The sequence below is a fragment of the Falsiroseomonas oryzae genome, from assembly GCF_027856955.1.
Taxonomy (GTDB): domain Bacteria; phylum Pseudomonadota; class Alphaproteobacteria; order Acetobacterales; family Acetobacteraceae; genus Falsiroseomonas; species Falsiroseomonas oryzae.
In genome coordinates this window covers 1-56,330 of record NZ_JAPSMD010000004.1, presented here as the reverse complement: position 1 = coordinate 56,330, position 56,330 = coordinate 1, and the positions used below count along the sequence as shown (strand labels likewise).

General features: G+C 71.9%; 51 protein-coding genes. 22 read left to right on the top strand and 29 right to left on the bottom strand.

From position 1 onward, the window contains the following. Positions 1–214 precede the first annotated feature (214 nt). Genes OZN99_RS01360 through OZN99_RS01345 form a run of 4 tightly spaced genes read left to right on the top strand, consistent with a single transcriptional unit; the run spans position 215 to position 5,244 of the window. Positions 215–1,816: an ABC transporter substrate-binding protein gene (locus OZN99_RS01360; protein WP_270933367.1), complete on the top strand. Its 1,602-nt coding sequence runs from the start codon at positions 215–217 to the stop codon at positions 1,814–1,816. 4 nt (positions 1,817–1,820) lie between these two features. Further along, complete coding sequence (locus tag OZN99_RS01355; protein WP_270933366.1) at positions 1,821–2,801, top strand: ABC transporter permease; 981 nt, start codon at positions 1,821–1,823, stop codon at positions 2,799–2,801. Beyond that, entirely contained in the window at positions 2,798–3,631 is an 834-nt protein-coding gene (locus tag OZN99_RS01350; protein WP_270933365.1) for an ABC transporter permease, read from the top strand. Before OZN99_RS01355 ends, OZN99_RS01350 begins: the two co-directional genes overlap by 4 nt. After that, positions 3,628–5,244, top strand: coding sequence for an ABC transporter ATP-binding protein (locus OZN99_RS01345; RefSeq protein ID WP_270933364.1), 1,617 nt, complete (start codon positions 3,628–3,630; stop codon positions 5,242–5,244). Before OZN99_RS01350 ends, OZN99_RS01345 begins: the two co-directional genes overlap by 4 nt. Before the next feature lie 4 nt (positions 5,245–5,248). On the opposite strand, the gene OZN99_RS01340 is transcribed toward OZN99_RS01345, so the two are convergent. Next, positions 5,249–6,049 (bottom strand): SDR family NAD(P)-dependent oxidoreductase, encoded by an 801-nt coding sequence (locus OZN99_RS01340; RefSeq protein ID WP_270933363.1) that lies wholly within the window; start codon positions 6,047–6,049, stop codon positions 5,249–5,251. A 120-nt stretch (positions 6,050–6,169) separates the two neighbouring features. On the opposite strand from OZN99_RS01340, the gene OZN99_RS01335 reads away from it, so the two are divergent. Then, the gene (locus OZN99_RS01335) at positions 6,170–6,733 is read left to right on the top strand and encodes a carboxymuconolactone decarboxylase family protein (RefSeq protein WP_270933362.1); all 564 of its coding nucleotides are present in this window, start codon (positions 6,170–6,172) and stop codon (positions 6,731–6,733) included. A gap of 82 nt (positions 6,734–6,815) precedes the next feature. Here OZN99_RS01335 and OZN99_RS01330 read toward each other — a convergent pair whose 3' ends face one another. The 7 genes from OZN99_RS01330 to OZN99_RS01300 form a co-directional block, all read right to left on the bottom strand. Then, positions 6,816–7,793, bottom strand: coding sequence for a Bug family tripartite tricarboxylate transporter substrate binding protein (locus tag OZN99_RS01330; protein ID WP_270933361.1), 978 nt, complete (start codon positions 7,791–7,793; stop codon positions 6,816–6,818). A gap of 25 nt (positions 7,794–7,818) precedes the next feature. Beyond that, a complete protein-coding gene (locus tag OZN99_RS01325; RefSeq protein ID WP_270933360.1) occupies positions 7,819–8,619 on the bottom strand; it encodes an HpcH/HpaI aldolase family protein in 801 nt (266 codons plus the stop codon). 17 nt (positions 8,620–8,636) lie between these two features. Continuing rightward, positions 8,637–9,392: a 2-keto-4-pentenoate hydratase gene (locus OZN99_RS01320; RefSeq protein ID WP_270933359.1), complete on the bottom strand. Its 756-nt coding sequence runs from the start codon at positions 9,390–9,392 to the stop codon at positions 8,637–8,639. A 5-nt stretch (positions 9,393–9,397) separates the two neighbouring features. Then, the gene (locus OZN99_RS01315; RefSeq protein WP_270933358.1) at positions 9,398–10,363 is read right to left on the bottom strand and encodes an NAD(P)-dependent oxidoreductase; all 966 of its coding nucleotides are present in this window, start codon (positions 10,361–10,363) and stop codon (positions 9,398–9,400) included. A gap of 15 nt (positions 10,364–10,378) precedes the next feature. Next, a complete protein-coding gene (locus OZN99_RS01310; protein WP_270933357.1) occupies positions 10,379–11,362 on the bottom strand; it encodes a Bug family tripartite tricarboxylate transporter substrate binding protein in 984 nt (327 codons plus the stop codon). 192 nt (positions 11,363–11,554) lie between these two features. Further along, complete coding sequence (locus OZN99_RS01305; protein WP_270933356.1) at positions 11,555–12,586, bottom strand: hydroxyacid dehydrogenase; 1,032 nt, start codon at positions 12,584–12,586, stop codon at positions 11,555–11,557. Positions 12,587–12,597: 11 nt separating this feature from the next. Next, positions 12,598–13,254: a DUF4286 family protein gene (locus tag OZN99_RS01300; RefSeq protein WP_270933355.1), complete on the bottom strand. Its 657-nt coding sequence runs from the start codon at positions 13,252–13,254 to the stop codon at positions 12,598–12,600. Between the two features lie 134 nt (positions 13,255–13,388). Between OZN99_RS01300 and OZN99_RS01295 the strand changes: the two genes are divergently transcribed. The 12 genes from OZN99_RS01295 (at position 13,389) to OZN99_RS01240 (ending at position 25,229) form a co-directional block, all read left to right on the top strand. Continuing rightward, on the top strand, positions 13,389–14,282 hold the full coding sequence (locus tag OZN99_RS01295) for an amidohydrolase family protein (RefSeq protein ID WP_270933354.1): 894 nt from the start codon (positions 13,389–13,391) through the stop codon (positions 14,280–14,282). Between the two features lie 98 nt (positions 14,283–14,380). Continuing rightward, positions 14,381–15,067, top strand: coding sequence for a TetR/AcrR family transcriptional regulator (locus OZN99_RS01290; RefSeq protein ID WP_270933353.1), 687 nt, complete (start codon positions 14,381–14,383; stop codon positions 15,065–15,067). Between the two features lies 1 nt (position 15,068). Next, entirely contained in the window at positions 15,069–16,220 is a 1,152-nt protein-coding gene (locus tag OZN99_RS01285) for an iron-containing alcohol dehydrogenase (protein WP_270933352.1), read from the top strand. Continuing rightward, positions 16,217–17,641 carry a 3-isopropylmalate dehydratase large subunit gene (leuC, locus tag OZN99_RS01280; RefSeq protein ID WP_270933351.1) on the top strand — a complete coding sequence of 475 codons (1,425 nt, stop codon included), beginning with the start codon at positions 16,217–16,219 and terminating at the stop codon, positions 17,639–17,641. Before OZN99_RS01285 ends, leuC begins: the two co-directional genes overlap by 4 nt. Beyond that, positions 17,641–18,240 (top strand): 3-isopropylmalate dehydratase small subunit, encoded by a 600-nt coding sequence (gene leuD, locus OZN99_RS01275; protein WP_270933350.1) that lies wholly within the window; start codon positions 17,641–17,643, stop codon positions 18,238–18,240. Before leuC ends, leuD begins: the two co-directional genes overlap by 1 nt. Positions 18,241–18,244: 4 nt before the next feature. Beyond that, positions 18,245–19,330, top strand: coding sequence for a 3-isopropylmalate dehydrogenase (gene leuB, locus OZN99_RS01270; protein WP_270933349.1), 1,086 nt, complete (start codon positions 18,245–18,247; stop codon positions 19,328–19,330). 34 nt (positions 19,331–19,364) lie between these two features. Continuing rightward, positions 19,365–20,345, top strand: a complete 981-nt coding sequence (locus OZN99_RS01265) for a Bug family tripartite tricarboxylate transporter substrate binding protein (RefSeq protein WP_270933348.1) — start codon at positions 19,365–19,367, stop codon at positions 20,343–20,345. Positions 20,346–20,481: 136 nt separating this feature from the next. Next, on the top strand, positions 20,482–21,240 hold the full coding sequence (locus tag OZN99_RS01260) for a metallophosphoesterase family protein (protein WP_270933347.1): 759 nt from the start codon (positions 20,482–20,484) through the stop codon (positions 21,238–21,240). A 74-nt stretch (positions 21,241–21,314) separates the two neighbouring features. Then, a complete protein-coding gene (locus tag OZN99_RS01255; protein ID WP_270933346.1) occupies positions 21,315–22,406 on the top strand; it encodes an ABC transporter ATP-binding protein in 1,092 nt (363 codons plus the stop codon). 29 nt (positions 22,407–22,435) lie between these two features. Next, positions 22,436–23,578: an extracellular solute-binding protein gene (locus OZN99_RS01250; RefSeq protein ID WP_270933345.1), complete on the top strand. Its 1,143-nt coding sequence runs from the start codon at positions 22,436–22,438 to the stop codon at positions 23,576–23,578. Positions 23,579–23,583: 5 nt separating this feature from the next. Further along, the gene (locus tag OZN99_RS01245; RefSeq protein ID WP_270933344.1) at positions 23,584–24,420 is read left to right on the top strand and encodes an ABC transporter permease; all 837 of its coding nucleotides are present in this window, start codon (positions 23,584–23,586) and stop codon (positions 24,418–24,420) included. After that, complete coding sequence (locus tag OZN99_RS01240) at positions 24,417–25,229, top strand: ABC transporter permease (protein ID WP_270933343.1); 813 nt, start codon at positions 24,417–24,419, stop codon at positions 25,227–25,229. The genes OZN99_RS01245 and OZN99_RS01240 overlap by 4 nt, the downstream gene beginning before the upstream one ends. Positions 25,230–25,294: 65 nt before the next feature. Here the strand turns inward: OZN99_RS01240 and OZN99_RS01235 are convergent, their stop codons facing one another. Continuing rightward, positions 25,295–26,977: a hypothetical protein gene (locus OZN99_RS01235; protein ID WP_270933342.1), complete on the bottom strand. Its 1,683-nt coding sequence runs from the start codon at positions 26,975–26,977 to the stop codon at positions 25,295–25,297. 151 nt (positions 26,978–27,128) lie between these two features. Here OZN99_RS01235 and OZN99_RS01230 point away from each other — a divergent pair, with 151 nt between their 5' ends. From OZN99_RS01230 to OZN99_RS01220, 3 genes are read left to right on the top strand one after another with little or no spacing between them, the layout of a single operon-like run. Beyond that, the gene (locus tag OZN99_RS01230) at positions 27,129–28,118 is read left to right on the top strand and encodes a Bug family tripartite tricarboxylate transporter substrate binding protein (RefSeq protein WP_270933341.1); all 990 of its coding nucleotides are present in this window, start codon (positions 27,129–27,131) and stop codon (positions 28,116–28,118) included. 14 nt (positions 28,119–28,132) lie between these two features. Further along, positions 28,133–29,806, top strand: coding sequence for a hypothetical protein (locus OZN99_RS01225; RefSeq protein WP_270933340.1), 1,674 nt, complete (start codon positions 28,133–28,135; stop codon positions 29,804–29,806). Beyond that, a complete protein-coding gene (locus OZN99_RS01220) occupies positions 29,803–31,509 on the top strand; it encodes a hypothetical protein (RefSeq protein WP_270933339.1) in 1,707 nt (568 codons plus the stop codon). Before OZN99_RS01225 ends, OZN99_RS01220 begins: the two co-directional genes overlap by 4 nt. A gap of 97 nt (positions 31,510–31,606) precedes the next feature. On the opposite strand, the gene OZN99_RS01215 is transcribed toward OZN99_RS01220, so the two are convergent. The 14 genes from OZN99_RS01215 to OZN99_RS01150 form a co-directional block, all read right to left on the bottom strand. Then, positions 31,607–32,800, bottom strand: a complete 1,194-nt coding sequence (locus OZN99_RS01215; RefSeq protein ID WP_270933338.1) for an MFS transporter — start codon at positions 32,798–32,800, stop codon at positions 31,607–31,609. Between the two features lie 78 nt (positions 32,801–32,878). Continuing rightward, positions 32,879–35,242 carry a 5-amino-6-(D-ribitylamino)uracil--L-tyrosine 4-hydroxyphenyl transferase CofH gene (cofH, locus tag OZN99_RS01210; protein ID WP_270933337.1) on the bottom strand — a complete coding sequence of 788 codons (2,364 nt, stop codon included), beginning with the start codon at positions 35,240–35,242 and terminating at the stop codon, positions 32,879–32,881. After that, on the bottom strand, positions 35,239–35,904 hold the full coding sequence (gene cofC / locus OZN99_RS01205; RefSeq protein ID WP_270933336.1) for a 2-phospho-L-lactate guanylyltransferase: 666 nt from the start codon (positions 35,902–35,904) through the stop codon (positions 35,239–35,241). The genes cofH and cofC overlap by 4 nt, the downstream gene beginning before the upstream one ends. Then, on the bottom strand, positions 35,901–36,845 hold the full coding sequence (gene cofD / locus OZN99_RS01200) for a 2-phospho-L-lactate transferase (protein ID WP_270933335.1): 945 nt from the start codon (positions 36,843–36,845) through the stop codon (positions 35,901–35,903). Before cofD ends, cofC begins: the two co-directional genes overlap by 4 nt. Then, positions 36,842–37,603 carry a coenzyme F420-0:L-glutamate ligase gene (gene cofE / locus OZN99_RS01195; RefSeq protein WP_270933334.1) on the bottom strand — a complete coding sequence of 254 codons (762 nt, stop codon included), beginning with the start codon at positions 37,601–37,603 and terminating at the stop codon, positions 36,842–36,844. The genes cofD and cofE overlap by 4 nt, the downstream gene beginning before the upstream one ends. A 162-nt stretch (positions 37,604–37,765) precedes the next feature. Further along, complete coding sequence (locus tag OZN99_RS01190) at positions 37,766–39,484, bottom strand: hydantoinase B/oxoprolinase family protein (RefSeq protein ID WP_270933333.1); 1,719 nt, start codon at positions 39,482–39,484, stop codon at positions 37,766–37,768. Beyond that, positions 39,481–41,550 carry a hydantoinase/oxoprolinase family protein gene (locus OZN99_RS01185; protein ID WP_270933332.1) on the bottom strand — a complete coding sequence of 690 codons (2,070 nt, stop codon included), beginning with the start codon at positions 41,548–41,550 and terminating at the stop codon, positions 39,481–39,483. Before OZN99_RS01185 ends, OZN99_RS01190 begins: the two co-directional genes overlap by 4 nt. Then, a complete protein-coding gene (locus OZN99_RS01180) occupies positions 41,547–42,515 on the bottom strand; it encodes an LLM class flavin-dependent oxidoreductase (RefSeq protein WP_270933331.1) in 969 nt (322 codons plus the stop codon). The genes OZN99_RS01185 and OZN99_RS01180 overlap by 4 nt, the downstream gene beginning before the upstream one ends. Beyond that, positions 42,512–43,663, bottom strand: coding sequence for a threonine synthase (locus tag OZN99_RS01175; RefSeq protein ID WP_270933330.1), 1,152 nt, complete (start codon positions 43,661–43,663; stop codon positions 42,512–42,514). The genes OZN99_RS01180 and OZN99_RS01175 overlap by 4 nt, the downstream gene beginning before the upstream one ends. 138 nt (positions 43,664–43,801) lie before the next feature. Then, a complete protein-coding gene (locus tag OZN99_RS01170) occupies positions 43,802–44,821 on the bottom strand; it encodes an LLM class flavin-dependent oxidoreductase (RefSeq protein ID WP_270933329.1) in 1,020 nt (339 codons plus the stop codon). 15 nt (positions 44,822–44,836) lie between these two features. Further along, positions 44,837–45,580: an ABC transporter ATP-binding protein gene (locus tag OZN99_RS01165; protein WP_270933328.1), complete on the bottom strand. Its 744-nt coding sequence runs from the start codon at positions 45,578–45,580 to the stop codon at positions 44,837–44,839. Next, the gene (locus tag OZN99_RS01160) at positions 45,573–46,355 is read right to left on the bottom strand and encodes an ABC transporter ATP-binding protein (RefSeq protein ID WP_270933327.1); all 783 of its coding nucleotides are present in this window, start codon (positions 46,353–46,355) and stop codon (positions 45,573–45,575) included. Before OZN99_RS01160 ends, OZN99_RS01165 begins: the two co-directional genes overlap by 8 nt. Beyond that, positions 46,352–47,332, bottom strand: coding sequence for a branched-chain amino acid ABC transporter permease (locus OZN99_RS01155; RefSeq protein ID WP_270933326.1), 981 nt, complete (start codon positions 47,330–47,332; stop codon positions 46,352–46,354). Before OZN99_RS01155 ends, OZN99_RS01160 begins: the two co-directional genes overlap by 4 nt. Before the next feature lie 4 nt (positions 47,333–47,336). Continuing rightward, positions 47,337–48,215, bottom strand: a complete 879-nt coding sequence (locus tag OZN99_RS01150) for a branched-chain amino acid ABC transporter permease (protein WP_270933325.1) — start codon at positions 48,213–48,215, stop codon at positions 47,337–47,339. Between the two features lie 179 nt (positions 48,216–48,394). On the opposite strand from OZN99_RS01150, the gene OZN99_RS01145 reads away from it, so the two are divergent. After that, complete coding sequence (locus OZN99_RS01145; protein WP_270933324.1) at positions 48,395–49,549, top strand: ABC transporter substrate-binding protein; 1,155 nt, start codon at positions 48,395–48,397, stop codon at positions 49,547–49,549. A gap of 124 nt (positions 49,550–49,673) precedes the next feature. Here OZN99_RS01145 and OZN99_RS01140 read toward each other — a convergent pair whose 3' ends face one another. After that, positions 49,674–50,141 carry a YybH family protein gene (locus OZN99_RS01140; protein WP_270933323.1) on the bottom strand — a complete coding sequence of 156 codons (468 nt, stop codon included), beginning with the start codon at positions 50,139–50,141 and terminating at the stop codon, positions 49,674–49,676. 165 nt (positions 50,142–50,306) lie between these two features. Between OZN99_RS01140 and OZN99_RS01135 the strand changes: the two genes are divergently transcribed. After that, a complete protein-coding gene (locus OZN99_RS01135) occupies positions 50,307–51,281 on the top strand; it encodes a Bug family tripartite tricarboxylate transporter substrate binding protein (RefSeq protein WP_270933322.1) in 975 nt (324 codons plus the stop codon). Here the strand turns inward: OZN99_RS01135 and OZN99_RS01130 are convergent. The 5 genes from OZN99_RS01130 to OZN99_RS01110 form a co-directional block, all read right to left on the bottom strand. Continuing rightward, complete coding sequence (locus tag OZN99_RS01130) at positions 51,268–52,281, bottom strand: LLM class F420-dependent oxidoreductase (protein ID WP_270933321.1); 1,014 nt, start codon at positions 52,279–52,281, stop codon at positions 51,268–51,270. The two genes, OZN99_RS01135 and OZN99_RS01130, sit on opposite strands and share 14 nt — an antisense overlap. Beyond that, positions 52,278–53,270, bottom strand: a complete 993-nt coding sequence (locus OZN99_RS01125; protein ID WP_270933320.1) for an LLM class flavin-dependent oxidoreductase — start codon at positions 53,268–53,270, stop codon at positions 52,278–52,280. The genes OZN99_RS01130 and OZN99_RS01125 overlap by 4 nt, the downstream gene beginning before the upstream one ends. After that, positions 53,270–54,451 (bottom strand): aminotransferase class V-fold PLP-dependent enzyme, encoded by a 1,182-nt coding sequence (locus tag OZN99_RS01120; protein WP_270933319.1) that lies wholly within the window; start codon positions 54,449–54,451, stop codon positions 53,270–53,272. The genes OZN99_RS01125 and OZN99_RS01120 overlap by 1 nt, the downstream gene beginning before the upstream one ends. Further along, positions 54,448–55,959 carry a tripartite tricarboxylate transporter permease gene (locus OZN99_RS01115; RefSeq protein ID WP_270933318.1) on the bottom strand — a complete coding sequence of 504 codons (1,512 nt, stop codon included), beginning with the start codon at positions 55,957–55,959 and terminating at the stop codon, positions 54,448–54,450. Before OZN99_RS01115 ends, OZN99_RS01120 begins: the two co-directional genes overlap by 4 nt. Before the next feature lie 6 nt (positions 55,960–55,965). Further along, positions 55,966–56,330: tripartite tricarboxylate transporter TctB family protein (locus tag OZN99_RS01110; RefSeq protein ID WP_270933317.1), on the bottom strand; the 365-nt coding region annotated here is incomplete at its 5' end.

The following is a 56,330-nucleotide window of genomic DNA, read 5'->3' as shown; positions in this document are numbered from 1 at the left end:
GCCGCGCTGGTGCTGGGCACCGCCGACCTTGCCGCCGCAGCGCGCGCGCTGGGGACGGCGCCGGGCGCCACGGTGGCGGCCGCGCCCGCCCGAGCCACCGGCGTGCTGCTGCGCTTCGTGCCGGCCTGACCATGGCGGGCTGCGCCCGAAGTTGACGTTACGGCGGCGCGGCCCGCATGCTGCGCCGCAAGATGACGGTCCCCAGGAGGGTCTGATGGATCTCACGCGTCGCGCGACACTTCTCACCTCCGCCGCGCTCGCCTCGAGCGTGATGTTTCCCGAGAGAGCCTTCGCGCAGGAGACGCCCCGCCGCGGCGGGGTGATGACGGTCCACTTCGCGACCGAACAGCGCATCCTCAACCCCAGCCTGCAGGCCTCGACCGGCGTCTACATCGTCGGCGGCAAGATGCAGGAGCCGCTGGTGGACCTGGACGCGGCCGGCAATCCCACGGCCTGCCTGGCCGAAAGCTGGGAGGCCGCGCCGGACGGCAAGACCATCACCTTCCGCCTGCGCCAGGGCGTCACCTGGCATGACGGGCGCCCCTTCACCTCCGCCGACGTGCAGTTCACGGCGATGGAGATGTGGAAGAAGATCCTCAACTACGGCACTGCGTTGCAGCAGTTCCTGACCGCCGTGGATACGCCGGACGCACGCACCGCCGTGTTCCGCTACGAGCGGCCGATGCCGCTGAACCTGCTGCTGCGCGCCCTGCCGGACCTCGGCTACGTCTCGCCGAAGCATGTGTACGAGGGCACGAACATCCGGGAGAACCCGGCCAACACCGCGCCGGTCGGCACTGGCCCCTATCGCTTCCTGCAATACGAGCGCGGCCAGTTCATCATCGCGGAGCGCAATCCGAACTACTGGCGCAACAACCTGCCCTACCTGGACCGGGTGGTCTGGCGCGTGGTCGGCGACCGCTCCGCGGCGGCGGCGCAGCTGGAAGCCGGGCAGATCCTGTTCAGCCCCTATTCCTCGCTGGCCATCGCCGACCTGCAGCGGCTGGGGCGCGACCCGCGCTTCGAGGTGACGACGCGCGGCAACGAGGGCAATGCGCGGACCAACACGCTGGAGTTCAATTTCCGCAATCCCGTGCTGGCCGACATCCGCGTCCGCCGCGCCATCGCGCATGCGCTGGACGTGCCCTTCTTCATCGAGAACTTCCTGGGCGACTTCGCGAAGCTCGGCACCGGGCCGATCCCTTCGGTCTCGCGGGACTACTACCCGACGGAGCCGATGCCGCAATACGCCTTCGACCGCCGCCGCGCGAATGCGCTGCTGGACGAGGCCGGGCACCGGCGCGGCGCGGGCGGCGTGCGCTTCACGCTGCGGCTGAACCCGGCCCCCTGGGGCGAGGACATCGCCCTGTGGTCCACCTTCATCCAGCAGTCGCTGCAAGAGGTGGGCATCCGCGTGGAGATCGTGCGCCTGGACGCTGCGGGCTTCCTGCGCACCGTCTACAACGACTGGAACTTCGATCTCGCCACCGGCTGGCACCAGTACCGCAACGACCCGGCGGTCTCGACCACCGTCTGGTACCGCTCCGGCCAGCCGCGCGGCGCCCCCTGGACGAACCAGTGGGGCTGGCAGGACGCCGAGGCCGACCGCATCATGGACGCGGCGCAGACCGAGCTCGATCCGGCGCGGCGCAAGCAGCTCTATGCCGACTTCGTCCGGCGCGTGAACACCGAGCTGCCGCTGTGGATGCCGATCGAGCAGATCTTCGTCTCGGTCTTCAACCGGCGTCTGCGCAACTACGCCAACAATCCGCGCTGGGCCTCCTCGTCCTGGCACGACCTGTGGCTCGCCTCCTGACCTGATGCGGGTGCTCGCGCTGGCGGGGAGGCGGCTGGCCGCCTCGCTGCCCACGCTCGTGCTGATCCTGGCGGGCATGTTCCTGCTGCTGCAGCTTGCGCCCGGGGACACGGTGGATGCCCTGCTCGGGCAGATGGGCGGTGGCGGGGATGCGGCGCTGGCTGCCGAGCTGCGGCGCTACTACGGGCTCGACCTCTCCGTGCCCGCGCAGCTCGCCAACTACTTCTGGCGGCTCGTGCGGCTCGACCTCGGTTTCTCCGCCATCTACGGCAAGCCCGTGGCGACGGTGATCCTGGAGCGGCTGCCGACGACGCTGCTGCTGATGAGCGCCGCGCTGTCCTTCGCCTTCTTCGTCGGTCTGGTGCTGGGCGTGCTGGCCGCGCGGCGGGTGAATGGCTGGACGGATACGCTGATCTCGACGCTCGGCCTGGTGTTCTACGCCACGCCGTCCTTCTGGTTCGGGCTGATGGCCATCGTGCTTTTCTCGGTCCACCTGGCCTGGCTGCCGGCGGGCGGCTTCGAGGAGATCGGCGCGGGCTACACGGGACTGCGCCGCGTGCTGGACATCGCGGCGCATCTGGTGCTGCCGACGCTGACGCTCGGGCTGATCTTCCTGGCGATCTACCTGCGGATCATGCGCGCCTCCATGCTGGAGGTGCTGACGCTGGACTTCGTGCGCACCGCGCGCGCAAAGGGGCTGGACGAGACGCGCGTGCTGACGCGCCATGTGCTGCGCAACGCGATGCTGCCAATGGTGACGCTGATCGGCCTGCAGGCCGGCACCATGCTCGGTGGCTCGGTGGTGGTGGAGAGCGTCTTCTCCCTGCCGGGCCTCGGCCGGCTGGCCTATGAGGCGGTGGTGCAGCGCGACCTCAACACGCTGCTGGGCATCGTCTTCATCTCGGCGCTGCTGGTGATCGTGGTGAACTTCCTGGTGGACCTGGTCTATGCCCGGCTCGACCCGCGGATCGGGGCCGGGCGGTGAAGCGTTTCCTGCTGGCCTATCTGAAGAGCCCGCCGGCGGTCATCGGCCTGGTGCTGCTGCTGGTGATCGTCGCGATGGCGCTCTCTGCCGACTGGTTCTTCCCGCGCGACCCGCTGTCGCTGGCCGGGCGGCCGCTGCAATGGCCGGGCGCAAATCCCCGCTTCCCGCTGGGCACCGACAATTCGGGCCGCGACATCGCCGCGCAGATCTTCCACGGCGCGCGCGTCTCCCTGCTGATCGGCGTCGTCGCCACCTCCATCGCGGTCGGGCTCGGCATCGTCGTCGGCGCGCTGGCGGGCTACCACGGGGGCTGGGTGGACGACGCGCTGATGCGCGTGACCGAGGCGTTCCAGACCCTGCCGAACTTCCTGCTGCTGCTGGTGCTGGTCGCCGTGTTCGGTTCCGACATCACGACCGTTACCGTCGCCGTCGGCGCAGTCTCCTGGCCGGCGCCGGCGCGGTTGACGCGGGCGGAGTTCCTCAGCCTGCGCAACCGCGAATTCGTGCAGGCCTGCCGCACGCTGGGCATGGGCGACGCCCGCATCATCTTCCGCGAGGTGCTGCCGAACGCGCTGCCGCCGGTGATCGTCTATGCCTCCGTCGTCATGGCGGTGGCGATCCTGCTGGAAAGTGCGCTCGCCTTCCTGCGGCTGTCCGACCCCAACGTGGCGTCCTGGGGGAACCTGATCGGGCTGGGGCGGGACGTGCTGCGCGTGCAGTGGTACGTCTCCGCCATCCCCGGCGTCGCGATCCTGGTGACCGTGCTGGCGGTCTCGCTGGTGGGGCAGGGGCTGAACGACGCGCTGAACCCGCGGCTGCGTGGGCGATGAGCGGTCCGGTCCTCTCGATCCGCGGGCTCGGCGTGAGGCTGCCGCGCAACGCGGACCGCAGCCACGCGCTGCGCGACGTCTCGCTCGACATCCAGCCGAACGAGATCCTCTGCGTGGTGGGGGAGAGCGGGTCCGGCAAGTCGATGACGGCGAGCGCGGTGATGCGCCTGCTGCCGGCGAATGTCGCGATCGATGCGGGCCAGGTCCTGTTCGGCGGCGAGGACCTGGTGCAGGCCAGCGAGGCGCGGATGCGCGCGCTGCGCGGCGCCGGCATCGCCATGGTGTTCCAGGAGCCGATGACGGCGCTGAACCCGCTGCGCACGGTGGGCGACCAGATCGCGGAGATGTTCCGCATCCACACCCGGATGGATGCCGCCGCGATCTCGGCGCGCACCCTGGGGCTGCTGGAGGAGGTGCGGATCCCCGACCCGCGCCTGGCGCTGCGCGCCTATCCGCACGAGCTGTCCGGCGGGCAGCGCCAGCGCGCGATGATCGCGATGGCGCTCGCGCTCGACCCGAAGCTGCTGATCGCGGACGAGCCGACCACGGCGCTGGACGTGACGACGCAGGCGCAGATCCTGGCGCTCATCAAGGACCTGCAGCGGCGCAAGGGCACCGCCGTGCTGTTCATCACGCACGATTTCGGCGTGGTGGCGGAGATCGCGGACCGCGTGGCGGTGATGCAGCATGGGCTGGTGGTGGAGCAGGGGCCGGCGAGCGAGGTGCTGCACGCGCCGCAGCACGACTACACCCGCGCGCTGATCGCGGCCGTCCCGGCGATCGGCGCGCCGGCGCCGCGGCCGGTGTCGGACACGAACATCCTGCAGATGCGCGGCGTCGAGAAGACGTATCGCACCGGCGGCTTCCTGGGCCGCCATGCGCGGGTGACGCATGCGGTGCGTGGCGTGACGCTGGACCTGCCGAAGGGCGCCACGCTCGGCATCGTCGGTGAGTCCGGGTCCGGCAAGTCCACCCTGGCGCGCTGCATCGTGCGCTTGGTGGAGCCCGAGCGCGGCGTCATCACGCTGGACGGGACGGACCTGCTGAAGCTGCGCAGGCGCGAGATGCGGCAGGCCGCACGCCGCGTCCAGATGGTGTTCCAGGACCCCTTCGCGTCGCTCAATCCCCGCCGCCGCGCCGGGGAACTGGTTGCGCAGGGGCCGATGGTTCACGGCGTGCCGCGTGCCGAGGCGATGCGCCGCGCGAAGGAGCTGTTCGCCCTGGTCGGGCTCGATCCCGCCGCCACCGACCGCTTCCCGCACGAGTTCAGCGGCGGCCAGCGCCAGCGCATCGGCCTGGCGCGCGCGCTGGCGCTGGAGCCTGAGGTGCTGGTCGCGGACGAGCCGGTCTCGGCGCTCGACGTCTCGGTGCAGGCGCAGGTGCTGCGTCTGCTGCAGGATCTCCGCGTTCGCCTCGGCCTGTCGCTGGTGTTCATCACGCACGACCTGCGCGTGGCCGCGCAGGTCTGCGACCTGGTCGCGGTGATGAAGGACGGCGAGGTGGTGGAGCACGGGCCGGTGGCGGAGGTGTTCCGCGCGCCACGGCATGCCTACACCCGCGCGCTGCTCGACTCCGTGCCGGGCCGGCATTTCGCAGGCGCGGCGCCGGCCTGACCGGCTAGCCGCATCGCACGGTCATCCCGCCATCCACGACGAGTTCTGTGCCCGTGATGAAGCGCGCCTCCTCCGAGGCGAGGAACAGCACGGCGTTCGCCGTGTCCCGCCCGTCGCCGGCGAAGCCCAGCGGGATGCGCGACACGCGCTGCCTCACCAGCGCGGCCACGTCGCCGTCGGCACGCTGCCTGGCCAGCCGCGCCTCCACCATCGGCGTGTGCATCTGGCCAGGCACCACGGTGTTCACCCGTATGCCCTTGTCGGCGTACTGCAAGGCCACGACGCGCGACAGCTGGATGACGCCGGCCTTGGACGCGGCATAGGCGACCTGCGCCGCACCGGTCCAGCGGATGCCGGAGGCGGAGGCCAGGTTCACCACGGCGCCCGCGCCCTGCCGCTCCATCACCGGCAGGACGTGCTTCAGCATCAGGAAGACGCTCTTCAGGTTGGTGTCGACCTGGAGATCCCAGACCTCCTCCGCCATCTCCACCGGCCCGCCGGCGGCCGAGCCGCCGACGTTGTTCACCAGGACGTCGATGCGGCCGTGGCGCGACGCCACCTCCGCGACCAGGCGGGCGATCGCGGCGCTGTCCGTCACGTCGAGCGTGGCGGGCTCGAAGCGACCGCCTTCCGCGGCGATGCGCCCGGCGGTCTCCTCCATCGAGTCCGGCCGGCGGTCCAGGCCGATCACGGTGGCCCCCTCCCGCGCAAGGCCGACCGCGACCGCACGCCCGTTGCCCCAGCCCGGGCCGACGCAACCGGCGCCGGTGACGACGGCGACCTTGCCAGCGAAACGCTCGGACATGGCCCGCTCCCCTGCGCTGGCGACAGGCAAGCCTGCGCGGTCACGCCGCGACGTGCAACCGCCTTCCCTCCCACGGCACGGGCGCCCATCCTGCGCCAGCAGCTGAAAAGGAGCACCGTCATGCCGCGCCTGGACATGCCGCCCGAGGAGGCCATGACACCGGAGCAGAAGGCGGCCTGCGCGGAGGCCATCGCAGGCATCCGCGGTCGCGTGCCGGCGCCGATGATCGCCTGGCTGCAGAACCCGGAGCTGGCCGAGCGCGCGCAGAAGCTGGGGGAGCTGCTGCGCTACCGCACGACGCTGGAGCCGCATCTGTCGGAGCTGGCGATCCTGGTCTGCGCCCGCCACTGGACCTCGCACCACGAATGGGCAGCGCACAAGCGGGAGGGTCTGAAGGCGGGCATGGACCCGGAGGTGATCGCCGCCATCGCCGCGCGACGCCCGCCCCGCCTGCGCGACGCGCGGGAGCAGGCGGTGTTCGACGTGGCGTCGACGCTGCTGTCCACCGCGCGCGTGCCGCCGCCGCTCTACGCGCGCGGCGTCGCGGAACTGGGCGAGCGCGGGATGGTCGAGCTGGTCGGCATCCTGGGCTACTACTGCCTGGTCGCGCTGACGCTGAACGCCTTCGAGCTCGGCCTGCCCGGCAGCATCGCGCCGGAGCTGGAGGACCCTGAGTACCGCTGACGCCGGTCCGGCTTCTCTGGCCCGGCGATTCCCGCCCTTCGCCGTGCCCACCTTCGGTGTGCACACTCAGGGCGATCGCGGGCTAGTCGAGCCGGATGTCGGCCGCGCGCACCACGGTGGTCCAGCGGGCGATCTCGGCGCGGATGAAGGCGGCAAACTCGTCCGGGCCGAGCGGCGCCGCGACTGCGCCTGCGGCTTCGACACGCTGCATCGTCGGGCCTTCCGCCAGCACCGCGCGCGCCGCGTTGTCCAGGCGCTCGACCAGCGCCGGCGGCGTCCCGGCCGGGACGAAGAGGCCGGTCCAGCCGTTGAGCTCGAAGCCCGGCAGGAACTCCGCCACCGCGGGCAGCTCGGGGAATTCGGGGAGCCGGGTCGGGGAGGTGACGGCGAGCATGCGCAGCTTCCCCTCGCGGACCAGCGCGCGCGTTGCGACCAGCGTGTCCACCATCACCTGCACCTGTCCGCCGGCCAGCGCCACGGTCGCCGCCGTCGGCGCGCGGAAGGGCACGTGAACGATGTCGAGGCCGGCCATGTGCTTCAGCATCTCGGCTGCCAGATGCGTCGTGGTGCCCGCCCCGCCGGATCCGTAGTTCAGCTGGCCGGGATGCGCCTTGGCATAGGCGATCAGCCCAGGCAGGTCGGTGACGGGCAGCGCCGGATGCACGACCACGGCGCTGACGCCGCTGGACAGCCGCGTCACCGGCAGGAAGTCCCGGAGCGGGTCATAGGACAGCCTGGCGCCGTAGAGCGGCACGTTCATCGCATGCGTGCTGATCGTGCCGATCAGCAGCGTGTGCCCGTCGGCCGGGCTGCGGGCTGCGGCCTCCACGCCGATGATGCCCGCTGCGCCGGGCCGGTTCTCCACCACGAAGGCCTGGCCGAACAGCGCGCCGAACCGGTCGGCGATCAACCGGCCCATCACGTCGGTGGATCCGCCCGGCGCGAAGGGGACGATCACGCGCACCAGGCGGTTGGGCCACTCGCGCGGCTGGGCCGTTGCAGGGCGGGCGGCGAGCCCGGCCACGCCGGCAAACAGAAGGCTGCGCCTTGCGATCCTCATCGTTGCCCGTTCTCCCTCGCGCCGGTCATGTCGGCATGGCGTGCACCTCGCGCGCCTTGGCGGCGCAGGCGCCGATCAGGAAGCCCAGGTCCGTGCCGGTGGAGACGTAGCGCGCGCCCATGCGCACGAATTCCGCCGTCAGGTCCGGGCGCGTGGCCAGGCCGCCGATGCCGACATGCTTGCCGCATCCGCGCGCGACCTGGATCAGCCGGGCATAGGCGGCGCGGACCTCGGGATGGTCGAACTCGCCCGGGATGCCGAGTTCCGCCGTCAGGTCGTTGGTGCCGACGAGCACCATGTCCACGCCCGGCACGGCCAGGATCTCCTCCGCGTTGCGCAGCGCCTCGACGGTCTCGATCATCGGGATGACCATGGTTGCGGCGTCGAGGACAGGATCGCCAACCTTCGCCGGCCAGGCGCGGAACCCGAATTGCGGCAGGTGGCCAGCCGCCGAGCGCGTACCGAGCGGCGGGAAGCGCGCCATGCGGACCAGCGCGCGCGCGTCCTCCGCGCCGTGCACATGCGGCGCGATGATGCCGAGGGCGCCGGCATCCAGCACGCGGCCGACGAATTCCGGCGTCAGCGCCGGGACCCGGACGAAGGGCGTGACGCCGAGCGCCAGCGCCGCCATGCAGATCTGCCCGGTGACGTCGATGGTCAGCGGTCCGTGCTCCAGGTCGACGTAGAGGCTGTCGAAGCCGGTGCTGGCGGCGATCTGCGCCACCTCGATTCCGCGCACGAGGCGCGCTGTCATGGAGGCGACGACCTCGTCGCGCGCCAGCTTCTCCCGCACGCGGTTGACGACGACGGGGGCGCTGGCGGTCATGGCTCGGCTTCCACGCTTCAGGCTTCGAAGGACAGGGTGAGCTCGCCGCGACCGGCGAAGCTGGCCACCACGCGGTCGCCCGGCCTGGCGCGATGCAGGCCGGCGTAGGAGCCGGTGGTGATGATGGTGCCGCGCGGCAGCCGGTCCGGACGGCCCGGGGCCCGGAGGAAGGCCAGCGCCGGCAGCCGCGGGTCGCCGGCGGGATGCCCGCCCGAGACCTCGGCGACGCAGCGGCCGCCGACATGGAGCGCGACGCCGAGTGTCGCGAGCTCCGTCGGGGCGACGCCGATCCAGGGCGCGCCGAAGACGAGACCTCCATTCGACATGAAGTCGGCGGCGCGATGCAGCAGCGGCGTGCGTTCGTAGCTGGTGAAGCGCGTGTCAACGACCTCGATGGCGGGCACCACGCTCACGAGGCGGTCGAACTCCGCGAGCGTCACGCGGCGGTCGGCGGCAGTGATCTCTGACTCAAGACGGAAGGCTATCTCCGGCTCCACGCCCAGCATCGGCACGGCCGCCGCGCGGAAGACGGCCGGGGAGGGCTTGGCGCGGCTTCCCAGCACCGCGCCCCACATCACGCTGTCCGGATCGACGCCCGCGACCTTGTAGCCGGCCGCGGACTCCCCCAGGGCTGCGAGGATCGCCACCTGGATGGCGGCAGCCTCCGCGAAGGTCGCGGGCTGCGCGCCGGTCGGCAGCGCGACGAGCCGCGGCTCGCCGCGCTGTACCCCGGCGAGGAGCCGCGCGGCTTCGGCGATGGCGGCGGGCTGCATGGCCGCTACGCCGCCAGCGGCCGGATCGGCGCGCCGTCCAGGAAGGCGAGGACGTTCTCGATGGCCTGGCGATGGAACACGGCGTAGTTCTCCTGGACGCAATAACCGAGATGCGGGGTCAGCACGGTGCCGGGCAGACGGCGCAGCGGGTGATCCGCCGGCAGCGGCTCTCGGTCGTAGACATCGAGCGCCGCGACGATCCGCCCGGCGGCGAGCGCGGCCAGCAGGGCCGTCTCCTCCACCAGCGCGCCGCGGGAGGTGTTCACCAGGATGGCGCCGGGACGCATCAGGCCGAGCTCGCGGGCGCCGAGCAGGCCGACCGTGCCAGGCGCCAGCACCATGTGCAGGCTGACGACGTCCGATGCGGAGAGCAGCGCGTCCTTCGGCACCAGCGTCGCCCCTGCGGCATCCGCCCGGGCGGCGGTGAGGTTCGGGCTCCAGGCCAGCAGCGTCATGCCCAGCGCCCGGCCGTAGCCGGCCATCATCGTGCCGAGCCGCCCGAGCCCGATCAGGCCGAGCGTGCGGCCGCGCAGCGTGAAGCCGGGCAGGATGCCGGCCTGGAAGCCGCCCGCGCGGATCGCCGCGTCGCCCGCCGCCACATGCCGCGCGGCGGCCAGCATGAGGGCGAGCGCGAGTTCCGCTGTCGCGGAGCCGTCCTCGCCGGCCTCGGTGCGGGTCACCACGATGCCGCGCGCGGCGAGTGCGGCCACGTCGACCGACCGGTTGCGCGCGCCGGTGACGCTCAGCATCCGCAGGCGCGGCAGCCGCGCGATCAGCGACGCCGGGAAGGGCGTGCGCTCCCGCATGGACATGACGATGTCGAAGCTGGCCAGCGCTGCCGCCGCTGCGTCCTCGTCGGCGAAGGCGTCGTGCAGGAAGAGCACCTCGGCGCGGGCTTCGAGCGCGGTCCAGTCCGCGCTGGCCCGTGCCACGCGCTGCCAGTCGTCGATGACGGCGACCCTGGGCCGCATGGCGGGGCGCCCAGGTCAGCTCAGGGTGATGTTGGCATCCCGGATCAGCTGCTCAAGCAGCGTGCGCTGCTCGTTCAGCCAGGAGGCGAACTGCGCCGGCTCGTCGGCGACGAGGATGGAGCCGACGGCCGAGAGCCGCTGGATCACCGCCTGATCGCGCGCCGCTTCCGCGACAACGGCCTGCATCCGGGCGATGACGGGCTGCGGCACGCCGCTCGGCGCGAAGAGGCCGCTCCAATCCTCCATGCTGAAGCCGGGCAGTCCCTGCTCCGCGAAGGTGGGCACGTCCGGCAGCATGGGGCTGCGCTCCGCGCTGGTGACACCGAGGACGCGCACGCGGCCACCCTGGAGATAGGGGTTGATGGTGGAGGTGGTGAGGATGACGGCGTCGAGCGTGCCGGTCGCAACCTCCCGCGCCGCGTCGGTCGCCAGCCGATAGGCGACATGCTGGATGCGGATGCCTGCCCGCGCCTGGAGCAGCTCGCCGGCCATCTGCCCCATGCCGGCGCCGGGCGGCGTGCCGTAGTTCACTGCGCCCGGGCGCTGCCGGGCATGGACGATGAACTCCTGCAGGCTCGCGGCCGGGAAGTCCCGGCGCACGGCGAGCACCTGCGGGAAGCGCGCGAGGCGCGTGACGGGCAGGAACGCCGTGCGGAAGTCGAGCGGCAGGTTCGTCATCAGCACCGGGTTGACCAGCAGCTGCGACGAGTTGACCAGGAAGGTGTAGCCGTCATGCGGCTGCTGGAAGGCGTGCTGGGAGCCGATGACGGTGTTGCCGCCGGTGCGGTTGTCCACCACGACCGGCTGGCCGACGATGTCCGCGACGCGCGCGAAGACGGCACGGCAGACCGTGTCGGCCGCGCCGCCGGGGCCGTAGGGGACGACGATGGTGACGGAGCGGGATGGCCAGGCGCGCTGGGCAGAGGCCATCCGCCCGTGCAGCAGGGCCGGCATCGCGAGCGCGGCGGCCAGCAGCGGGCGACGTTCCAGGCTGGGCATTCCTCGCTTCCTCCGCTTCGTTCGAGCGCGACGCGCCGAGGCCCGCCGGGCGCCGCCATCCTGCATGCGCGACCAGCGAAGCCGGCCATGCACGCGATGCCTTCCGGAAGGAGGGACCAGGCCGGGTCAGGCTGTCAATCGCCAATTTATAGTACTATACGCAGTGCGTCCGTGCTGGCGCTGTCGGGCGGCTCATCCGGCGATCAGCGGCGCGGCGAACAGACCGCGTTCGCGGCGGACGGCGTAGGCCGCGGCGTTGTGGACGTTGGCAGGCCGCCGCCCCGAGAGCTCGTCGAGCACGGCCTGGGCCGCCGCGAGCCCGACCCTGCGCACCGCGGCCTCGGTCTGGCCGGCGACATGCGGCGACAGAAGCACGTTGTGCATGCGCCGGAGCGGGGAGTCCCCCGGCAGCGGCTCCTCGGCAAAGGTATCGAGCGCCGCGCCGCCGAGACGGCCGGCGGCCAGCGCGCGGATCAGCGCCGGCTCGTCCACCAGCTCGCCGCGCGCGGTGTTGACGAGGAGCGCGCCGGGCTTGAGGGCGGCGATCGCCGCCGCATCGAGACAGCCCGCCGTCTCGGCCGAAAGCCGAAGGTGCAGCGTCAGGACATCGGAGGTGGCCAGCAGGTCCGGCAGCTCCACCATGGCGACGCCGGCCACCTGTCGCTGGGCGCGCCCGCTGCGCCAGGCCTGCACCCGCATCCCGAAGCCGAGCGCCTGCCGGGCGACACGTTCGCCGATGGCGCCGAGCCCGAGGATGCCGAGGACGCGCCCCTCGAGTTCCAGGCCGACCAGCGGTTCGCGTGACCACGCGCCGCCGCGCATGGCGTGATCGGCCTGCGGCAGCTTGCGGGCCAGCGCCAGCAGCAGGGCGAAGGTGTATTCGGCGACCGCGGCCGCGTTGGCGCTGCCGGTGCTGGTCACGACAACGCCCTGGGCGGTGGCCGCAGCAAGGTCCACCGCATCCACGCCGACGCCGTGACGCGCGACGATCCGCAGCCCCGGCGCGGCCTGTATGACGCGGCGCGTCACCGTGCCGAGGCGGGCCAGGATGGCGCTGGCCCCGCTTGCGGCCTGCGCGAAGACGTCCTCGGGGCTGTAGGCGTCGAGGATGCGAAGCGTGCAGTCGCGCGCCAGAAGCGCGACGGCGTCGGGATGGATGCTCGGGTCGGACAGCACGACGAGGGGGCGGTGCGGGGCGGCGCCGCCGGATGCCTGGGCGGTCATGTCCGGGGCGCTCAGGTGCCCTTCGGATAGGTGCCGGGCCATCGCCGCTCGTAGCGGACATAGGTGTTCACGGCGTCCAGACGGCGCTTGGCCGCGCCGAGTGCGGCGACCGCGCCGGCCGGCGGTGTCCATGGGGCGTGCAGCTCCACGATGCCGAGGCAGTCCGTTCCGTCCGGCTGCTCGGCGGCGAAGACGCGGAGTTGCGCCGTCTCCGGCTGGTCCGCGTAGATGCGGCGCAGCCCCTCGACGATCGTCGCGGCGTCATGCTCCGCCAGGCCGCGGAAGCGCCAGACGACCAGGCGCGCGGCGTTGCCGGACGCGCCGAGCAACTGCCCGCCAGGGTGTATCTGGCGCGCCGCGGCGCGATACTGCCCCCAGACGCGGGCAACGATCCGCCCGGTCCAGTGGCTGTAGTTGTCGACGGCGATGCGCGCATAGTCGGGACCTCCGAGGACGCCGATGTCGGCGAGGTCGTACATGGCCAGGTAGCGCGGCCAGCCATCGATGCAGACGAAGCGCGCGGCGGTCAGGAAGCCCGGCGTGTCGCGGCGCTCGGGGAAGTGTTCCGTGTCGTACCAGTGCTGGAACTCCTCCTCCAGCTCCGGGGAGGGTTCCATGGCGGCGAAGAGCAGCCCGCACTGCTGGAGCCTGGTGTCGTCGCGCTGCATCGTCGTCTCCGGTCGCCGGGCCGGGCGGGGCCGTCGCGCCGCGACCTGCCGCCTTGCCCTTGCGCGGGCATGAGGCTAACGAATAGATCACTCAACAAGCAACTCCAGGGGCGCTCGGCGCCGCGGGACGTCCGATGCAGCACTGCCAGGGGCCGAGGATCGCATCGCGCAGGCCCGGCTTCGCCCTGCCGCCACTCGCCTGCGACAGTCATGCCCACATCATCGGCCCGGCGGATCGCTATCCTTTCGTGCCGAACCGCAGCTTCACGCCGCCCGATGCGTCGGAGCAGGACTTCCTGGCCATGCTCGGCACGCTGGGGCTGGCGCGCATGGTGATCGTGCAGCCCAGCGTCTACGGCACGGACAACCGGCGGACGGTCGACGCGGTGCGCAACCTCGGTCCGGCGCGGGCGCGCGGCGTGGCCATGGTCTCCGCCGGCGTCGGGGATGACGAGCTGCGCGCGCTGCACCAGGCCGGCATTCGCGCGACGCGCTTCATCACCACGGCCGGTGGCGGGCCGTCGCTGGATGACCTGCCTGCCGTTGCGCGGCGGATTGCCGCCTTCGGCTGGCATATCGAGATGTACGTGCCGACCGCGACCTGGCCGCACGTGCTGCCGGTATTGCCTTCGCTGCCGGTGCCGGTGGTGTTCGACCATATGGGCGGGCTGCGGGCGGATGCCGACGCGAATGACCCGTTGCTGGCCGAGATCCTGCGGCTGCTGGAGACGGGGCGCTGCTGGGTGAAGCTGTGCGGCTACCGCAACTCGGTCGCGGGCTTCCCCTATGCCGATGTCGCGCCGCTCGCGCGGCGCTTCATCGCCCATGCGCCGGAACGCTGCGTCTGGGGAACCGACTGGCCGCACACGGCGATCGAGGGCCACATGCCCGAGGATGCGGATCTGCTCGACCTGCTGGCGGCCTGGGCGCCCGACCCGGCGGTGCGACACCGGATCCTGGTGGAGAATCCCGCGGCGCTCTACGGCTTCGACCCGCCGCACGGCGTCGCCGCCGCGGCACCGGTCTAGCGGGCCGCGCGATGGACGGGATGCAGCCCAGGGGCAGTGGCGCGCAACGTGCAGCGCGTGCGAACGGGCCGGGCGCGGAGGATGGGCGGCGGCGGCGGATGCTGGCCGCGGACCGTCGCGAGCACATCCTTCGCGAAGCGACCGCATACTTCGCCGAGTTCGGGCTGAGCGCCGGGACCATCGAGCTGGCGCGGCGCGTCGGCATCACGCAGCCTCTGCTCTACAAGTATTTCGCGACCAAGGAGGTGCTGCTCGTCGCGGTGTACGAGCGCCTGTTCCCGCAGAACTGGGATCCGGCGCTGGAGGCGCTGCTGGAGGATGCCGCGAAGCCGGTGGAGGAGCGCCTCATCGCCTTCTACCGGCACTTCGCGCATGAGGTGCTGACCTACGAGCATGTGCGTCTGTTCCTGTTCAGCGGGCTGACGAACAGCGCGCTCAACGCGGCCTACTACGCGATCCTTACCAGGCGCATCTTCACGCGGATCGCCAAGGCGTTGCGACGGGAGTTCCTGGACGATCCCGGCCGGGGCCGCGTCGGTCACGCGGAACTGGAACTGGTGCAGTCGCTGCATGCCGCGATCTATCATGTCGCCTTCCGGCGCTGGCTGCATGGCCTGTCCGTGGAGGCGGACCTGGACGAGCTGATCGCGCAGAAGGTCAGGATCTTCCTGGGCGGTGCCGGGCGCGAGCTCGTCGGGATCGCGGCGGGCCGCGGAAGGTCGGTGGGCAGGGCACGCAAGCCCGCAGCCCCGACGCGCCGCCCTCGGGCGCGCGAGGGCGCCTAGCATGGCGCTGATGGTCTTCCTGAACCGCGTGCAGTTCGGCGAAGGGGCGCTGGCGGAGCTGCCGGCGGAGCTCGCGCTGGCCGGCATCCTGCGCCCGCTCGTGGTGACGGATCCGGGGGTGGTCGCGGCGGGGCTGCTCGATCGGCTGCTGGCCGTGCTGCCGGCCGGCATGGCGCACGCCGTCTTCGCGGCGACGCCGCCCAATCCGACGGAGCGGGCGGTGCGGAGCGCAACCCAGGCGTTCCGGGCGCATCGTGCGGATGGCGTGATCGGGCTGGGCGGCGGGTCGCCGCTGGACCTGGCGAAGGCGGTCGCGCTGGCGGCAACGCATCCGTCGGAGGCGCTGGCGCCCTATGCGGTGGTGGAGGGCGGGCTCTCGCGCATCACGGGCGCCGCGGTCCCCGTCGTGGCCGTGCCGACCACGGCCGGCACCGGCAGCGAGGTGAGCCGCGGCGCGCTGATCGTACTGGACGATGGCCGCAAGGTCTCGATCGGCAGTCCGTATTTGATCCCCCGAGCGGCCGTCTGCGACCCGAGCCTGACCCTTGGCCTGCCGCCGAGGCTGACGGCGGCGACCGGCATGGACGCGATCGCGCATTGCATCGAGACCTTCTGTGCCCCTCGGGAGAATCCGGTCGCGGATGCCATCGCTCTGGACGGGTTGCGACGTGGCTGGCGCGCTCTGCCCGACGCAGTGGCGGATGGAGCGAACCGAGCGGCGCGGGCGGCGATGATGCTGGCCTCGGTCGAGGGCGCCCTGGCCTTCCAGAAGGGGCTGGGGGCGGTGCATGCCCTGTCCCATGCGCTCGGCGCGCTGCCCGTCTCTCCGCATCACGGCACGCTCAATGCGGTGCTGTTGCCGCATGTCCTGCGCTTCAACGCCCCCGCGATCGCCGCGCTGGTGCCGCGCCTCGCGGATGCGATGGAAATTGCCGACGCATCCGTCGAGGCGCTGGCCCAGGCGATCGGGACGCGCAACGCCGCGATCGGCCTGCCTTCCGGCCTGGCGGCGATGGGGATCGAGTCCGCGCAGTTGCCTGCGGCGGCCGCCGCGGCGATGCGCGACCACCACCACCTGACCAATCCGCGCCGCGCGACGGAGGACGACTACCTCCGCCTGCTGCGCGACGCCCATCCGGGACAAGGCGCATGAGCGCAGCCACGCCACGCACGATGTTCGACAAGATCTGGGACCGGCACCGCGTGCTGGAGCGGGAGGACGGCCAGACCCTGCTGTACGTGGACTGCCACCTGCTGCACGACGGCACCGCGCCGGCCTTCGAGATGCTGAAGGCTCGCGGCGTGCGCCTGCGCGCGCCGGAGCGTGCCTTCGCGACTCCCGACCACTACATGCCGACCGACACGCGCGTCGCGGCCGACATCCCCAACCCGGCGCTGCGCGAGATGGTCGTCTCGCTGGAGCGTAATGCGGCGGCCGAGGGGTTCACGCTGTTCGGCCTGCAGGACGGCCGCCAGGGCATCGTACATGTGGTGGGGCCGGAGGAGGGGCTCAGCCAGCCCGGCATGATCATCGTGTGCGGCGACAGCCACACCTCGACGCATGGCGCGCTGGGCGCACTCGCCTTCGGCATCGGGATGACGGAGGTGGCGCATGTGCTGGCCACGCAATGCCTCTGGCAGCGCAAGCCGAAGACGATGCGCATCACGGTGGATGGCGAACTGGGCGCCGGCGTCACCGCGAAGGACGTGATCCTGCACGTGATCGCCACGATCGGCACCGCGGGGGCGACTGGGCATGTCGTCGAGTATGCGGGCTCCGCGGTGCGCGGCCTGACGATGGAGGGGCGGCTGACGCTCTGCAACATGTCCATCGAGGCCGGGGCCCGCGCCGGCATGGTGGCGCCGGACGAGACGACCTTCGCATACCTGGCAGGCCGGCCGCGGGCACCGCAGGGCGCGGAATGGGACCGGGCCGTCGGGCGGTGGCGGGACCTGCGCAGCGATCCCGGGGCGCGCTTCGACGCCGAGGTCGCGATCGATGCCGCGGAGGTCGCACCGACTGTCACCTGGGGCACCTCGCCGCAGGAGGCGGTGCCGGTGCACGGATGCGTGCCCGATCCAGCGACGGCGCCGGGCGCGGAGCGTCGCGCAGCGATGGAGGAGATGCTGGACTACATGGGCCTGGAGCCCGGCCAGAGGATCGAGGAGATCGCCGTGGACCGCGTCTTCATCGGGTCCTGCACCAATGGCCGGATCGAGGATCTGCGCGCGGCGGCCACGATCGCACGCGGGCGTCGCGTGGCGGCGGGCGTCACCGCCTGGGTGGTGCCGGGCTCCGCGCCCGTGAAGCGTCAGGCGGAGGCCGAGGGGCTCGATCGGATCTTCCGGGAGGCCGGGTTTGCCTGGCGGGAGGCCGGGTGTTCCATGTGCATCGGCACGAATGGCGAGATCGCCGCGCCAGGCGAGCGCGTCGCCTCAACCTCGAACCGCAACTTCCGCGGCCGCCAGGGGCCAGGCGCGCGGACCCATCTGATGAGCCCCGCGATGGCCGCCGCAGCGGCGGTGACCGGCCGCATCACCGATGTGCGTCGCCTGCTGGGGAAGACGGTGTGATGGAACGCTTCCAGGTCGTCCGCTCTGTCGCCGTGCCGTTCCCGAAGTCCAATATCGACACGGACCAGATCCTGCCGGCGCGCTTCCTGCATCTGCCGCGCGACGCGGATCACGGCGCCTGCCTGTTCCGCGACCTGCGCTACCGTCCCGACGGCAGCGAGATCGAGGAGTTCCCCCTGAACCGTCCGGTCTGGCGGACCGGGCGCATCGCCCTCTGCGGCGACAACTTCGGCTGCGGCTCCTCGCGCGAGAATGCGGTGTGGGCGATGCATGGGCATGGCTTCCGGGCCGTGATCGCACCGTCCTTCGGCGACATCTTCGCCCAGAACGGCCTGAAGAACGGACTGCTGCCGGTGCGGCTGCTGGCCGGGACGGTGGCGATGATGATCGCGCAGGCCGAGACCGACCCGCAGGGCGAGGTCACCGTGGACCTGCAGGCGCAGACGGTCACCGCGGCGGATGGCAGCGTGCACGATTTCGAGATCGATCCATTCGCGCGGAGGTGCCTGCTGGAGGGCATCGACGAGCTCGCCTTCACCCTGGGGCATGACGAGGAGATCGCCGCCTTCGAGCGTCGCTTCGGGCGCGAGAACAGCTGAGGACATGACGCGCATGCATATCGCGGTGCTCGCCGGCGACGGCATCGGCCCGGAGGTGACGGCCCAGGCGGTGAAGGCGCTGCGCGCGCTGGCTGCCAACGGGCCGCAGTTCGAATTCAGCGCCGCGCCGGTCGGCGACGCAGCCTACGACACGGTCGGCGATCCGCTGCCCGAGGCTACGGCGACACTGGCGGAGCGGGCCGATGCCGTGCTGTTCGGGGCCGCCGGCACCTATGAGAGTGACCTGCGCCCGCCCGAGGCGCGCGGGGGGCATGCGCTGCTGCGGCTGCGCAAGCGGATGGACCTGTTCGCCAATTTCCGTCCCGTCTTCGCCTTCCCCGAGCTGCTCGGCGCCTCCACCCTGCGGCGGGAGGTGATCGAGGGTGTGGACCTGATCGTGCTGCGCGAGCTGACGGGCGACATCTATTTCGGCCAGCCGCGTGGCGTGCGGGTGGAGAATGCCGAGCGGGTGGGCATCAACACGATGCGCTACACCGAAGGCGAGATCCGCCGCGTGGCCCGCGCCGGGTTCGAGGCAGCGCGCGGGCGACGCAAGAAGCTCTGCTCCGTGGACAAGGCGAATGTGCTGGAGACCAGCGCGCTGTGGCGAGAGGTGGTGACGGAGGTCGCGCGCGACTATCCCGATGTGGAGCTGACGCATCAGTATGTCGACGCGGCCTCCATGATGCTGATCCGGCGGCCGCGCGACTTCGACGTGATCGTCACCGGCAATATCTTCGGCGACATCCTGTCGGATGCCGCGGCCATGCTGACCGGATCGATCGGCATGCTGCCATCGGCGTCGCTGAACGCGGCGGGGCAGGGGCTCTACGAGCCGGTGCATGGCTCGGCTCCGGACATCGCGGGCAAGGACATCGCGAACCCGCTGGCGTCCATTCTCTCGGCGGCCATGATGCTGCGCCACTCGTTGAAGCAGCCCGCACTCGCGGCGCGGATGGAGCAGGCGGTCCGGCGCGTGCTGGCGGCGGGGCTGCGCACCGCCGACATCATGGAGCCGGGCGCGATGCTGGTCGGCACCGAGGCCATGGGCGACGCGGTGGCGCGAGAACTCTCCGCAATGGCAGACTGACAACCAACAACGAACCGACAGGGAGGACCGGAGAATGACGCACGACATAAGCCGCCGCCGCCTGCTGGCCGCGTCGCTCGCCGCGACGGCGCTGGCCCGGCCGGCCTTGGCGCAGGCCGAATGGCCCACCCGCCCGATGCGCTGGATCGTGGCCTTCGCCGCAGGGGGCGCCGCCGACACTGCGGCGCGCGCCCTGGCGGCGGACATGCAGGAGGCGCTGGGCCAGAACATTGTCATCGAGAACCGCACCGGCGGCAACGCCGTGGTGGCGGCAAGCGCCTTGCTGCAGGCGCCGCGCGACGGATACACCTTCCTGGTGGATGCCGCGAACCAGCTGACCAACCCGGCGCTGATGCGCGACCTGCCCTTCGACTACGCCACCGCCTTCCAGCCCATCACGCAGATCTCTGCCTTTCCCCAGGTCATCGCGGTGAAGCAGGACTTCCCCGCGCGCACGATCGCGGAGTTCATCGCGCTGGCCAAGGCCCGCCCCGGCACGATCAGCGTGGGCACGCCGCCGGCCGCCGGCATGGCGCATCTGGCACTGGCCGCCTTCCAACGGCGGGCGAGCATCCGCCTCGTGCATGCGCCGTACCGGGGTGGCGCGGATGCAGCGCGCGACATCCTGGCGGGCAACATCGACGCCGTGCTGATCACCACCTCCTCCATCCGTCCGCCGGTCCAGGCCGGGCGCGCGCGGGTGCTGGCCGTCACCAGCCTCGAGCGCGTCCCGTCGCTGCCGGACGTCCCGACCTTGGCCGAGTCCGGTTTCCCCGGCTTCGACCTGAACGACTGGAACGGGTTGTTCGCAGGGGCGGGCGTGCCGCGGCCGATCATCGATCGGGTGGCCGCGGCGGCCGCCGTCTCCGCCCGTTCCCCGGCCGTGCGTGCGCGGATGGATCCCGCCGGTGCGATCATGATCGGCAACTCCCCGGAAGCCTTTGCGACCTGGCTGGCGGAACAGCGCCGCAGCGCGCTGGAGGTGATCCGGGAGGCGAACATCACGCTCGGCTGAGACCGCGCAGCCTGCGACCGCAAGGCCCGCGCGGGGCGGCCGCTACCCGGGTTCGAGCCCCCGGCGCCCGGCGGCGGGCGTCATCGCGGCCCGGCATCGCCATGCTACACGGGAGACGCCGATCCACGAGAGACCCATGCGCATCGCGGTGATCACCGACATCCACGGCAACCTGGCCGCGCTGGAAGCGGTGCTGGACGACATCGCGCTGCGCGGTGCGGACAGCACCCTCTGCCTGGGCGATTGCGCGTCGGGGCTGATGTGGCCGCGCGAGACGACGGAACTCCTGATGGACCGCGGTATCCCAAGCGTGCGCGGCAACCACGATCGCTGGCTGGTGGACCGCGCGCCGGATGCGATGAGCCGGCAGGACGCGGTCGCCTTCGCGGAGACGACGGCGGACCAGCGGGCCTGGCTTGGCAGCCTGCCGGAGCGCATCCTGCCCGCGCCGGGTGTGCTGGCCTGCCACGGCACGCCATCGAGCGACACCCAGAACCTGCTCGAGGAGCCGCGCGACGGAAGGCTCGTGCCGTCGTCGCTGGAGACGATCCGCGCGCGACTTGGGGAGGAGGGGATGGCTGCACGGGTCGTGCTCTGCGGCCACAGCCACCAGGCCGGCGTGGTGCAGGTTCCCGCCGGGCCGCTGGTGGTCAATCCGGGCAGCCTCGGCCTGCCGGGTTTCCGCGTCACGCGCCCGCCGCATCCGCATGTCGCCGAGGCGCGCTCGCCGCATGCGCGCTACGCCATGCTGACCCTCGACGAGGCGGGCGGCGACCGGGTGGACCTGCTCGCCGTGCCGTACGACTGGGAGGCGGCGGCGCGCCGGACGGAGGAGCGCGGCGCGCCGGTCTGGGCCAAGGTCATCCGGACGGGCTTCATCAGCTTCGAGGACTGACCGGCCGGCCCCCCCGGCGCCTCTAGGCACGCGCGCCGCGCGTGCTCTAGGCTCCGGCCAACGGGGAGGCGGGCGTGGGCGTCAGCGTCGAGGTCGAGGACCTGACCGTGTCGTACGGCGCGACGCCGGTGCTGCACCGCGTGTCGGTCGCGGTCGGTGCAGGGGAGTTCGTCGCGCTGCTCGGGCCGTCGGGCTGCGGCAAGACGACCCTGCTGCGCAGCATCGCCGGCTTCGTGAAGCCTTCGGGCGGCGTCATCCGTGCGGGCACGCGCGACATCACCCATGCGCCGCCGGAGCGGCGCGGCGCCGCGATGGTGTTCCAGTCCTATGCGCTGTGGCCGCACATGTCGGTGGCGAAGACCATCGGCTACGGCCTCGCGATCCGCGGCTGGGACAAGGCGCGCATCGCCGCTCGCGTCGAGGAGATGCTGCGCCTCCTGCGGCTTGAGGGCCTCGGCGCCCGGCTGCCGGCGCAGCTCTCTGGCGGGCAGCGGCAGCGCGTGGCGCTGGGCCGCGCGCTGGCCGTGGATCCGGAGATCCTGCTGCTGGACGAGCCGATGTCCAACCTCGATGCCCGCGTGCGGGAAGGCGTGCGTCACGAGTTGCGCGCCCTGCAGCGCGACCTCGGCATCACGGCGATCCATGTCACGCATGACCGCGAGGAGGCGATGATCCTGGCGGACCGCATCGTGATCCTGCACGAAGGCCGCGTGGCGCAGCACGGCTCGCCCGAGGATCTCTGGGCGCGCCCGGCCAGCGCCTATGTCGCGGACTTCCTCGGTGCGACCAACCGCTTGCCCGTGCGCGTGCGCGACGGCATGGCCGAAGGGGCGGAGGGCGAGCCGCCCTTGCGGCTCGATCCGGGCCGGGCGCCGCCCGCAGGCGCTTCGACGCTGCACTTCCGGCCCGAGGAAGCGCGGCTGCTCGCACCGGGCGAGGGGATCGACGGGCTGGTGTTCCACGGCACCGTCGCGCTCTCGGCCTATCCGGGCGGGCGCTGGCGGGCTGCCATCCGCGTCGCCGGCCAGGAGGTGCTGGTGGACGTGCCGGAGCGCGTGGCGCAAGGCGCGGCGGTGCGTCTCGGTATTCCTGCCGCGGCCGCGCATCTCTTCGCCGCAACCGAACCGCAACAGGATCGCCGCGCGGAGGTCACGCCGGCGCACTAACGAACGAACCGCATGGAGGAGGACGCATCATGGACCGCCGCAGCTTCCTGATGGCCAGCGCCGCGCTGGCCACGACACCTGCCCTGGCGCAGCAGCGCGTCACGCTGAACGTGCTGACCGCGGGCGACCAGAACATGGTGGACTACATCACCGACTACCTCGGCCCGCTGTTCCAGCGGCAGAACCCCGGCGTGACGGTGCGTGCGATCGGCACCGGCCCGGGCGACGCCGGCAGCCAGCGCATCTGGGAACGGCTGGAGGCGCAGCGCCGCGCGAACGCGCAGAGCGTGGATGTGGACGTCGCCGTGGTGCACCAGACCATGGCCGGACGCATGGTCAGCGAGGGATTGCTCGCGCGCTTCCGCGAGCAGGCTGCGACCGGCAACCTGGCGACCAGCGCGGTGACCCGCAACGCGCTCGGCCAGAACGTGGACGGCTATGTCATGCCGATGTTCAACAGCCAGGTTGCGATCGCCTTCAACCCGCAGCGCGTACCGAACCCGCCGACCAGCTTCGAGGCGCTGGAGCAGTGGGTGCGGCAGAACCCGCGCCGCTTCGGCTACAACGGCATCCGCGGCGGCATGTCCGGCGTGGGCTTCGTTTTCGGCTGGGCCTATGCCTTCGGCCCCGACCAGCGCCGGCTGATCGAAGGGCCGTTCGACACCGACACCGTCGCCTCCCTCACCCCCGCCTTCCAGCGCCTGCGGGAGTTCAATCGCCACGTCACCATCACCCCCGGCAATGCCGGCACGCTGGATGCGCTGAACCGAGGCGAGATCGACATGGGGCCGGTGTGGATGGACATGTTCTACACCTGGCAGGCGGAAGGCCGCCTCAACCCCGGCTTCCGCCTGGTGCTGCCGGAGAGCGGCCTGCCGGGCCAGCCCATGTACTACGTCATCCCCGCGCGGGCCGCGCATGCCGATGTCGCGCGGCGGTTCGTGGAACTGGCGACCAGCCCGCCGGTGCAGGCGGAAGGGATCGTGCGGCGCTTCAACTGGCTGCCCGGCATCGATGCGCAGCATGTGCGGCAGCACCTGGACCAGCAGACCTGGGACCGGCTGTTCCGCGACATCGGCCCGGACCAGCTGGCGCGCGGCGCCCGACCGATGCCGCAGGCCGACTTCATGCGCGCGCTGCAGGAAGCCTATGAGCGCGTGGTCCTGAACTGAGCCGCGTGCTGCCCTATCTGCTGGTGGCGCCGGCGCTGTTCGTCGTCGGCGCCTTCTTCCTGGTGCCGCTGGGCTTCTCCGTCGTCGGCGCCTTCGAGGGGCCGGCCGGGCCGACGCTGGACAATCTCGGGCGGGCCTTCGGCCTGTACCGGACCGACCTTCTGTTCACTCTGGTCATCGTCGCGGCCTCCACGCTGCTGACCGGGTTGGGCGCGATCGCGATCGGCGGCTATCTCACGCTCGGGCGGAACCGGACCGCGGTGCGCATGCTGGCGGCGATGTATCGCTGGCCGCTCTTCATCCCCTTCATCGTCGCGGCGCAGGCGATGCGCGGCTTCATCGGCCAGAACGGGCTGATGAACAACACGCTGATCTGGATCGGGCTGATGCCGCAGGAGTGGGCGCAGAGCTTCCTGGACTGGCGTGGCATCGTCATCACCTTCGTCTGGAAGCAGCTGCCCTTCGCCACGCTGCTGGTCGCCGGCGCCATGGCGGCGCTGGACCGATCCGGGATCGAGGCGGCGCAGAACCTCGGTGCGGGCCGCCTGCGCATCCTGCTCGGCATCGTGCTGCCGCAGGTCGCGCGCAACGTGATGGTCGCGCTGGTGCTGTCCTTCGTCACCATGATGTCGGTGCTGTCGGTGCCGCTGATGATCAGCGGGCAGAGCCCGACCATGCTGACCGTCGCCATGGCGTGGCGCATCAACTCGCTGGGCGACTATGGCACGGCCAATGCCCTGGGGCTCGTCAGCTGCGTGCTGACCGGGCTGGTCGCCTGGATCTGGCTGCGCCAGGCCGCTCAGGAGAGGGGCGGGCGCGGGCAGGGGGGCGGCGCCACATGAGCCGCGACTCCGTCTTCTGGTGGCTTCCCCGCGGCCTGCTGCTCGGCCTCTTCGCCTTCTTCGTCTTCGGGCCGCTGGTCAACCTGGTGCTGTGGTCCGTGGCGGAGGCGTGGTTCTGGCCGAACCGTTTGCCCAGCCAGTACGGCTTCCGCTTCTGGGAAAGGGTGTTCCGCCCGCAGGGCCAGGCGATGGAGAGCCTGTGGCTGTCCATCTGGATCGCGTCGCTGACCACGCTGCTGTGCCTGGCGGTCTCGGTGCCGGCGGCCTGGGCATTGGCGAAGGCGCGGCTGCGCTGGCGGGCGGCGATCCTGCTGCTGTTCCTGCTGCCGCAGGCCTTCCCGAACCTTCCCGTCTACATCAACGTCGCGCGCATCTTCTTCACCTTCGACCTGAACGGCACGGTCGCGGGCGTGGTGCTGGTGCATGCGGCGCATGGGCTGGTCTACTCGATCTGGATCGCGACGGCCGCCTTCGCCGCGGTGGAGGAGGATGTGGAACTCGCCGCGCGCAACATGGGGGCGGGGCCGCTGACCGCCTTCCGCACGGTGACGCTGCCGCTGGCGGCGCCCGGCATCGCGGCCAGCGCAGTCTTCGTCTTCCTGGAATCGCTCGACGAGTTCACCGCGAGCTACTTCGTCGGCGCGCCGGAGGTGCGCACCCTGCCGCTGCTGCTGTTCAGTGCCGCGGCCGGCGGCAACATGCAGATCGCCGCGATCACCGCGCTGATCCTGCTGGTGCCGAGCGTGCTGTTCATGCTGCTGGTGGAGCGCTTCCTGCGGGCGGAGGTGCTGGCCAAGGTTGGCCGCTGACCGACGCGCGGGTCGGGTCGGACGGCAGGCGTCGCCGCTCGCAGTGCGGCGCCGTGGCCATGGGCTCAGCCGTCCGCGATGACCCGCGCTTCCGCCGCCGTGTCCCGTGCCCGCCTGTGGTCCAGCAGCATCACCACCTGGTGCGGCACGGACCCGTCCGCTGCCAAGGGTGCGATGCGATCGGCGAAGGTCTCGAGCTCCGATGCGGCGGCATGCAGCGCCGCACGCGTCGCCGCGCTCGCCCGCGCACCAGGACGATCGACATGTCGGGCCAGCAGGCAGACGCGTGATGCAAGGCAGTGGCCCTCCACCCATATTTCGAACCACGCGAAGGCGTCGCGGATCCGCGCATGCAGCGCGGGGTCGAGGCCAGGCTCGCCGACGCGCACACGCGCGGAGAGCACCCGCGCTGCCTCCAGCGCCACCGCCTTCTCGCCCATCAGATCTGCCAGTCGCTCTGCGTCCAGGTCCAGGCCGCCATTCCGCTCTGGCGCCCAGGGAATTAGCGCGTCACGTGTCTCCGCCCCCCACCACGCCCGCGCCACGCTGCGCGGCAGCATGCTGTTGTCGGCGGTGACGAAACCGTCCGTATAGGCCGTGGCGCGGACGATCGGCAGCGTGGCCTGCAGGATCGCGGTGAGCCAGGTGGCGGTGCCTGGGTCATGGCCATGGGCCGCCAGCCAGCGGCCGCAAGCCGTCTCCGCGCTGCAGGACTCGCCGCGCAGCAGCGCGGCCGCGCCGATCAGGTTCACCTCTGCGAGGTTGTCCAGCGCATCGAGATCGTTGATGCGCTCCCATTCCATGCGCAGGATCGCGCCGGCGGCCCCTTGCGCACGCCAGCGGGGCACGCGTCCGGCCAGGTCGTCCAGGACCAGGCAGGGCATGATCCCCCAGCCGAAGAACTGGCCCAGGCAGTCATACTCCACCCATTGCGGACGGTCCTGCAGGACGCCGAGTGCCGGATTGTCCGGGAAGGTCACGTAGAAATCATGCGGCATCGCCTTGATGCAGAAGATGACCTCCTGCGGAGCCCGGCGCATCGCGGCGACCAGCGGCCGGTGATCCTCCGGCTTGTAGGCGAAGTCGCGCACCGCCAGGCGGCGGCCGCGCCGCGTGACGGGGCCGTGCATGGCAGCGATGATCCTTCCATACCAGGCCTCCAGCGGCTCGGCGGCGCAGAGCGCGCAGCGGCAGCGGTTCTGGGCGCGCGAGGCACGGCTTTCCTGCGAGCCGAAGCTGACGATGATGCCGGCAAGGCCGGGGAAGTCGCCGAGCAGCTCATCCGTCTTTGCCGCGATGTACTCTGCCCAGAAGGGCTCGGTGGGGCAGACGGCGCCAGCCTTGAACAGCTCCGGGCGCAGGGCGAGGACCTCGTCGGAGAAGCCGATCTCCTTGACGTTCACCCAGGTCTCCGCGCCCGCGGCGCACGCCTGGGCAATGACGCTCTCCAGATAGGCGCGGTTGTTGAAGATCGCGTTCTCGCCGCGTCGGCTCGGGGCATCGCGCCACAGGGCGTAGGGGTCGAAGCAGCTGCGCGGATAGACGACCTGGTGCACGAGGTCGCTTTCGTGCAGCACCAGCGCGTTCAGCCCCTGCGCCTGCATGAATTGCAAGGCCCGGGCGACGCGGTCGCGTCGCCAGATCGCATGGCCGTGCAGCTCGAGCGCGCGGAACGGGAACGGTGCCGCGGTCGGCGTGCCGGGCTGCATGACGGGCTGCTCCTCCTTCCGGCAGGTGCGACGTCGCACGCCCGGCCGGATCCGCTGGCGGCAGGCTACACCGCGATGCAGGGTGCGCAAGGCGCGCATCGCAGGCGGTTGACAGGGCCGACCTGCCGCAAGCACGCTCCGCCGGACGGCAGCGCCAGAAGGCCGACGCCGAAAAGGGGAGGGAACCACGATGATCGAGCGTCGTCGCGCCCTGGCAGGTGCAGCAGCCCTGCTCTCCGTCGCACCGCGCGTCGCCATGGCGCAGGCCTATCCGAGCCGGCCGATGCGACTGATCGTGCCCTTCGCGCCGGGCGGCAGCACGGACATCATCGGCCGGTTCCTGGCGCGCGAGGCCGGGCAGCTGCTCGGCCAGCCGATCGTCGTCGAGAACAGGCCCGGAGCCGGCGCGATGATCGGCCTGAACGAACTCGTGCAGGCGCGGCCGGACGGCTACACGATCGGCATGACCAACAGCGGCATGGTGTTCCAGCCGCTCTATGGCCACGCCCGCTTCAACTACGCCACGGAGCTGCAGGCGATTGCCCAGGTGGGCGAGATCCCCTTTGTCTTCGCGGTCAAGGCAGATGCGCCGTGGCGCACCTTGACCGAACTGGTGGAGTGGTCGCGCGCCCGTCCGGGCCAGTTGATGTACGGCATCACCGGCTACGGAAACACGTCTCATATCGGGCCGGAGAAGCTGCGTCTCGCGGCCAACCTGCAGATCGAGGCGGTGAACTTCCCTGGCGGGGGCCCTTTGATCGCCTCGCTGCTGGGCGGGCATATCCACGCCATCTCCAACAACCCGGTCGATCTGCGCGACCAGATCCGCAACGGCAATGTGCGCGTGCTGTGCGCCTTCGCCGAGAACCGGCTTGAAGACCCGTCGCTGCGCGACATCCCGACTGCGCGCGAGTTCGGCTACGACATCGTCGTGACGCTGTGGCAGGGTGTCGGCGCGCCGCGGGGCATGCCGGAACAGATCATACAGCGTCTCGACACAGCCTTCGGCGAGCTGCTGAACACCCCCGCCGCGCAGGCGGCGGTGCGCGAATACGGGCTGCAGCCCCGCTACCTGAACGCCGCCGCCTTCCAGCGGAAATGGGTGGAGGACCAGCAGCGTCAGCTCCAGACCATCACCGAGACCGGCATCATCGAGGTGGTGCGGCGACAGACGCGGTAGCGGCGGCGTTCACCGTGGACGGAGACGGATCGCCCGACTTCGGCTTCCGCGCGCTGGAGTTCCATTCCCATCGCATGTGGCAATGGGCCCAGGTGGAGCGCGCGCTGGGCCTGATGCAGAAGCTCGACCTGAACGCCCTGGTGTTCCACCAGAACGACATGGTCGAGCATCTCGTCTTTCCCGAGGCATGGTTCCCCGACGCCTATCTGTGGAAGCGCAACCCGGTCCGGCTGCACTCCGTCCACCAGAACCGCCACTACATCAACACCGTCATCCGGGCCTGCGCGGCGCGCGGCATCGCCTTCTACCTGGAAGTGAAGGAGATATCCTTCGCTGACGGCCTGCTTGAGTTGAAGCCGGAACTCCGGCGGGCAGACGGCACGGTGGACCCGGCTGATCCGTTCTGGTGGCGCTTCCTGGAGGCGAAGTACCGCGAGCTGCTGGCGGCCGTACCTGGCCTCGCGGGCGTGATCGTCAGCCCCGGCACGCGGGAGAGCAAGGTCTCCATCGCCACGCACAGCGCCGATATCGACGCGACGGAGTGGTATGCTCGGCTGCTGGGTGCGATGCATGCGCCGCTGGCGGAACTCGGACGCACCCTGGCGGTGCGCGACTTCTCCTACACCGCCGACCAGCAGAGCCGGATGATCGAGGCCGCGGGACGCGTCTCCTCCGACATCGTCGTCAGCCTGAAGAACACGCCGCACGACTACTACCCGACCTTCCCGACCAATCCGCGCATCGGCCATTGCGGCCCGCACCGGCAATGGGTGGAGTTCGACACCTGGGGCCAGTTCTTCGGCCTCGGCACCTTTCCCGTGAGCGTCGTGGAGGACATGCAGAGGCGGATGCGCGAGTGCCGGGCGAAGGGGGTGGAGGGCATCTCGCTGCGGACGGATTGGGAAGTCATCACGGATTGCGGTGCGCTGAACGGGCCGAACCTGCTGAATGTCTTCGCGGGCAGCATGCTGGCGCGGCGGGTCGAACGAGACCTGCGCGAGGTGTACGATGCGTGGGCGGCCCATGGGCTGCTCTCTCCGCTGCGCACGGCGTCGCAGAACCAGGACCCGGCGATCGCCACCGCATCGGACGCGCCGCGTCGGCTGGAGGCGTTCATGAAGGCGTCCTGGTCCGTGATGGAGAAGGCGGCCTATGTGCGCGGCCACCTGTTCCACGAGGACGACCAGTACCCGGAGTCGCTGGACAAGGCCTTCGCGATGCTGGTGGAGATCCACGGCCGCGACGAGTGGGAGCCGGGCGCGTCGCGCCTGCTCGAGCCGACGCCCGGGAACATCGCGGCGATCCTGGCGGAGAAGCGGGCGGCGATGGAGGAGGTAGGGCAACTGCCGGCGATCCTCTCCGCCGGCGCGCTCGGGCTGCCGGCGGAGATGGTGGCGGAGCTCGGTACGATGCTGGAGCTCTACGCCCTATGGGTCGAGGGCTTCGAGCATTGCGCGCGCACGGTCTTCCTCGCGCGCCGCGCCGAGGTTACGCGCGATCCGGGGGATGCGGCCGCCGCCGCGGCAACGCTGCCGCCGCTGCGTGCGTTCTGCGCGCGGGTCGCACAGCGGATGCAGGACACGGCCTTCCCGCATTACGTGTATTGGCTGATGGACGAGCGCCGGCTGCTGTCGCTGGCAGACGACGTGGCGCGCCGCCTCGCGGCGATCGGGTCCGCGCGCGCATGAGTGCCGGCGCGCCGGCCTTCCGCGTGCGCGCGCTCGAGATGCACAGCCGCTTCGTCTGGGATTTCGACCGGGTGCGGCGTTCGCTGGACTTCATCGCCGAGCAGGGCATGACGGCGCTGGTCCTGCACCGCAACGATATCGTGGACCGCATCGTCTGGCCCGGGCGGTATTTCGGCGCCGCCCCGAACGCGGCCAGCATCTTCGAACGCTACCGCGACAGCTTCCGCACGCTCTACAGGTACACGCCCACACGCCGCAGCGGGCCTTACCACCGGCGCGAATACCTGCGGCGCGTCGTCGAACTCGCGGCGCGGCAGGGCACCGAGGTCTGGTTCCAGAACAAGGAGCTCTTCTTCCACGAGATCTTCCTGGAGCTGCGGCCCGAACTCACCAAGGGCGGGGCCCTGTGCCCCAACGAGCCCTTCTGGTTCGACTTCGTGGAGACGAAATACGTTGAGCTGTTCCAGGAGCTGCCCGGCCTGGCCGGCGTGGTGACGGCGCCCGGCACGGGCGAGAGCCGCCTGTCCATCACGGCGAACCGGTGCCGCTGCGAGCTCTGCGCGGCGGCAAGCCCGCGCGGCTGGTACTCCCGCCTGATCGCCGCGATGCATCGCCCGATCGCGGCGGCGGGAAAGTCGCTGGTGATCCGCGACTTCGTCTTCAGCAGGCGTGCGCAGGAGGACCTGGCCGCCGCCTTCGAGGCGATGCCCGCCGATATCGCCGTCAGCCTGAAGAACACGCCGCACGACTACTACCCGAGCTTCCCCGACAATCCCCGCATCGGGCGCGTCGGGGCGCGACGGCAGTGGCTCGAATTCGACTGCATGGGCCAGTATTTCGGCTGGGGCATCGCGCCGGCGATCCTGATCGAGGACTGGCGCGGCCGGCTGGATCGTGCGCGTGCCGCCGGCGTGGACGGGCTGGTGTTCCGCACGGACTGGGAGAGCCTGGACAGCCACAGCGCGTTCCACACGCCGAACATGGCGAACCTGCATGCGGGCGCGATGCTGGGGCGGGATCCCGCGATGCCGGCCGCCGCGATCTATGCGGAGTGGATGGCACGCGCCGGCATGCTGGATCCCGACACGCCCGTGCACCGCGCCGCCTGCGGTGCCTGGGCGGAACGCCTGCTCGGCCGAAGCTGGGACGCGGTGGGCGGCACGCTCTACGCCCGGGGCTGCGTCCTGAACGACAGCAGCACCCTGCCCGTTGGCTTCGACCATGCCTGGTGGCTGGCGGAGGAGAAGAACAGCCTCGCCGACTGGGATCCGTCAAAGTCCGGGGCGCTGGCACCCACGGCCGAAGCCCTGCACGCCGTTCTGACCGAGCGGGAGGAGGCGCTCGCCATCCATGACGCGGCGGCGGCGGCGCTGGACGATCCGCCGTCCGGCCTGCGGACGGAGGCGCTGGACGGGTTGCGGCGGCACTTCGCCATCGCACGGCGCTACCTCCGCGGCTTCGCCGGCGCGACGCGCGCGCTGACGCTGGCGCGATTCCTCTCCGTGCCCCAGCCGGAGGAGGCAGCGCGGGAGGCCCGTGCGCGGCTGGAAGCAAGCCTCGCGGAACTGCTCGACCTGGCCGCCGAGTTCCGCGCCTTCGAGGCGACCGACCTGCGCCCAGTAGTCTACACGCTGCTCAGCGCGGAGCGCCTGCTGACGCTCCACGACGACCTTGTCGCGCGCCTCAGCCCGCGATCGCCCTGAGTGTGCACACCGAAGGTGGGTACGGCGAAGGGCGTGAATCGCGAGGCGAGAGAAGCTGGACCGGCGTAGCCCTGAACGCAGTCAGGGCTACGCCGGTCTAGGACGGGCGGCCCAGGCGCCTGACGAGCCAGAAGCCGAGCAGCGTGACCGGGGCGAGGTGCCCGAAGGCCAGCGCCCACCTCAGCACTGCATCGGGGCCGGCAAGGTCCAGCGCGACGCCGACGCCGATCGGTCCCAGGAAGCCCCCGGCATAGCCGCACATGCTGTGCAGCCCCATCGTCGCGCCGCGGCGCTCCCGCTCCGCCGCCTGCACCGTGCCTGCGGTCAGCGCGGAGCTGTCCAGGTAGATCGCAGCGTTCCAGGCCAGCACGCACAGCGCCGCGAGCGGCGCGGACACCAGCACGGAGAAACCGGCGACGACGGACAGCAGCGCCGCCGCGGCCATCGCCGCGGCGACGACGCGCGCCCGGCCGAACCGCTGGGCGGTCTCGTTGCCGAAGACTGACACCGCGACGCCCAGCAGCCCCGCCGCGGTGAACAGGCCGTTGGCGCCAGGCAGCCATCCCGGTGCGCCATGCAGCAGGATCGCCGCCGTGAGGAAGGTGACGCCCCAGGCGCGCAAGGCGCCGAGTTCCCAGGTATGTACCGTGTAGCCGGCGATCCACGCCATGGCCGCGCGATTGCGCAGCACCGGGCGGAAATCCAGCAATGCGCTCGCCGGCGCCGCGCGATGCGTGACAGAGGCCGGCATGACCGCCACCCCGATCGCGAAGGCCGCCACGGCACAGGCGCCGCCGAACAGGAACGCCGCCTCCGCGCCCGCTGCCGCATCCAGCGCGCCGGCCACCGCGAAGGAGACGGCGCCGGCGATCCCGACGCCCGCGGCGTGCCAGGAGACGGCGCGCGATTGCGCTGCACCCTCCAGCCGGTCGGCGAGGACCTTCAACCCCGGCATGTAGCAGCCGGCCCAGCCGATGCCGGCCAGCGCGCGCAGCGGCAGCGCGCTCCAGAATCCATCCGCGACGAGCGCGAAGCCGAGATGCGACAGCGCCGTCGCGCCCGCGCCCACCATGTAGACGCGGCGCGCGGGCACGCGGTCCGTCAGCGCGACCAGGATGGGCACGGCCGCGACATAGGCGGCGAAGAAGGCGCCGACGAGCCAGCCCGCCTCCGTCGCGGAGAGCGACCAGCGATCCATGTAGCCCGGCAGCAGCGCGGGCAGGCTGAAGGCGCCGATCTGCACCAGCACCTGGGCGATGACGACGGCCGCGATGAACCGGGCGTCGGTCACGACGAGGGGAGTGCGTTGTCCACCCGCCGAGCCTACCAGCTGTCGCGGCCCGCCGTGGAGTCGCGCGCCTGCACCCGCTCAGCCCAGGCTCTCGGCGTGAATCCGGGCGCGCTTGCCGGCCGGGCTGTTCACAACCGGCTGCAGCGGCGCCGCATGGGCGGCGGCTGCGCGCCGCGTGGCGCTCACCTCGGCGTAGAGCGTGCTGCGCTGCCGCGGTGTGCGGCCGGCCTGGCGGATCAGGCGCTCCATCGCCGCCGGCGGCAGCTCCTGCCCATGCGCTGCGCCAGCGGCGCGGGAGATGCTCTCGTTCATCAGCGTGCCGCCGAGATCGTCGGCGCCGGCCGCCAGCATCGCCGCCGCGCCATCCGGCGAGAGCTTCACCCACGACGCCTGGATGTGCGGGATGGCGCCGTGCAGCGCGATACGGGCGACCGCATGCATCAGCACAGCCTCCCGCCAGGTCGGGCCACGCCGCGCCAGGCTCTTGCGGTAGAGCGGCGCCTCCGCCGCAACGAAGGGCAGCGGCACGAATTCGGTAAAGCCGCCGCTGCGCTGCTGCTGCGCGCGCAGTCGCAGCAGGTGCCGCACCCAGTGCACCGGCCGCTCCGCATGGCCGAACATGATCGTCGTGGTGCTGCGGAGCCCGACGGCATGCGCGGACTCCATCACGGCGAACCACTCGTCCGTGCGAAGCTTGTCCGGACAGATCAGGGCACGCACTTCGTCGTCCAGGATTTCCGCGGCGGTGCCGGGCAGGCTGCCGAGGCCGGCATCCCGCAGGCGCGACAGATAGTCGCGCAGGTCCAGCCCGAGGGTGCGCGCGCCCTGCGTGATCTCCAGCGGCGAGAAGGCGTGGACGTGCATCTCCGGCACGGCCTCCTTCACCGCGCGCAGGATGGCGAGGTAGGTGGCGCCGGTGTAGTCGGGGTGGATGCCGCCCTGCAGGCAGACCTCGGTGGCGCCGCGTGCCCAGGCCTCCTCCGCGCGGCGGGCGATCTCCTCGAGGTCGAGATCGTAGGGACGGCCGCGCAGGTCAGCGTGGCCGCGCCCCTTGGAGAAGGCGCAGAAGCCGCAGGCGTAGGTGCACAGGTTGGTGTAGTTGATGTTGCGATTGACGGCGTAGGTCACCACGTCCCCGCAGGCCTCGGCGCGCAGTGCGTCGGCGGTGGCCACCACCGCGTCGAGATCCCGGCCGCGTGCGTCGAAGAGGGTGAGGAGGTCGTCCGCGTCGGCGCTCTCGCCGCGTCGCGCTGCGTGCAGCAGTCGCGCGATCGGCGTGCGATGACGCGGCACGGCGCGAGGCGGCGTGCCGGCGCCGGTCACCCATCCATCCTCCCGCGCCAGCCCCGTGGCATCGGACTGACGCAGGACAGCGCCGCGCATGGCCGGATCCAGCCAGCGCGTGGGCTGCGCCGCCCAGGCCGGATAGATGGCCAGGCGTTCCACGAGCTCGTGCCCCGCCGCCTCCGTTGCGGCGCGCAGCCGGTCGAGATGCGGCCAGGGGCGTTCCGGGTTCACGTGGTCGGGCGTGACGGCCGAGACGCCGCCCCAGTCGTTGATGCCGGCGCCGAGCAGCGCCGCCAGGCCGTCCGGCGACAGGTTCGGCGGCGCCTGGATGTTCGCCTCCGCACCCAGCAGCAGGCGCGCGACGGCGATGGTCCAGCGCAGCTCCTCCAGCGTCGCGTCGGGGGCGGCGGCCATGCGGGTGCCCGGCTTGGCGCGGAAGTTCTGCACGATGACTTCCTGCAGATGGCCGTGACGCGCGTGCAGCTCGCGCAGCGCCAGCAGCGCCTCGATCCGCTCGCGCCGCGTCTCGCCGATGCCGATCAGGATGCCGGAGGTGAAGGGCACGGCAGCCTCGCCGGCCGCGGCGATCGTCGCCAGCCGCGCCGCGGGATGCTTGTCCGGGCTGCCGAAATGCGGGCCGCCGCGGGCCGAGAGCCGCTCCGACGCGCTCTCCAGCATCACGCCCATGGAGGCGGAGACGGGCCTCAGCGCCGCCAGCTCCTCCTGCGCCATCACGCCGGGGTTGAGATGGGGCAGCAATCCGGTTTCGCGCAGCACCAGCCCCGCGGCGTGCCGGAGATAGTCCAGCGTGGAGGCGAAGCCCCGCGCGGCGAGCCAGTCCCGCGCGACGTCCCAGCGCGCCTCCGGCCGGTCGCCCAGGGTGAACAGCGCTTCCTTGCAGCCGGCAGCCGCACCGGCGCGCGCGACGGAGAGCACGGCCTCGTCGTCGAGGAAGGGGGCTTCGCCGGCGTGCGGCGGATGGGCGAAGGTGCAGTAGTGGCAGACGTCGCGGCACAGCTGCGTCAGCGGGATGAAGACCTTGCGCGACCAGGTCACGCGCCGGCCGTGCCCGGCATCGCGCAGCGCCGCGGCCTCGGCGCAGAGGGCGTCGATGTCGGTGCGCCCGGCCAGGGCCAGCGCGGCGTCCGGCGTCATGATGGCATGTCCTGGAGTTGCGGCGCGCTGGCTGCCGCCAGCAGCGCATGCGCGCGGGTGGTCGGCGCCCTGCGTAGCAAGGCGGCCAGATCGGCCGGATGGTCGATGTCGAGTGCGAGCCCCGGCAGGTCCAGGGTGCGCGGCGCGATGCCGGCGGCACGGGCCGCCGCCAGGTGCGGCGCGAAGCTGTCGTCGCCGAAGCGCAGCGGAACCGCACCGGGCGGCGAAACCACCACGCAGTTCGATCCCATCCGGTCATGCGACGGCACGATGGTGAAGGCAGGCGGCGCGCCATGCGCGTCCAGCACCGCCGCGATCTCCGCCGGCGTCACGCAGGGCACGTCGAGCGGGAGCGCCAGTACGCCCGCGGCATCCTCCGCCGCCAGGCGCCGCGTGCCGGCCAGGACAGCGCCGGTGTGGCCGTCCAGCGCGCCGTCCTGGATCACGCGCGCGCCGTAGCGTTCAGCCAGGGCGGCGGCAGCAGGGTCGGCCGTCACCACGGTGATGCCGGCAAGGCCGGGCGTGGCCGCCAGCGCGGCCAGCACGTCCTCGGCCATCGCCAGGGCAAGGCGGGCGCGCATCTCGGCGGACAGCGCGCGGGCCAGGCGCTGCTTGGCCTGCGCCACCAGCTTGATGGGCAGAAGGGCGTGGACCCCGCTCATCGCCGCGGGCCGATGCTGCGTGCCATGTCCAGCACCTCGCGCGCCAGGGCGATGCGATCGTCCAGGCTGACCATCAGCGTCCGCGTGGCGCGCACCGGCAGCGGCGCCAGTGCCGCGGCGGCTGCGGCGTCCTGCGAATCGACCACGTAGCCCGACAGCCGCTCGCCGTAGTGGCGTGCGACCGCCGTTGCGCTGACCTCCAGCCCGAAGCCGGCCAGCATGCGCGCAGTGGGGCCCTTCACCGCCTGCCCCGCGATGATCGGCGAGACGGCGATCACCGGCGCCCGGCAGCCGTGCAGCGCCGCACGCAGCCATGGCATGGCCAGCATGGGGTCGATGCTGATGAAGGGATTGGAGGGGCAGAGAACCACCGCACCGAGCTCCGTATCGGCCAGGGCGGCAAGCACGGCATCGGACGGCCGCGCCGCCTCGGCGCCGGCGAAGTCGAGCGCGGTGACCGCGGGCTCCGCCCGGCGGCCCACGAACCAGGGCTGGAACTCCATCCAGCCCTGCGCCGTCTTCAAGCGCGTGCGGACCGGGTCGTCGGACATCGGCAGCAGCGTCGCGGCAATGCCGAACCGCGCAGCCAGGTCGCTCATCACAGCGGTCAGCGTCTCGCCTGCGCGGAGCCGGCTGGTGCGCAGCAGATGCGTCGCCAGGTCGCGGTCGCCCAGCTGGAACCAGTCCGGTCCGCCCAGCTCCGCCAGCGCTGCCATGCAGCCCCAGCTTTCCCCCGCACGGCCCCAGCCGCGTTCCGCATCGGCCCGGCCGCCCAGGGTGTAGAGCAGCGTATCGAGATCCGGGCAGACCAGCAGCCCCAGGTGCTCGAAATCGTCGGCGGTGTTCGCGACGACGGTCAGCTCACGGGGCCCCAGCGCATGCATCAGGCCAAGCGCCAGCTTCGCCCCGCCGATTCCGCCGGAGAGCGCGACGACCTTCACCGGAACAGGTCCTCCTCCTGCGGACGCAGCAGCGCGCCCACGCCGCTCTCGGCGGCCTCCCAGTCGAGGCCCTGGACAAGCACCGCGGGCCGGCCCTCCGCTGCCTCGCCGGTCAGCAGCGCGGCAGCGCTGGCCACCTGGTCGGCGAAGCCGACGGTCGTGATCTCCAGCGGACGCCCGGCGCGATCGGGCTGGCCGCGCAGGTCCAGCAGCGCCGGCATCCCCGCGACACCGATCGCGGTGCCGACGGAGCCCCGGCGCCACGCGCGCCCGAAGCTGTCGCTGACGATGACGGCTGGTGCGGTGCCCAGCCGCTCGGCGAGCCCGTCGCGCAGTCGTGCGGCGGAGGCATCCGGGTCCTGTGGCAGCAGCAGCGCCGTCCCGGGGTCCGCGACATTGGACTGGTCCACGCCGGCATTCGCCATGACGAAGCCCAGACGATGCTCCACCACCAGCACGCGCGGCGCGGCGCGGACGACGCGGCGAGATTCCGACAGGATCACCTCCACCAGCCGCGCATCCTTGCCCGTCCGGTCGGCGAGCTCGACCGCCTGCGGGGAGGGAAGGACGTCGGCCAGTCGCACGACGCGGCCCTCTGCCTTCGAGACGATCTTCTGAGCCACCACCAGCACGTCCTGCCGCGCGACCCTCAGCGCCTGGCGTCGCAGCGCCTCGGCCAAGAGACCCGCAAGATCGGCGCCGCGCGTGATCTCCGGCAGGCCCGGCAGGGCGGTGGCGGCCAGCGACGTCGCCCGCATGGTCAGCGGGGGCGTGGCACGGTCGTGGGGACGGTCGCGCCACGACGAGTGGCGCGTCGCGCGCCTGATCCGTCCGCGAATGCGTTGCGCATGTGAAGCAAGGCGGCACCATGTCCCGGGCGGGCGCGAGTCTTCCACGCGGTGCGAGGCGCCGCAAGCGCCTCAGCCACCGCGCGCCGCCCGCGTCGCCGCCTCGTCCAGCGAGCCGTCGGCGTGCACCACCACGCCGTAGTCCGACCGCGCGGCAGCCACGGACACCATGCCGAGACGTGCATCCTCGGCGACTCGCGCGGGGTCGCGCTGCAGTGGGTCGCCCAGGCCGGCGCCGCCCGGCATCTCAATCACCAGCACCTCGCCGGGCGCCACCACCTGCCGTCCCTTCCCCTCGAGCACGGTGCCGGACGCCAGGGAGAGCACGCCGCGCGCACCATCCTTCCCGCCGTCGCGGCCGCGCGGCGGGAACAGCACGCGGTCGTAGTTGGCGCTGACGGTGTAGGGCACGTCCTCCAGGTTCACGACCTCCATCACTTGGCCGAGCCCGCCGCGGAACGTGCCGGCGCCGCCGGAATCCATGCGGTATTCCTTGCGTCGCACGAGCAGGGGGGAGAGTTGCTCCGTGACCTCGATCGGCACGTTGCGCACGCCGGAGGGAAAGGCCGTGGCGGACAGCCCGTCCTTGCCCGGACGTGCGCCGGTGCCGCCGGAATGGAAGGACATGATGTTGAAGCGCGTGGCGCCGTCCAGTTCACCGGGGGCGACGTTCACGTTCCCCGCGCCGCCCATCGCCATCAGGTTCCAGAGGCAGGAGGTGCCCTCGGCCGGCACCTCGCCGCGCAGCGCCTGCGCCAGGCAGCCGATCACGAGGTCCGGCAGCAACTGCCCGGTGATGTGGCGCGTGGCGACCGGCAGCGGCGGCTGCGCGTTCAGGATGCAGTCGGCGGGCGCGGTGACGCGGATCAGGCCCAGCGTCGCGTCGTTGTTCGGCACCTTCGGGGCCACGATGCACTTCACGCCGAAGCTCGCATACGCCTCGGTGTAGCAGAGCGGCACGTTGATGCCGAAGGCGGAGGGCGGGGAGGTGCCGGCGAAATCCACGGTGATGCCGTCCGGGCCGACCTGCATGGTGGCCACGAGGTCGAGCGGCGCCTCCAGCCCGTCCACACGCATGCGGTTCACGTAGCGTCCCGGCGGGACCGCGCGTATCGCCTGCAGCATGGCGGCGCGGGAGCGGTCCAGGATGTGGGCGGCGATGCCGGACAGGTCAGTGATGCCGAATTCATCCATCATGCGCAGCAGGCGGCGGCAGCCGACCTCGTTGCAGCCGGCGAGCGAGTAGATGTCGCCCACCACCTGAACGGGTTCGCGCACGTTCACGCGGATCAGCTCCACCAGCGTCTCGTCCACCACGCCCGCGCGGGCGAAATGCCGGATCGGGATGAAGATGCCTTCCTCCAGCACGCTGCGCGCCTCCGGCCCCATGCCGCGGCCGCCCACGTCGATGACGTGGCAGGTGCAGGCGAACAGCGCCACCATCGTCCCGCCGCGGAAGCAGGGCGTGACGACGGTGAAGTCGTGCAGGTGGCCAGTGCCCTTCCAGGGATCGTTGGTGATGAAGGCGTCGCCGGGCCGCATCGTGGCCGCGGGAAAGGCATCGAGGAAATGCACCACGGCGCGGGCCATCGAGTTCACATGGCCCGGCGTGCCGGTGACGGCCTGGGCGAGCATGCGGCCCGCGGTGTCGAAGACGCCGGCCGAGACGTCGCCGGCCTCGCGCGTGGAGGTGCTGAAGCCCGTCCGGACCAGGGTCTGCGCCTGTTCCTCCACCACGGCGATCATGCGGTCCCACATGACCTGCAGGCGGATCTGGTCCATCGCGCTCATGCCGGGCTCCGCGTCAGCAGGATGTGGCCAAGGGCGTCGATCCGCGCGACGAAGCTGTCGGTCACGTAGGTGGTCGTCTCGTCCTCGACGATCAGCGCCGGACCCTGCACCAGGTCGCCGGGCACGAGCCACGTCCGGTCGTGCAGCGCCACGGGGCGGGGCGCGCCGTCGCGCGGATCGGCGACGTCCACGAAACGGTCGGGCGCCACCGCACGATCCGGCGGCGGCGCCGGCATGGCGGGCAGGGGCGGCTCCGGTGCGGCGAGGCGCAAAGCCCAGCCCATCGCCTCCACGTCCAGCCCCGGAATCGCGCGGCCGAACTGCGCAGCGTACTGCGTCACGAACAGGCGGCGCAGGGTGTCGGCCGTGACCGGCGCGGCGGGGATCACGACGGTCAGCTCGTGCCCCTGGCCGACATAGCGCAGGTCCACCGTCCAGCGCTCTTCCAGCGGCGCGTCCGGCTCGCCGGCACGGACGATGGCGGTCGCTTCCGCCCGCATCTCCGCCCGCAGCGCTTCGATCGCCGCCGCGTCGAAGCTGGCATCCAGGAGGGCGTGGCGCGTGCGGGCCAGGTCGTAGGCGATGGGGGCGAGCAGGAAGCCGACTGCGGAACCGACCCCCGCCCCGGCCGGCACCAGCACGGTCGCGATGTCGAGCTTCTCGGCCAGCCGCGCGGCGTGCAGGGGCGCGGCGCCGCCAAAGGCGACCATGGCGCGGCCGCGCAGTTCCTTCCCGCATTCCACGGCGTGCTGCCGGGCCGCGTTCGCCATGTTCTCCTCCACCACCTCCACCACCCCGAGCGCGGCGGTGCCGACCGGCAGGCCGAGCGGTACCGCGACCTGCGCCGCGATGGCCGCTGCCGCCGCGTCCACGTCCAGCCGGATCCGCCCGGCCGCGAAGCGGTCCGGGCGCAGGCGGCCGATGTGCAGGTCCGCATCGGTGACGGCGGGGCGCGTTCCGCCTCGGCCGTAGCAAGCCGGCCCGGGCTCGGAGCCCGCGCTCTCCGGCCCGACCTGGATGCGGGCCAGGGCGTCGACCGAAGCGATGGAGCCGCCGCCCGCGCCGATCTCCACCATCTCGATCACCGGGATGCGCAGCGGGATGCCGCTTCCCTTCAGGAAGCGGTAGTGCCGCGCGACCTCGAAGCTGCGGGCGTGCCGCGGCTGGCCGTCGTCGATCAGGCAGATCTTCGCGGTCGTGCCGCCCATGTCGAAGGAGACCAGACGGTCCAGCCCGCCCTGAGCGGCCAGCCGGGCGGCGAGGATCGCGCCGCCGGCCGGCCCGGATTCCACCAGGCGCACCGGGAAGCGTCGCGCGAGGTCCAGCGTCGTCAGGCTGCCGGCGGAGGTCATCAGGAAGATCGGCGCAACCACGCCCTCCGCGCGGAAGGCGTGTTCCAGCCGGCCGAGATAGCGATCCATGACGGGCTGGACATAGGCGTTCGCAATGGCGGTGGACCAGCGTTCGTATTCGCGGATCTCGGGCGAGACCTCGGCGGAGAGGCTGATCGCGAGATCGGGCGCCAAGGCCCGCAGCAGCTCTCCGGCGCGCCGCTCATGCGCGGGATTGACGTAGGCGTGCATGAAGCCGATGGCGACGCTGCGCACGCCCGCATCGCGGAGCTTCGGCACGAGGGCGGCGAGGGCGGCCTCGTCCAGCGGCGTCACCGTGCGCCCGCGCGCGTCGAGCCGTTCGGGCACAGGCAGCCGCAGGTCGCGCGGTACCAGCGGCGCCGGGCGCTCCATCAGGATGTCGTACTGCTCGAAGCGGTTCTCGTAGGCCATTTCCACGGAATCGCGGAAGCCTTCGGTCACCAGCAGGGCCGTCCTCGCGCCCTTGCGCTCGATGATGGCGTTGGTGGCCAGCGTGGTGCCGTGCACCACGAGCGTCAGGTCGCCGTGTCGCAGCCCGGCCTCGGCCAGGATCAGCCGCGTGCCCTCCAGTACGGCCTGTTCGGGTGCGCGCGGCGTGGTGAGAACCTTGCGGCTGAGGCGACGGCCCCGCAGGTCCAGCACGAAATCCGTGAAGGTGCCGCCGATATCGACGGCCAGGCGCACGCCGCTCATCCGCCGAGCCCCGCCATGACCGCGCGCAGCTCCTCGGGCCCGTGCAGCCCGGACAGCACGATCTCGTCCAGGCCGGCGGCACGGTACTCCGCCAGGCGGCGCGCGATGGCGTCCGGCGGGCCGAGCGCGGCGTGGCGGCGCACGACCTCGTCGCCGACCAGCGCCGCGGCGCCGGCCCAGTCCTCCCGACCGATCGCCGCCATCACCGCCGCCTGGTCGAGCTGCGATCCGGCCAGGGCGAGGTTCCGCGCATGGTGCGCACCGCGCAGGATGAAGGCCAGGATGGGCTTCAGCCGGTCGAGCGCCGCACGCTCCTCGGCCAGCGGAGCGCAGTGCACCAGGCCGTAGATGGTGAGGGGCGCGCCGCCCGCCCGGCGCCCGCGCAGCTCCGCCACGCAGGCCCGCACGAACTCCACCGAGGTGGCGGAGGAGAGCACCACGCCGTCGGCGATGTCGGCCGCCAGCAGCAGCATCTTCGGACCCGAGGCAGTGAGCGCGACCGGCACGTCCGGGCGCGGTCCCGGCAGCAGCTTCCGGCCCGTCACGCGGAAGCGCGCGCCTTCATGCGCGGCGCTTTCGCCGGCCAGCAGCTGGCGCGCGATGACAAAGGTCTCGCGCATGGTCTGCAGCGGATGCGGCGCCTCGATCCCGGCGGAGGCGAGGTCGCCCGGCGCACCGACGCCGAAGCTCAGCACCACGCGGCCGGGATGCATCTCCGCGAGCGTCGCCGCGGACATCACGGGATAGACGGGATGCAGCGCATAGGGGCTCATCGCCATCAGCGCGACCTTGAGACGCCGCGTGCGCGCCAGGACCGCCGCGGCCTGCGCGACGGGGTCGCGCTGGAACAGGTGGCAGGCGAGCCAGAGCGTATCGACGCCGAGCTCGTCCGCCGCCTCGGCCAGGGCGAAGAGCTGGGCCGGCCCCTCGCGCCCCTCGGTCGACAGGCCGATGCCGCTGGTCATGCCGCGCGTCCTTCCCTCAGCCGCGCCAGGGTGGCCTCGATCGCCGCCGGCGTGTCCGGTGCGAGCGGCGCCAGGTCCTCGGCCTGGATGTCCTTGATGCCGGCGGAGGTAAGCAGCACGACGACCGGTCCGTCGGCGGGCGCGGCAAGCCGGCCGTCCGCGAGGGCCTCGCGCAGCGCGGCGAGGCCCGCCACGCCGGAATACTCCTGCCATGACCCGGAGGTGGCGAGCCGCGTCCGCGCTTCCGCGATGCTCTCCTCCCGCGCCGTCAGGCCGAGGCCGCCGCTGTCGCGCACCGCAACCACGCCGCGCCAGGAGTTCACCGTGCACATGATGCCGGCGGCGCGTCCCGGCGCCGGTGCGACTTCGACCGCGGGGAGGTTGCCGGCCAGCGCGCGAGCGAGCGGCCCGCGCACGGCCGGCTCGGCCGAGACGATGCGCGGCGTGCGGTCCAGCAGGCCGAGGGCGCGCAGCTCCTGGAAGCCCTTGTGGATGCCGTAGAGCATCTCGCCATACCCGGTCGGCACGACGACCATGGCCGGCGCGGCGCGGCCAAGCTGCAGGAACAACTCGTAGGCGATGGTCTTGTAGCCTTCGGGCCCGAAGGGATGGCCGGTGTGGAAGCGCGTCAGGTTGCTGACGGGATGGAAGCCCGTCTCGGCGACGATGCGGTTCAGCAGCGGCCAGCGTTGCTCCGGCGCGACGGTCAGCACCTCCGCGCCGAGTGCGCGCCACCAGGCGCGGAAGGCGGGCTGGCCGCCGGCGCCGGTGACGACGACGGCCGGTAGGCCGGCACGCGCGGCATAGGCCGCGGCGGCAAGGCCGTGATTGCCGGAGGAAGCGACGCAGATGCCCGGTGCCCCGACGGCGAGCGCAGCGCTGACCGTGCAGAGGTTCAGCCGGTCCTTGTGGCTGTGCGTCGGGTTGCGGGATTCATCCTTGAGCAGCAGCGCATCGCGCGGCAGCCCGAGCCACTCCGCCATCGCCGGCGCGTCGATCAGTGGCGTGCCGCCTTCGCCCATCGAGAGCCCGGGCGCGAGCGGCGGCAGCAGCGGCTGCCAGCGGTCGAGCCCGGGTCCTGGCGCCTGGTCGAACAGGGCTGGATCCACTCGCGCCAGGTCGTAGCCGATGCCGAGCGGCCACTGCATCGCATCGTCCGACGTAGCCGGGCAGCCGCGGTGCTGCGGCGGCCAGAGCGGAAATGTGGGGGCGCCCGGTCCCATCGAGACCTGCGACGTCGCGGCGGAGGCCGTGGCCTGCGCCCAGCTGGCGATCATCGCGCGGCCTCAGGTTATGTGCGGCATGACCTCGGTGGCAAAGAGCTCCATCTGGTCCAGCAGTTCCGCCGGCTCGTTCACCGCGAAATACAGGCCGAGCAGGTGCGTCACGCCGGCTTCCCGCAGCGCGTGAGCCTTGGCGATGACCTCGGACGGCGTACCGATCAGGTTGATCTCCTCGTTGGTGTGCGCGCCCTGTTCCTTCAGCGTTGACTTGCGCAGCGACTCCAAATGCTTCGCCATCTGGCTGCGGCGGAACCGCTCGATCGCCTGCTCGCGCGTGCGCGCGACATGCACGATGAACTGCGGCGCGACCTCGATGGACGCGGGGTCGCGGCCCGCCGCCTCCACCAGGCGGTGCAGCTCCGCCACGTCGGCGCGCAGCCGGTCCACATGGATGCCGGCCGGCAGCCAGCCGTCGCCATCCTTCGCCACGCGCGGCAGGTGGGCGCGGCTGTTGCCGCCGTAGTAGATCATCATGCGCCGCTGCAGCGGCTTCGGCGTGAACTCCACGTCGCGGAAGCGATAGTACTTCCCCTCGAAGCTGGCCACGCGGTTGTCGAACAGCGCCCGCATGGCGGCGACGCTCTCCGCGACCATGTCGCCGCGATGCGCATCGCCCTCCGGCCGCAGTGCCAGGAACTCCTCCCGATAGGCGCCGACGCCGACGCCGATCTCCACCCGGCCGCCGGAGAAATGGTCCAGCGTGCAGATCTGCTTGGCCATGGGCACGATGTCGCGCCGCATCGGCGTGACCAGCACGCCGGTGCCGAAGCGCAGCTTCGTGGTGCGGGCAGCCAGGAAGGCGTAGGTGACCAGCGGTTCCCAGAAGCGCGGCGGCACCGGGAACTCCTCCCGCACATAGTGCTGGGTGGTCATGTGGTCGTTGCCCCAGACCGAGTGGTAGCCCAGCTTCTCGGCGTGCAGCGCGATGGCCAGGACCGTCTCCGGATCGGAGAAGGGGATGGGGTAGGTCAGGCCCTCCATCCCCGTCGGCAGGCCGGCGCTCACCGTCAGCGTCTTGCGCATCGCGTCACCTTCCCCTCACGTCCCCATGGCCGTCGCGCCGCCACCCAGATAGGCCTGCCGGATGCGCGGGTCGCGCGCGACCTCGGCGGCCGGCCCTTCCATCAGCTTGCGCCCCTGCTCCAGCACGATCGCGGTGTCGGAGACGCGCAGCGCGCCCCGCACGTTCTGCTCCACCATCAGCACGGTGAGCCCGGTGTCGCGCGCGATGGACGCCGCGGTGGCGAAGATCTCCGCCTGCATCTTCGGCGACAAGCCGAGCGAGGGTTCGTCCAGCAGCAGCAGGGACGGGGCCGTCTCCAGCACCATCGCGGTCTCGAGCAGCTGCTGCTCGCCGCCCGAGAGGTTCGCGGCCTGCGTCTTCCAGCGGGCGCGCAGCACGGGGAACATGGCGGCCACCCGCTCGATCGCGCGCACCGCCTCGCTGCGCGTCAGGCGATAGGCGCCGAGGCGAAGGTTCTCTTCCACTGACATCTCCGGGAAGTTGCAGCGGCCCTGCGGCACCAGGCCGATGCCGCGCGACAGCCTCTCCCAGGGCGGCAGGTGCTGGATGGGCTCGCCGCGCAGGCGCACCTCGCCGCCGAGGTGGCGGACCGTGCCGTAGATCGCCTTCATCAGCGTGGACTTGCCCGCGCCATTGCCGCCGACGACTGTGGTGACGGTGCCGGGCGAGAGCGTGAGGGAAACACCATCCACGATGGCGGTGTCCGGCGTGTAGCCCGCGCGCAGGTCGCGCAGTTCCAGCAGCGCTGTCTCAGGCATCGGCGGGCTCCGCCTCCGTGCCGAGGTAGGCTTCCAGCACCGCCTCGTTGGCGCGCACCTCCTCCGGCGTGCCGTCGGCGATCTTGCGGCCCTGATCCAGCACGATGACGCGCTGGGACAGGCGCATGACGAAATCCACGTTGTGCTCGATGATCAGGAAGGACTGTCCGGCCTGGTGCAGGCGCCGGATGATCGCTTCCACTTCGAGGACGCGGGTCGGGTTCACGCCGGCCACCGGCTCGTCGAGAATGACGAGGCGGGGGCGCGGCATCAGCGCGCCGGCCAGCGCGACAAGCTTCTTCTGCCCGTAGGAGAGCACGCCCGCCGGCGCCTGCGCCATGCGCGCCAGCCCGACGAGGTCGAGCAGCTCCGCCGCCCGCGCGCGCGCCGCCGAGTCCGCGGCACGGAAGCGCCGGCTGCGCAGCAGGGCGTCCAGCCAGCCGGTCCCGTCGGTCTCCTGCGCCGCGGTCAGCAGGTTCTCCTCGATGGCCAGCGTGTCGTAGACTCGCACCTGCTGGAAGGTGCGCATCAGCCCGCTGCGCGCGATCTGCTCCGGCGCCAGGCCGGTCAGCGCGCGGCCGTCCAGGCTCACCATCCCGGCATCGGCGGCCTGGAAGCCGGTGACGAGATCGACCGTCGTGCTCTTGCCGGACCCGTTCGGGCCGATCATCGCGGTGATCGTGCCTTCGACGAGGCTGAACGACACCTCGGCCACCGCATGCACGCCGGCGTAGGACTTGCAGAGCCCGTCGGCCTTGAGCAGCGGCGCGCTCATGCGTCCCCGGCCGGCAGTCGGGTGGCCGGGGTTGCGCGTCGCCAGACCTCGCCGCGGCGTGCCTTCAGCCAGCCCGCGAAGCCGTAGGGCATGAAGGTGACGGCCAGGATCAGCAGCAGCCCGTAGAGGATCATGCGCAGGTCATTCGAGAAGCGCAGCGCCTCCGGCAGTATGGACATGAGGATGCCGGCGACGACCACGCCCCAGAAGGAGCCCATCCCGCCCAGGATGACCATGATCAGGAAGGTCTGCATGTAGTAGATGTCGAGGATCAGCGGATCCACGATGGTCAGGTGGAACACGAAGATCGCCCCCGCGATGCCGGTCAATGCGGCGGCGACGACGAAGGCGAACAGGCGGTAGGCGCGCGGCGCGATGCCGTGCGAGCGCGCCAGCGACTCGTCCTGGCGGATCGCGAGCAGCGTCCGACCGACCCGCGACCGCGCGATGACCAGCAGCAGGCCGAGCGCCGGCAGCGAAAAGGCCAGCGCGACGTAGTAGGAGTCACCCGGCGGCGTCAGGCCGAAGGGGCGAGGCAGGCCAAGCCCCGGTATGCCCAGCGCGCCGCGCGTCACCTCGGTCCAGTCGCGCGCCAGCGTCAGTACCAGCAGCGTGAAGGCGATGGAGACGACGACGAAGGAATGCCGGTTCAGCCGCAGCGCCGCGTGCCCCACGCCGGCCGCCACGACCGCGCAGACGGCGCCGGCCAGGAGAAAGGCGGGGATGATCGGCAGCCCCAGATCCTTGACGCCGATCGCCGCGACATAGGCGCCTATGCCCCAGAAGCCCAGTTGCGCGAAGGAGAGCAGCCCGGCGAAGCCGTACACCAGGTTCAGCGACATCGCCGCCACGGTGAACAGCGCGGCGTTGATCGCGACATAGACGGCATAGGGACTCGGCGCCCAGAAGGGCAGGGCGATCGCCGCCGCGATGCCGGCGGCGACGAGCGGTCCCGTCAGCCGATCGAGCGCGCCCATCGCCTCAGCCCACGCGGATCCGCGTGGCGAACAGCCCCTGAGGCCGCAGCAGCAGCACCAGGATCATCGCCACGAAGACGATGGCTTCCTGCCAGACGATGGTCAGGAAGCCGCCGGCCAGGCTCTCCACCACGCCCAGGATGACCGCGGCGATCGCCGCACCCTGCAGGTGGCCGAGCCCGCCGATGATGACGAGCGCGAAGGCCTTGAACAGCAGCGCCTGGCCCATGATCGGCTGCACCAGGTACACCGGCGCCAGCGCCGCGCCGGCGAGGCCGCACAGGCCGCAGGCCAGCATCATGGCGTTGCGTGCCACCTTCCGCGGCGGGATGCCGACCATCAGCGCGGCTTCCCGGTTCTGCGAGATGGCCCGCATCGCGCGGCCGAACTGCGTGCGCGTCAGGATCAGCCACAGCGCCAGGAAGGCACCCAGCGCCACCACGCCGGCGGCCAGGCGCGTCGCGGTGATGCGTATGTCGCCGATCTCCACGCCCGCGAACCCGAATTCGGTGTCCACCATGCGGCCAGAGGCGCTGAAGATCCACTGCACGCCATGCAGCAGGATGATGGACAGGCCCGTGGTCACCAGGATGGAGCGTTCGAAATCCGTCTCCTTCAGCCGCGCGAACAGCAGTTCGAACATCACCACGCCGAGAAGGGCGGTGATCGCCATCGCGACGGCAAGGGAGGGCAGGTAGAGCAGTCCCAGCACCGGCGTGACCAGGGCCATGGCATAGGCGCCGAGCATGAGGAACTCGCCATGCGCGAAGTTCACGATGCGTAGCACGCCGTAGACGAGGGCGAGACCGACGGCGATCAGGGCGTAGATCAGGCCGATCGCCAGACCGTTGAAGAGAAGCTGCGCGAAGAAGACCGCGTCCATGCCCGGCGCGCCCCCTGCCCGGATGGCAACCCGACCGCCGCCATCGCCATGCGACTATCCAGGGAGCGTGCTGCATCGACAAGTCTCTCTTGACGCGCGGCTTCGCGATCCGCTGCGATGGCTGCGTGCGCGGCCGTCAGGGCGCGCCTTCTCGGCACAGGATGAGGGGTGCACAGCGAATGCGCAGCTTTGGTCGCCGCCTGCTGGCAGCAGGGGCAGTTCTTGCCGCCGCCCTGGTCGTGCAGCCGCACGCCGCCTCGGCGCAGATCCGGATCGGCGTCAGCCTTCCGGATACCGGCCCTGCCGCGACCGCGGCAATGTGGGAACGCTGGGGCATCGAGCTGGCGCGGGAGGAGATCAACGCCTCGGGCGGCGTGCTTGGCCAGCAGGTCCAGGTGATCTACGCCGACAACCGCTGCAACCCCTCGGAAGGCGTCGGCTCCGTCAACCGCCTGATCCAGGAGAGGGTGGTGGCGATCATCGGTGCGCATTGCAGCTCCGCCACCATCGCTGCCATGCCGATCGTCAAGGAGGCGCGGGTGCCGATGCTGACGGGCATCTCCTCCTCGCCGCGGATCACCGAGCTCTCCGGGCGCAACGGCAACGAGTATATGTTCCGCCTGCAGCCCTCGGACGCGGCAATGATGGATGCGCTCGCGGCTTACCTGGCGCGCACGCGGCAGTTCTCGCGGGTGGCCGTGCTGGCCGAGGACACGGATTTCGGCCGCGGTGGTGCGCAGGCCTTCGCGCAGTATGCCGAGCGCGCGGGCATCACCATCCTGTCGCAGGATTTCCACCCGCAGCAGCTGGCCGACTACACCACCATCCTGACGCGTATCCAGTCCCGCCGTCCTGACGGGCTCGCGCTCTTCCAGCTCGGCAACGACCAGGCGAACTTCATGCGCAACTTCCAGCAGATGGGCCTGCGGATTCCCTTCACCGGCCGGGTCGAGCTGGGCGGCCTGATGCAGCGCTTCGTCGAGGCCGGCGTGATGGAGAACTCGGTCAGCGTCTGGCCCTACTCGCACGACGTGGACAGCCCGGAGAACCGCGCCTTCGTGGAGAAGATCCGCGCCCGGCACAACTCCATCCCCTACCTGCAGACCTGGTCGGGCTACGACAGCCTGCGCATCTTCGCCCAGGCCATCCGCGAGGCCGGGACGGCGGAAGGCCCGCGGATCCGCGACGCGATGGCCGCGATGCGCTTCCAGACCGTGATGGGCCCGAGCGTGCAGTTCGACGCGGAGAACCAGGCCGGCACCGTGCTGGTGGTCAACCGCGTGCGCAACCGCCGCGTCGAGGTGGGCGAGGTGCTCGACCTGCGTAACCGCTGAGCCGAGGCTAGCCCGCCGTAGCCCTGAGTGTGTTCAGAGCTGCGGCGGTCTGGCTTTTCTGGCCTGGCGATTCACGCCCTTCGCCGTGTCCACCTCCGGTGTGCACAGTCAGGACGATCGCGGGCTAGACGCCGCCCGGGCGCGGCGTGTCGGTCGCCTCGGAGAAATGGGCATGGACGCAGCGCCATGCCCCGTCCTCCTTGCGGAAGACCATGGTGGAGCGCGTGGTGAACTCCGCCTCGTCGTAGTGCAGGTCGCGCGGCGGGGGCTGGCTGCCGCGCCAGCGCCGTCGGGTGCGGCGATGGCACCAGATCGTCGCCAGGTCCGTGCCGACCACGCCGCCGATGTCGAAGGGCGTCCAGTAGCTCGACCGGACGTTCTGCGCATAGAACTGCCACAGCCGCGTCCAATGCTCGCGCCCGCGATAGGTGTGGCCGTTGAGGTTGAAGAAGGTAGCTTCGGGCGTGGGGCTCCAGACCGCCTGCAGCCCCTCCCAGTCGAAGCGGGCGTTGAGCTGCAGGTACGTCTCGTGAAGCGCGAGCAGCGCCGCGCGGTCCTCCTCCGACCCGCCCACGAGGTCCGTCGTCGTCATCGGCGCCCTTCCTCTCGTCGCTTCCGCCTTGCGGGACCTCGCCGCGCACGGGCATGCTCGGCCTACGGACGGCGCGGTGCCCAGGGCGCGTCGCCGACCGAGGAGGCAACGCTGGTCGGAATCGCGCGTCCTGCCAAGTCCGGCGCGCAATCCTTGGAGATCGCCGTGAGCCTGACACGTCGTGCGCTCTGCGCCCTCGCCCTGTCCGCACCGGCCCTGCGCCGCAGCGCCGCGCAGGTCTCAGCCTTCCCGGAACGCCCCATGCGCATCGTCGTGCCGTTCCCGCCGGGCGGTGCGACGGACAGCGCCGCCCGCATCCTGGCCGACGGCCTCGCACAGCGCTACGGCCGGCCGGTCGTGGTGGAGAACCGCGCGGGCGCGAGCGGCACGGTAGGCGGGGAGCTCGTCTCCCGCGCGGCGCCCGATGGCCATACGCTGCTGGTGGGCTCGCCGGTGTCGATCAGCCTGGGCAGGGTGCTGCTGCCGACGCTGGCCTACGATCCGATGCGAGACCTGGCGCCGGTCTCGATCCTGTTCACGGCCGACCACGCCTTCGCGGTGCACCCGGGGTTGGCGGCGCGTACGGTGCCGGAGTTCATCGCGCTCGCCCGCGCCTCGGCACGTCCGCTGAGCTTCGGCTCCTCCGGCATTGGCACGACGCTGCACCTGATCGGGGAGATGTTCCGCATGCGCGCGGGCATCGAACTGCTGCACGTGCCCTATCGCGGCAGCGCGCCCGCGGTGACGGACCTGGTCGCGGGAAACCTCGACGCGATCTTCGACCAGCTTGCTGCGACCGGGCCACATGTGCAGGGTGGACGGCTCCGCCTGCTGGCTACCACCGGCCCGACACGTCACCGCGCCTGGCCCGATGTGCCGACCGTGGCGGAGACGCTGCCGGGGTTCGTCGGCCAGTCCTGGAACGGCGTCGCAGCGCCCGGCGGCACGCCGCCGGCGCTGGTCGAGCGCATCTCCGCCGACATCGCCGCCGTCATGGCGGAGCCCGCGGCGCAGGCGCGCATGCAGCCGCTCGGCGTGGATGGCGCAACTAGCCGGCCAGCCGAGTTCCAGGCCTTCATCGCCGAGGATGCGGCGCGCTGGACCGAGGTGATCCGCGCGACCGGCGTCACGCTGGGCTGAAGGGCGCGACCCCGGCGACCTCCGCGAACCAGGCGATCTGCTCGCGGTATTCGCCGAGGTCGCTGGCCGGGAACATCAGCGCGCAGCAGTGCTGCACGCCGATCTCCGCCAGGCCCGCGATCTTCTCGCGGATCACGTCGGGCGAGCCGATCAGGTTCGCCACCACCTGCTTCGACAGGTCGCGCCCGGTGTAGTTCAGCGAGATCCGGTGCGCGACGAGGTCGGAGGCCATATAGCGCGCCTCCGCCTCCTCCATGGTCTTCGCGACCGTCACGGAGAATTCCGGCGCCACTTCCACCGCCATCGGGTCGCGACCGAGCTCCGCCGTGCGGGCGCGCAGCTGCGCTATGCGCTCGGCCAGCTCCGGCCAGGGCCGCCAGCCCGGCAGCCAGCCCTGGCCCCACCGTGCCGCACGCTCCACCGCGGCCAGGTTGTGTCCGCCGACGAAGATCGGCAGCGGCGCCTGCTTCGGCTTCGGCGCGAAGGCGACGTCGCGGCAGGCGTAGTACTGTCCTTCGAAGGTCGTGCGCGGCTGCTCGAACAGCGCGCGGATCATGGCGAGCGACTCCTCCAGCATCTCGCCGCGCTTCGCGCTGGGTGCCAGGCGCGGGGCCCAGGCCTCGAACTCCTCGCGATAGGCGCCGATGCCGACGCCGAGGTCGAGCCGCCCGCCCGACATCGCATCCAGCGTCGCCGCCTGCTTGGCCAGCCACAGCGGGTCGCGCATCGGCAGCACCGCCACCGCCGTCCCCAGGCGCAGCCGCGTGGTGGCGGCGGCGCAGAAGGACAGCACCGTCATGACCTCGTAGAAGCGTGGCGTGCGGCCGGGGAACTTCTTCTCTACGTAGTTCTGCGTGGTGATGTGGTCATTGCCCCAGACGCCGTCATAGCCCAGCCGCTCGCAGGCCTGTGCGAGGGGCACGAAATCCTCGGCCTCGACGAAGGGGATGGGGTGCATCACGCCTTCGAACCCTGTCGGCAGGCAGACGCTGAATTTCATGTCGCTCCTCCGGCTGCGCGCAGCGTCGCGGCGATGGCCTCCGCATCCGCCAGGTTGGCCAGCACCACCTCGTCCAGCCCGGCGGCGCGATACTCGGCAAGTGCGGCTGCAAGTTCCTCTGGCGAGCCGGCCGCGGCGTGGTGCGCCACCGCGTCGTCGTCCAGCAGCGCCATGGCCGCATCCCAGTCGCCCGCCTGTGTCAGCGCGTAGAGCCGTGCCTGGTCCAGCACGGTGCCGGCGGCGGCGAGGTTCTCGGCATGGTGCGCGCCCCGCAGCACGAAGGCGAGCCGCCGGCGCACCGGCGCAAGGGCGGCGTGGCGGTCCGCGCCCGGCGGGACATGCGCGGCATAGACCAGCCCGAGCCGTGCCACGGGCCGGCCGGCCGCCGCTTCGCCCACGATGTCGAGGCAGCGTCGGACATAAGGCCGCGAGCTGCCGCCAGAGAGCAGCACGCCATCCGCGACCTCGCCGGCCAACCGCAACATGCCTGGGCGCGAGGCAGCGATCACGACGGGCACGCGCGCCGGTCCCGCAGCGAGCGCGCGATGGCCACCGAGCCGGAAGGCCTTTCCATCCAGACGGACCTTGTCGCCGGCGAGCAGGCCGCGGCAGACCAGCACCGCCTCGCGCAGCGTTGCCAGGGGATGCGGCGCCGCGATGCCTGCCGCGTCGCGGTCCGCCGGTGCGCCCGTGCCGAGGCAGAGCACCACGCGGCCGGGATGCAGCTCGTCCAGCGCGGCCGCGGCCATGGCGATGTGGACGGGGTGCATGGCGTAGGGGCTCATCGCCATCAGCGCGACGCGTAGCTGGGTGGTCGCCGCCAGCGCAACCTGCGCCATGGTGACGGGGTCGCGCAGGAAGAGGTGCGAGGCGACCCAGAGCGTGCCGGCGCCGCCCGCCTCCGCCGCACTGGCAAGCGCCGGGACCGACGCCAGCGGCTCCCGGCCTTCCAGGCTGACGCCGACGGCGGAGGGCCAGGCGTCCGGCATCACGCGGCCTCGGCGAAGGTTGCGGCGCAGCGTTCGGCCAGGTCCTCGTAGTCGGCCGGCTCGTTGTAGGCCTGGGCCGAGAGGCGCAGCCACAGACCGTCGCCGATCGGGTGCACCGGCGCGTCGGTGCGCCGGTCCAGCAGCCTCTCGCGCAGCAGCAGCGAGGCTTCCCGCGTCGCAGGCCCGCGCCAGGGCAGGCGGACCGAGGCCATGGCGGCGCAGAGCGCCGGCGCTGCGCCGACCTGTGTGCCCAGCCGGCTGGCCAGGATCTCCCCGCCCTGCCGGGCAAGCTCGGCGTTGCGACGCATCAGCGCGGGCCCGCCGAGGCTCGCGCAGAAGTCGAGTGCCGCCGGCACGGCCAGCCAGGCCGTGCTGTCGCGCGTGCCGGTGTAGTCGAACTCGGCGGGGAAGCCTTCGCCATAGGGGTGCGAGATGACGACGGGGTGCAGCCGGTCCTGCCGGTCGCGCCGCGCCCAGAGGAAGCCGGAGCCCTTCGGCGCCATCAGCCATTTGTGGCAGTTGCCGACATACCAGTCGGCGCCGATGGCAGGTATGTCGAGCGGCACCAGGCCCGGCGCATGCGCGCCATCCACCAGCACCCGCACGCCCACGGCGTGGCAGGCGCGGACCAGCGCGTCGATAGGCAGCACCAGCGCGCTGGGCGAGGTCACGTGGTCCAGGATGGCCAGCCGGGTGCTGGCTGTGATGGCGGCGGCGACGCGCGCGACGATCTCCTCGGGGTCCGGATCGGGCCAGGGCACGTGCACGGTGACGATCCGCGCACCGGCCCGCGTGGCGACATGGCGCGCGGCGTTGCGCACGGCGCGATAGCCGTGGTCCAGCACCAGGATCTCGTCCTCGGGGGCGAGCGGGAAGCTCTGCAGCACCGCGTTGCAGCCGGCCGTCGCATTCTCCACGAAGGCCAGATCCTCCGGCTCCCCGCCGAGGTAAGCGGCCAGCGCAGCCGCCGCCTCGCGGATGGCGCCGGGCAGGATGGCCTTGAAGAAGCGGGTGGGCTGCGCCTCCATCCGCGCGCGCCAGGCATCCTGCACGGCCAGGACGGCACGAGGCGTGGCGCCATAGGCGCCATGGCCGATGGTCAGCCAGTCCGGGTCCAGCGCGAAGGCGTGGCGGATGGCGCGGCCCAGCGGGGGCGGGGCGGTTTCGTTCTGCAGGCTCATGGCGTCCCCTTCGGCGGCGCACCACGCCAGGCGCGCAGCGCCAGCGGCAGCAGCAGCACCAGCGCCGCCGCGGCCAGACTGGCGGCGCTGATCGGCTTCTGCAGGAACACCATGGGGCTGCCGTACCCTACCAGCAGGCCCTGGCGCAGGCTCTGCTCCAGCATGCTGCCCAGCACGAAGGCGAGCAGCAGCGGCGCGGGGTCCCAGCCATGGCGGCGCAGCAGGAAGCCCACCACGCCGAAGCCCGCCATCAGCCAGACATCCATCATGCTGTTGTTCAGCGAATAGGCGCCGATGGCGCAGAACAGCAGGATGAACGGCCCCATGATGGCGGATGGCACGCGCAGCAGCGCGACGAACAGCCCGACCAGCGGCAGGTTCAGCGCCAGCAGCACGAGGTTGCCGACGAACATGCTGGCGATCACGCTCCAGAACAGTTCGGGATGCTCCAGCGCCAGCCTTGGCCCGGGTACCACGCCCTGCATCAGCAGCGCGCCCATGATGATCCCGATCACTGCATTGGCGGGAATGCCGAGCGCCAGTAGCGGCACGAAGCTGGCCTGCGCCGCGGCGTTGTTCGCGGATTCCGGTCCGGCCACGCCGGCCGGCGCGCCATGGCCGAAGCGTTCCGGCGTGCGCGAGATGCGCTTCTCCAGGATGTAGCTGGCGAAGCTGGCGATCAGCGCGCCGCCGCCGGGCAGCAGGCCGAGCACGAAGCCAAGCCCCGAGCCGCGCACGATGGCCCCGCCGCTCTCCCGCCATTCCTGCCGGTTCGGCAGCAGGTCGCGCAGGCGCTCGCCATGCGGGATGATGCGACCCGCCGTGGCATCGCGGGACGCGGCGAGCAGCAGCACCTCGCTCACCCCGAACAGTCCCATGGCCATCACCGCGATGCTGATGCCGTCGCGCAGCTCCGGCACGTCGAAGGTGAAGCGCTCGATGCCGGAGACGAGGTCGGTGCCCGTGGTGGACAGCAGCAGCCCGGCGCCGACCATGGTCCAGGCGCGCGGGCGCGATCCCTCGCCGACCTGCGCCACCAGCGTCAGGCCGAAGACCAGCAGCGCGGCGCGTTCCACCGGGCCGAAGGCCAGGGCCTCCTGCGCGACCCAGGGGCCGAGCAGCACGATGCCGCAGGTCGCGAGGATGCCGGCGACGAAGCTGCCGATCGCCGAGAGGCCGAGTGCCGCGCCGGCGCGCCCGTTCCGTGCCATGGCGTGGCCGTCCAGGCAGGTGACGACGCTCGCGGCCTCGCCGGGGATGCGCACGAGGATGGAGGTGATGGAGCCGCCGTACATCGCGCCGTAGTAGATCCCGGCCAGCAGGATCAGCGCCGCGTTGCGGTCCAGCAGGACGCTGACCGGCAGCAGCAGTGAGATGGTGGCCGAGGGGCCGAGACCGGGCAGCACGCCGACCGCCGTGCCCAGCACTGCGCCGACCAGCGCGATCAGAAGGTTGCCGGGTTCCAGCGCGATGGCGAAGCCTGTGGCGAGCCCGGGCAGCACTTCCATGCGCCGTCAGCCTAGCCACCAGCCATGCGGCAACGGCACGCGGAGCAGCCGGTCGAACAGCAGGAAGGACCCCGCCGTTGCGCCCGCCGTGACCGGCACCACGACGCGCCACGGCAGCCGTTCCAACCCGCGCAGCAGCAGCAGGAACATCGCCGCGATGGCCAGCGTGGTGCCGGCAGGCTCCAGCAGCAGCGGGAAGCCAAGCGCGGCGGCGATGTAGGCCAGTAACCGGCGTTGCCGCATCGGCTCCGGCCGCGGCGCGCGCCGCCACGCCGCGGCAAGCGCGGCGGCCCCCATCAGCGCCGCGGCGAGCGCCGGGAACAGCCCGGGGCCCGGCGAGCCGAACTCCGTGAAGCCCCACTCCCAGCCCT

Coding starts and splice junctions, on each gene's coding strand:
- OZN99_RS01360 (WP_270933367.1), top strand. CDS start 215: ATGGATCTCACGCGTCGCGCGACACTTCTCACCTCCGCCGCGCTCGCC.
- OZN99_RS01355 (WP_270933366.1), top strand. CDS start 1,821: ATGCGGGTGCTCGCGCTGGCGGGGAGGCGGCTGGCCGCCTCGCTGCCC.
- OZN99_RS01345 (WP_270933364.1), top strand. CDS start 3,628: ATGAGCGGTCCGGTCCTCTCGATCCGCGGGCTCGGCGTGAGGCTGCCG.
- OZN99_RS01340 (WP_270933363.1), bottom strand. CDS start 6,049: ATGTCCGAGCGTTTCGCTGGCAAGGTCGCCGTCGTCACCGGCGCCGGT.
- OZN99_RS01335 (WP_270933362.1), top strand. CDS start 6,170: ATGCCGCGCCTGGACATGCCGCCCGAGGAGGCCATGACACCGGAGCAG.
- OZN99_RS01330 (WP_270933361.1), bottom strand. CDS start 7,793: ATGAGGATCGCAAGGCGCAGCCTTCTGTTTGCCGGCGTGGCCGGGCTC.
- OZN99_RS01325 (WP_270933360.1), bottom strand. CDS start 8,619: ATGACCGCCAGCGCCCCCGTCGTCGTCAACCGCGTGCGGGAGAAGCTG.
- OZN99_RS01320 (WP_270933359.1), bottom strand. CDS start 9,392: ATGCAGCCCGCCGCCATCGCCGAAGCCGCGCGGCTCCTCGCCGGGGTA.
- OZN99_RS01315 (WP_270933358.1), bottom strand. CDS start 10,363: ATGCGGCCCAGGGTCGCCGTCATCGACGACTGGCAGCGCGTGGCACGG.
- OZN99_RS01310 (WP_270933357.1), bottom strand. CDS start 11,362: ATGCCCAGCCTGGAACGTCGCCCGCTGCTGGCCGCCGCGCTCGCGATG.
- OZN99_RS01305 (WP_270933356.1), bottom strand. CDS start 12,586: ATGACCGCCCAGGCATCCGGCGGCGCCGCCCCGCACCGCCCCCTCGTC.
- OZN99_RS01300 (WP_270933355.1), bottom strand. CDS start 13,254: ATGCAGCGCGACGACACCAGGCTCCAGCAGTGCGGGCTGCTCTTCGCC.
- OZN99_RS01295 (WP_270933354.1), top strand. CDS start 13,389: ATGCAGCACTGCCAGGGGCCGAGGATCGCATCGCGCAGGCCCGGCTTC.
- OZN99_RS01290 (WP_270933353.1), top strand. CDS start 14,381: ATGCTGGCCGCGGACCGTCGCGAGCACATCCTTCGCGAAGCGACCGCA.
- OZN99_RS01285 (WP_270933352.1), top strand. CDS start 15,069: ATGGCGCTGATGGTCTTCCTGAACCGCGTGCAGTTCGGCGAAGGGGCG.
- leuC (WP_270933351.1), top strand. CDS start 16,217: ATGAGCGCAGCCACGCCACGCACGATGTTCGACAAGATCTGGGACCGG.
- leuD (WP_270933350.1), top strand. CDS start 17,641: ATGGAACGCTTCCAGGTCGTCCGCTCTGTCGCCGTGCCGTTCCCGAAG.
- leuB (WP_270933349.1), top strand. CDS start 18,245: ATGACGCGCATGCATATCGCGGTGCTCGCCGGCGACGGCATCGGCCCG.
- OZN99_RS01265 (WP_270933348.1), top strand. CDS start 19,365: ATGACGCACGACATAAGCCGCCGCCGCCTGCTGGCCGCGTCGCTCGCC.
- OZN99_RS01260 (WP_270933347.1), top strand. CDS start 20,482: ATGCGCATCGCGGTGATCACCGACATCCACGGCAACCTGGCCGCGCTG.
- OZN99_RS01250 (WP_270933345.1), top strand. CDS start 22,436: ATGGACCGCCGCAGCTTCCTGATGGCCAGCGCCGCGCTGGCCACGACA.
- OZN99_RS01240 (WP_270933343.1), top strand. CDS start 24,417: ATGAGCCGCGACTCCGTCTTCTGGTGGCTTCCCCGCGGCCTGCTGCTC.
- OZN99_RS01230 (WP_270933341.1), top strand. CDS start 27,129: ATGATCGAGCGTCGTCGCGCCCTGGCAGGTGCAGCAGCCCTGCTCTCC.
- OZN99_RS01220 (WP_270933339.1), top strand. CDS start 29,803: ATGAGTGCCGGCGCGCCGGCCTTCCGCGTGCGCGCGCTCGAGATGCAC.
- cofH (WP_270933337.1), bottom strand. CDS start 35,242: ATGACGCCGGACGCCGCGCTGGCCCTGGCCGGGCGCACCGACATCGAC.
- cofC (WP_270933336.1), bottom strand. CDS start 35,904: ATGAGCGGGGTCCACGCCCTTCTGCCCATCAAGCTGGTGGCGCAGGCC.
- cofE (WP_270933334.1), bottom strand. CDS start 37,603: ATGCGGGCGACGTCGCTGGCCGCCACCGCCCTGCCGGGCCTGCCGGAG.
- OZN99_RS01190 (WP_270933333.1), bottom strand. CDS start 39,484: ATGAGCGCGATGGACCAGATCCGCCTGCAGGTCATGTGGGACCGCATG.
- OZN99_RS01185 (WP_270933332.1), bottom strand. CDS start 41,550: ATGAGCGGCGTGCGCCTGGCCGTCGATATCGGCGGCACCTTCACGGAT.
- OZN99_RS01180 (WP_270933331.1), bottom strand. CDS start 42,515: ATGACCAGCGGCATCGGCCTGTCGACCGAGGGGCGCGAGGGGCCGGCC.
- OZN99_RS01175 (WP_270933330.1), bottom strand. CDS start 43,663: ATGCAGTGGCCGCTCGGCATCGGCTACGACCTGGCGCGAGTGGATCCA.
- OZN99_RS01170 (WP_270933329.1), bottom strand. CDS start 44,821: ATGCGCAAGACGCTGACGGTGAGCGCCGGCCTGCCGACGGGGATGGAG.
- OZN99_RS01165 (WP_270933328.1), bottom strand. CDS start 45,580: ATGCCTGAGACAGCGCTGCTGGAACTGCGCGACCTGCGCGCGGGCTAC.
- OZN99_RS01160 (WP_270933327.1), bottom strand. CDS start 46,355: ATGAGCGCGCCGCTGCTCAAGGCCGACGGGCTCTGCAAGTCCTACGCC.
- OZN99_RS01155 (WP_270933326.1), bottom strand. CDS start 47,332: ATGGGCGCGCTCGATCGGCTGACGGGACCGCTCGTCGCCGCCGGCATC.
- OZN99_RS01150 (WP_270933325.1), bottom strand. CDS start 48,215: ATGGACGCGGTCTTCTTCGCGCAGCTTCTCTTCAACGGTCTGGCGATC.
- OZN99_RS01145 (WP_270933324.1), top strand. CDS start 48,395: ATGCGCAGCTTTGGTCGCCGCCTGCTGGCAGCAGGGGCAGTTCTTGCC.
- OZN99_RS01140 (WP_270933323.1), bottom strand. CDS start 50,141: ATGACGACGACGGACCTCGTGGGCGGGTCGGAGGAGGACCGCGCGGCG.
- OZN99_RS01130 (WP_270933321.1), bottom strand. CDS start 52,281: ATGAAATTCAGCGTCTGCCTGCCGACAGGGTTCGAAGGCGTGATGCAC.
- OZN99_RS01125 (WP_270933320.1), bottom strand. CDS start 53,270: ATGCCGGACGCCTGGCCCTCCGCCGTCGGCGTCAGCCTGGAAGGCCGG.
- OZN99_RS01120 (WP_270933319.1), bottom strand. CDS start 54,451: ATGAGCCTGCAGAACGAAACCGCCCCGCCCCCGCTGGGCCGCGCCATC.
- OZN99_RS01115 (WP_270933318.1), bottom strand. CDS start 55,959: ATGGAAGTGCTGCCCGGGCTCGCCACAGGCTTCGCCATCGCGCTGGAA.